Consider the following 42,951-nt stretch of genomic DNA (forward strand, 5'->3'; position numbering starts at 1 on the left):
CGAACGCGCGGCCCTCGCCCTCGGCGCCGTCCTTCTGCGTCGTCAGCCAGTACAGGCCGATGACCATGTCCTGGGTGGGCATGGTGACGGGCTTGCCGTCCGACGGCTTCAGGATGTTGTTCGTCGACAGCATCAGGATCCGCGCCTCGGCCTGCGCCTCGGCGGACAGCGGCAGGTGCACCGCCATCTGGTCGCCGTCGAAGTCCGCGTTGAACGCGGTGCAGACGAGCGGGTGGATCTGGATGGCCTTGCCCTCGACCAGCTGCGGCTCGAACGCCTGGATGCCGAGCCGGTGCAGCGTCGGCGCGCGGTTCAGCAGCACCGGGTGCTCGGTGATGACCTCTTCCAGGACGTCCCACACGACGGGACGCGCGCGCTCGACCATCCGCTTGGCGGACTTGATGTTCTGCGCGTGGTTGAGGTCGACCAGCCGCTTCATGACGAACGGCTTGAACAGCTCCAGCGCCATCTGCTTGGGCAGGCCGCACTGGTGCAGCTTCAGCTGCGGGCCGACGACGATGACGCTACGACCGGAGTAGTCGACGCGCTTGCCCAGCAGGTTCTGCCGGAACCGGCCCTGCTTGCCCTTGAGCATGTCCGACAGCGACTTCAGCGGACGGTTGCCCGGCCCGGTGACCGGGCGGCCGCGGCGGCCGTTGTCGAACAGCGCGTCGACGGCCTCCTGCAGCATCCGCTTCTCGTTGTTGACGATGATCTCGGGAGCGCCCAGGTCGAGCAGGCGCTTGAGCCGGTTGTTGCGGTTGATGACCCGGCGGTACAGGTCGTTCAGGTCGGACGTGGCGAACCGGCCGCCGTCGAGCTGCACCATGGGGCGCAGGTCCGGCGGGATGACCGGGATGCAGTCCAGCACCATGCCGAGCGGGCTGTTGCGGGTGTTGAGGAACGCCGAGACGACCTTCAGCCGCTTGAGGGCGCGGGCCTTCTTCTGGCCCTTGCCGGTGCGGATGATGTCGCGCAGCTTCTCGGCCTCGGCGTCGAGGTCGAAGTTCTGCAGCCGCGCCTGGATGGCCGCGGCGCCCATGCCGCCCTCGAAGTACCTGCCGAACCGGTCGCGCATCTCGCGGTAGAGCAGCTCGTCGCCCTCCAGGTCCTGGACCTTGAGGTTCTTGAACCGGCTCCACACCTCGTCGAGGCGGTCGAGCTCGCGCTGCGCGCGGTCGCGCAGCTGCTTCATCTCCCGCTCGGCGCCGTCGCGCACCTTGCGCTTCTGGTCGGCCTTCGCGCCGGCCTCCTCCAGCTCCGCGAGGTCGCCCTCCAGCTTCTGCTGGCGGGCCTCGACCTGCGCGTCGCGGGCCTGCTCGATCTGCTGGCGCTCCACCGAGATGTGCGCCTCCAGCGTGGGCAGGTCGCGGTCGCGCCGCTCCGCGTCCACGCTGGTGATCATGTAGGCCGCGAAGTAGATGATCTTCTCGAGATCCTTCGGGGCCAGGTCCAGCAGGTAGCCGAGGCGCGACGGCACGCCCTTGAAGTACCAGATGTGCGTGACCGGCGCGGCCAGCTCGATGTGGCCCATCCGCTCACGGCGCACCTTGGCACGGGTCACCTCGACGCCGCAGCGCTCACAGATGATGCCCTTGAAGCGGACGCGCTTGTACTTGCCGCAGTAGCACTCCCAGTCCCGGGTCGGGCCGAAGATCTTCTCGCAGAAGAGTCCGTCCTTCTCGGGCTTGAGGGTCCGGTAGTTGATCGTCTCCGGCTTCTTCACCTCGCCGTGCGACCACTGGCGGATGTCGTCGGCGGTCGCCAGACCGATGCGAAGCTCGTCGAAGAAGTTGACGTCAAGCAACTGTTTTCCCCTTGAGTTCTCAGACCTCGTCGACGCTCATCGCGCCCTCGTTAGGACGGCGGGACAGGTCGATGCCGAGCTCCTCCGCCGCGCGGAAGACGTCCTCGTCGGTGTCGCGCATCTCGATGGACATGCCGTCGCTGGAGAGCACCTCGACGTTGAGGCACAGCGACTGCATCTCCTTGATGAGCACCTTGAAGGACTCGGGAATGCCGGGCTCGGGGATGTTCTCGCCCTTGACGATGGCCTCGTACACCTTCACGCGGCCGAGGACGTCGTCGGACTTGATGGTCAGCAGCTCCTGGAGCGCGTAGGCGGCGCCGTACGCCTCCAGTGCCCAGACCTCCATCTCACCGAAGCGCTGGCCGCCGAACTGGGCCTTACCGCCGAGCGGCTGCTGGGTGATCATGGAGTACGGGCCGGTCGAGCGCGCGTGGATCTTGTCGTCGACCAGGTGGAGCAGCTTGAGGATGTAGATGTAGCCGACCGAGATCGGGTCCTTGTAGGGCTCGCCGGTGCGGCCGTCGAACAGCCGCGCCTTCCCGCCCGGCTCGACCATGCGGTTGCCGTCGCGGTTGGGCAGCGTGCTCGCGATCAGGCCGGTGACGTCGTCCTCGCGGGCGCCGTCGAACACCGGCGTGGCGGTGTTCGTCCACGGCTCGGCCTCGTCGGCGCCGATCTCCTTCAGGGCGCGCTTCCACTCGGCGTCGTCGCCCTCGACCTTCCAGCCGCGGGAGGCGACCCAGCCGAGGTGGGTCTCCAGGACCTGGCCCACGTTCATGCGCCCGGGGACGCCCAGCGGGTTCAGGACGATGTCGACCGGGGTGCCGTCCTCCAGGAACGGCATGTCCTCGACGGGGAGCACCTTGGAGATGACGCCCTTGTTGCCGTGCCGGCCGGCCAGCTTGTCACCGTCGGTGATCTTGCGCTTCTGCGCGACGTACACCCGGACCAGCTCGTTCACGCCCGGGGGCAGCTCGTCGCCGTCGTCGCGGGAGAACACCCGGACGCCGATGACCTTGCCCTGCTCGCCGTGCGGCACCTTCAGCGAGGTGTCGCGGACCTCCCGCGCCTTCTCACCGAAGATCGCGCGCAGCAGCCGCTCCTCGGGGGTCAGCTCGGTCTCGCCCTTCGGGGTGACCTTGCCGACCAGGATGTCGCCGGGGACGACGTCCGCGCCGATGCGGATGATGCCGCGCTCGTCGAGGTCGGCGAGGACCTCCTCGGAGACGTTCGGGATGTCCCGGGTGATCTCCTCGGGGCCGAGCTTGGTGTCGCGGGCGTCGACCTCGTGCTCCTCGATGTGGATCGAGGAGAGGACGTCGTCCTGCACCAGGCGCTGGCTGAGGATGATGGCGTCCTCGTAGTTGTGGCCCTCCCACGGCATGAACGCCACGAGAAGGTTCTTGCCGAGCGCCATCTCGCCGTTGTCGGTGCACGGCCCGTCGGCGATGACCTGGCCGACCTCGACCCGCGCGCCCTCGTCGACGATCGGCTTCTGGTTGAAGCAGGTGCCCTGGTTGGACCGCTTGAACTTGGCGACGCGGTAGGTGTTGCGCGTGCCGTCGTCGTTCATGACGGTCACGTAGTCGGCGGAGACCTCCTCGACGACGCCGGCCTTCTCGGCCGTGATGACGTCGCCGGCGTCGGTCGCGGCGCGGTACTCCATGCCGGTGCCGACCAGCGGCGCCTCGCTGCGCAGCAGCGGGACGGACTGGCGCTGCATGTTGGAGCCCATCAGCGCGCGGTTCGCGTCGTCGTGCTCCAGGAACGGGATCATCGCGGTGGCGACCGAGGTCATCTGCCGGGCCGAGACGTCCATGTACTGGACCTCGCGGGCCGGGACGAGCTCGACCTCGCCGCCCTTGCGGCGGACCAGGATGCGGTCGTCGACGAAGGTGCCGTCCTCGTTCAGCAGGGAGTTGGCCTGCGCGATGACGAAGCGGTCCTCCTCGTCGGCGGTCAGGTAGTCGATCTGCTCGGTGACGACGCCCTCGGTGACCTTGCGGTACGGCGTCTCGACGAACCCGAACGGGTTGACCCGGCCGAACGCGGCGAGCGAGCCGATCAGGCCGATGTTCGGGCCTTCCGGCGTCTCGATCGGGCACATGCGGCCGTAGTGGGACGGGTGGACGTCGCGGACCTCCATGCCCGCCCGCTCACGCGACAGACCACCGGGACCCAGCGCGTTCAGCCGCCGCTTGTGCGTCAGCCCGGCCAGCGGGTTGGTCTGGTCCATGAACTGCGACAGCTGGCTGGTGCCGAAGAACTCCTTGATGGAGGCGACGACCGGCCGGATGTTGATCAGCGTCTGCGGCGTGATCGCCTCGACGTCCTGGGTGGTCATCCGCTCGCGGACGACGCGCTCCATACGGGCCAGGCCCAGCCGGACCTGGTTCTGGATGAGCTCGCCGACCGTGCGCAGGCGCCGGTTGCCGAAGTGGTCGATGTCGTCGACCTCGATCGGCACGGGGACGGCCCCGAGGGTGGCCTCCTCCTCGCCGGCGTGCAGCCGGACGAGGTACTCGACCGTGGCGACGATGTCGTCCTCGGTCAGGGTGCCCTGCCGCATGTCCAGGTCGAGGCCGAGCTTCTTATTGATCTTGTAGCGGCCGACCTTGGCGACGTCGTAGCGCTTCGGGTTGAAGTACAGGTTCTCCAGCAGCGTCTGCGCGGACTCGCGCGTCGGCGGCTCGCCCGGGCGCAGCTTGCGGTAGATGTCGAGCAGCGCGTCGTCCTGGCCGGACGTGTGGTCCTTCTCCAGGGTGACGTTGATCGACTCGTAGGAGCCGAAGCGCTCGCGGATGCGCGCCTCGTCCCAGCCGAGCGCCTTGAGCAGCACGGTGACCGGCTGCTTGCGCTTGCGGTCGATGCGCACGCCGACGTTGTCGCGCTTGTCGATCTCGAACTCGAGCCAGGCGCCGCGGCTCGGGATGACCCGGCAGCCGTAGATGTCCTTGTCGGACGCCTTGTCGAGGGCGCGGTCGAAGTAGACGCCCGGCGAACGTGTCAACTGGGATACGACGACGCGCTCGGTGCCGTTGATGATGAAGGTGCCCTTCGGCGTCATGAGCGGGAAGTCGCCCATGAACACCGTCTGGCTCTTGATCTCACCGGTGGTGTTGTTGATGAACTCCGCCGTGACGAACAGCGGAGCCGAGTAGGTCATGTCCTTGTCCTTGCACTCCTCGACGGAGTACTTGGGCGGTTCGAACCGGTGGTCGCGGAACGACAGGGACATGGTTCCGGAGAAGTCCTCGATGGGACTGATCTCTTCGAAGATCTCCTCAAGCCCCGACTGGGTCGGGACGCTCTTACTTCCGGCCTTCTGGGCCGCCTCGACCCGGGCCTTCCACCTCTCGTTGCCCAGCAGCCAGTCAACAGAGTTGGTCTGCAGTGCAAGGAGGTCCGGGACTTCGAGCGGCTCCTTGATGCGCGCGAAGGAGACGCGGTACGGACCGGTTGCGGTATTCGAGGCGTTGCGCGAGGCTGCCAAGAGTGGTCCTTCCGAGGGCTCGCGGCGTAACTGACGACACGCACGCCAGACGATCCACGTCCGAGACCTGCTTTTTCGGGGTCCACGACGGACCCCTGCAGGGGTGCTCTCACACGCGGATAGTCAGAGGGCAGCGCAAAGGGGCAGTGTAGCCGACTGGTACACCGCTCGCAACTCTAGCGCCGCAGTATGCATCACGTTGCCATGGAGCATCGCCCCTCAGCGCCTCTCAGTCAAGAGCGGACTTGGACTTTTCAGGCCCTGACCTGCAGTGAGGAACGCCATAGTTTACTGGGGGAACGACCCCCAAGCCCCCCGTCAACGACGCAGGCGATCCTCACGCCGCTGTTGCGGTCTGTCTTGCCTGTGCGGACGTGCGCGGCGTCGCTGCGATCGCCTGCGTCGGCGGGCATGCCCGCTGCGCTCGCTGGCGCTCGCTCCGCGTGCCTGCCCGTGCTCCGGCGGCCGGGGTCCGGTCCAAGAGGGTGTGTTGTGGCTCGTCCAAGAGAGCACCCCGTGACCTCGTTGGTAGGTCACGGGGTGCGTCGGCGTGTCGGGGGGCTAGGAGATGACGGTCAAGGCGGACGCCAGCCACTTGCCGTCCTTCTTCTCCATCGTCATCTTGATGCGGAGCGGCTCGGGGAGGCGCTGCTGCTTGTCGCTCTTGGTGGCGGACGAGCGGTTGGCGTAGACGAGGGTGACGACCTTGTGGGGCGTGGCGCTCACGACGCCGACCTTCATGACCGTGGTGTTGGAGACGGCCTGCTGCTGCACGGCGACGGTCCTGAGCTCCTGGGCGAGCTTCCCGTAGTCGGTGTGCAGCTTGCCCGTCGTCATGGCGGACGCGGACTTCAGATCGGCGTCGAGCGTCTGGTAGTCGTACGAGGAGAGCTTCTGGGCCGCGCGGGACGAGGCGAACGACGCCTCCTTGCTCGCCTGCTCGGTCGCCTTCTGATCGCGGACCTTGAGGTACAGCGCGGTGGTGCCGGCGCCCAGCGCGACCGTCAGGACGGCCAGGACGGCGATCACCGTCGTGACGCCGCCGAAGCGGGACCGGCGGGGCGCGTCCTCGTCGTCCTCGTCGTCGTCCTCGTCGTCGTCCTCGTCGTCGTCGTCCTCGTCGTCGTCCGTGTCCGCGTCTACGTTGGCCGTCTTCTTGAGGGTCGGACCCTCGTCGGTCTCGGCGGAAGTGGACTCAGACGGCTCTGAGTCGTCTTCTGGGGCGCCTTCGGGGTCGGGCGCGACTTCGGAGCCCTTCCTGGGGCGGCGGGGCTTCTCCAGGGACTTGGCGGGCTTTTCCGGCTCGTCGGGGGTCTCGGCGTCCTCGTCCTCGGCTTCGGCGGCCGCGTCGGCGGCTATCTGGGCCAGGCGGGCGGCCTCGCGGGCCTTGGCCGCGGCCTCCTCGGCGAGCCGGGCCGCCTCGGCGGCCTCCTCGGCCCGGGCGGCCTTGTCCGACTTGGGGTCCGACTTGGCTCCGGGCTTCTTCTTGTCGGGGGCGGAGCGCTTGCCCCGGCCGAGCATCGTCACGGGACAACCTCCAGTCCGGACACGAGCCAGCGGTCGTCGACCCGCGTGAGGTCCATCTGGTAGCGGTAGCCCTGCGGCGTACCGTTCTTCACCTTGTCGTTGGTGACGGTCCCGTTGAGGGAGACCATCACCTCGGCGGAGTCGTCGTCCATCGAGACCAGCGCGGCGTCGACGTCGCTGACGGTCGACTTGGCCTTCGCCTTGGTGATCTGCTGCATGAACGCGTTCGACTGGCTCGCGAGCTTGTTCTTCAGTTCTCCGGTGGTGCCGGACACGATGCGGTCGAGGTCGCGCTGCGCCGTGGCGGCGTCGAGCGACATGAGGTTGACGCCCATCTGCCGCGCCGACTGGATCGCCTTCGCCCGCTGGTCGGCCTCGTCCTTGTTCCGGAGGGTGACGACGCCGAGCCAGCCGGACGCGATGGCGAGGCCGGCCACGACGACGCTGAGCGTGATGGCGGTGATCAGGGGCAGTCGGCGCCTCATCGTGTCCGCCTCACTGGCTCAGGGGTCCGAGCAGGAGCCACTTCCACGAGGATTCTTCTCCCAACTGACGGGTTCCGGCGCTGCGCGGCATGACGTATCGCTTGCCGTCGGGCCCGTAGACCGCACCGGTCGTTGGATCGTATCCAGCGAACTCCACTGAATCCGCCGGATACGACAGGGTCAGCTGGCCGTCGGCGAGCTGGCCCGTCGGAGCCGCAGCGGCGGCCTTGGTCTCGGCCTCGTTCTTGCCCTTGGCCTCGGACTTCCCGTCCTTGTCGCCGGTGCCGTAGGCGCCGCCCTCGGGGAAGCCGGCGCCGGCGGTGGCGCCCGCCGGGACCTGCGGGAACGGCAGGATCTCGTCCTTCGGGAAGTTGCGGGCGCCGCGCACCGCGGTGGGCGCGTTGCCCGGGGCCGTGCAGCCGGCGTCCAGGCGCGGCTCCTTCGGGGACGTGTCCTGCGGCCAGCGGTGCTTGACCTTCTCGTAGCCCTTGGTGCAGGCGGGCGGGGCGTCGATGTTCAGCGCGAGCCCAAGGTGCTGGGTCCCGTCGCCGGGCGTGACGGTGAAGGCGCCGGCGACCGTCACCGGGTACAGGATGAACAGCGACCGGAGGCCCGCCTGGCGGGACGTGATGATCTGGCCGGTCGTGGTGAGGTTCGCCAGGAGGGTGGGCAGCGTCGGCGCGAGCTGGTTGACGGCCTTGTGCGCCTCGTCCACGGCGCCCGGGGCGGCGTCGATCGTCTTGCGCAGGGCGGGGTCGTCCTTGCGCAGGGACGTGGTGAGCTCGTTCAGGTTCCGGGCGAAGCCGGCGATGTTGGCGGCCTGCCCGCGCTGGGTGTCCAGGACGGTGACGCTGTTGTTCAGCAGCCGCTCGGTGTCGGGGTATGCCTCGTCGGCGGTCTTCAGCAGCCGGTCGGTGTCGTCAAGGATCGACTGGAGGTCCTCGGCGGAGCCGGAGAACGCCTTGTCCAGCTCGTCCACGATGACGCCGAGATCCTTGGTGTTGACCGACCCGACGAGCGAGTCGACGTTGCGCAGCAGCTCGGCGGTGGACACCGGCAGCGTGGTGCGCTCCCTCGGGATCGTGTAGGCGTCGCCCTCGTCGAGGTAGGGCCCGCTCTTCTTGGCGGGCTCCAGGTCGATGTACTGCTCGCCGACGGCGGACCGGTTCGCGACGATGGCCTTGGTGCCGTCGCGCGGGATCCGCTGGCCGCGTTCGAGCAGCAGCTTGACGCGGATGCCGTCCTTGGTCAGCTCGATCGGACCGACCCGTCCGACGGGGACGCCCCGGTAGGTGACCTCGGCATTGGTGAACACGCCGCCGGAGTCGGTGAGGTCGACGTAGGCGACGTACTGCTTGCCGAGCAGGTCGCGGCCGAGCCCGATGTAGTTCACCGAGACGATCACCACGCCGACGACCGTGATGACCGCGAACACGATCAGCTGGAAGATGACGCCGCGTTTGAGGATCACGAGAGGCCCCCCGTCATCAGGGTCCGCAGGCCGCCGTCACCGGACTCGGGGGCGAGCGCCCCCGTCCGTTCCGGTGTGGGCGTCCCGGACGTTGTCTTCTTGGGGGCGGGCGTCGACCGGCCGGGCAGTCCGGGCACGCCCTGGCCGGTGCCGCCCGGTGTCTGCGGCAGCACGCCGAGCGGCGAGTCGGGCAGCGTCACGTTCGGCACCTGCAGCATGTTGCGCATCTGCTTGCCGCTGCCGAGCATCCCCTCGAGGTCGGTGCCGCCGAGCAGGTTGCGCGCGATGGACTCGAAGTCCAGGTCGACGGTCAGCCGCACGTTGCCGTAGTCGCCCTCGATGACGTTCTCGAACGTGGCCGGGAACGGGAAGGTGATCAGCGACTCCAGCGACCTCGGCAGGTCGTTGCCGGCCTTGTTGAGGTTCCGCAGGATCTTGTCGACGTTCCGCAGGTTCGCCAGCAGGTCCGCCTTCGACTGGTCGATGACGTTGGTGGTGGTGCGGCTGAGCTTGTTCAGCGCGACCAGCATCTTGGTGAGGTCGGCGCGGTTGCGGTTGAGGACGTCGATCGCGGGACCGGTCTCGTCGATGGTGTCCCGGATCGTCTTGCGCTCGTCGGCGAGCTTGCCGCTCAGCCGGTCGATGCTGTCCAGCGCGCGGGTGATCGCGACGCGGTTGCGGTCCAGCGTCCCCGCGAAGGTGTTGACCCGCTCCAGCACCGACCGGATCGTGGCCTCGCGCCCGCCCATCGCCGCCTGCAGCTCGTGGCTGATCGTGGAGACCTGCTCCAGCCCGCCGCCGTTCAGCAGCAGCGACATCGCCGACAGCACCTCTTCGATCTCGGTGCCGCGGGACGTGCGGTTCAGCGGGATGAGGTCGCCGGAGGCGAGCCGGCCGATCGGGGCCTCGTTCGCCGGCGGCTGGATCTGCACGAACTTCTCGCCGAGGAGGCTGGTCTGGCTGATCGTCGCGACCGCGTTGTCGGGGAGCGCGACGTCCCCGCGCACCTTGACGGTGACGAGCGCGTGCCAGCCGCCCTGCCCCGGCGTGCCGCCGGCGAGCTGGATGTCCTCGACCTTGCCCACCGACACGTCGTTGACCTTGACCGCCGACTGCGGGACGAGGTTTAGCACGTTCGCGAACTCGATCTTCACGGTCTTCGGGTCGGAGCCGAGATCGGGGCCGCCGGGCAGCGGCAGCGACTCCACGCCGTTGAACGAGCAGCCCGACAGGGCCGTCGCCGCGGCGATCGCGGCGGCGCCCAGCAGGCGGGCCCGGGCCATCGGCCGTCTCCTGCTCATCGGCCACCTCCAGGCAGCAGCGCGCTCAGGTTCCCGGACCCGGTGCGCGTCCCGGCCGTGCCGGTCTTGGACGTCGTGCCGGTCTTGCCCGTCTTGCCGCGGCCGCCCGGACCGTAGGCGTCCGGCGGGATCGGCACCGGGTCGTAGTGCGTGGTGAGCGCGGTGATCCAGGACAGGTCCAGGCTGAAGCCCGTCAGCGCCTTGCCGATGCCGTTGTACGGCTCGACGAAGTCGAGGCACTCCTTGGCGGGCGTGCCCACCGAGTACGCCAGCGAGCAGATCCAGTCGGCCAGGTCGTGGAACTGGCGGAAGTTGTCGCGGGTGTGGATGGTGCCGCTGATCGGGTCGTACGCGCGGGCCAGGTTGTTGACCGCCAGCGGGCCGGCGGTGAGGATCTCGGCGAGCGCGTCCTTCTCCTTCACCAGCACGCCGGTGATCTGGGCGAGCTGCCGGACGTTCGCGGCCAGCTCGCCGCGGTTGTCCTTGACGAACCGCTGCACGTTCCGCAGCGTCGGGGCGAGCGTGTTGAGAGCCGCCGACAGCTCCTCCTTCTCCCCCGCGAGCTGCGCCGACACCCCGTTGAGGTGCCCGCCGAACGACTTGATCTGCTGGTCGTTCGCCTTCATCGCGTCGGTGATGATCCGCAGGTTCCTGATCGTCGCGGCGACGTCGCCGCGGTCGGTGCTCAGCGTGCTGAGCGCCTTGGACGCGTCCGCGATCGTCTGCCGGATGTCGTCGCCCTGGCCGCCCAGGTTCGCGGCGCCGACCTGCAGCAGCCGCGACAGCGACCCCTGCTGGCCGTTCGCGCCGGGCGCGTTGGCGCCCTGCGGGCCGAGCGCCTTGGTGAGGTCGCTCAGGCTGCCGCTGACCTGGTCGACCTCGACCGGGACCGCGGTGCGGCTCGTGGTCAGGGTGGCGCCGTCGGCGAGGACGGCGCCGCCCCTGTAGACGGGCGTCAGCTGGATGTAGCGGTCGGCGACGAGCGTCTGGTTGATGATGACGGCCTGCGCGTCGGCGGGCACCTTGTACTTGGCGTCGTACTTCAATTCGACCTTGACCGCGTCGCCGACCGGTTCGACGCGCGTGACCTCGCCGACGGGGATGCCGAGGATGCGGACGTCCGCGCCCTTGTACAGGCCGACGGTCTTGGTGAAGTACGCCGTCATGCGGCGCTGCTTCGGCTCCTGGAGGATCAGCAGGAGCGCGGCCACCAGCACTGCGACGGCGACGATCGCGCCGCCCAAGCGGAGGATGGTTCCTGAGTTACGCACTAGTGACCTGCCTGCTACGGGAGGAACGGCAACGGGTTGTTGCTCTGGTTGCCGGTCTGGTTGCCGGTCTGGCCGCCCTGCTTCTTCGTCGTGGTCCCGCCGCTCCCGGGGGCGTCCTGGATGGAGGCGGGGATCGGGATCAGGTTCTGGATCCAGGAGTCGAACCAGCGCCCGGTGCCGGTGACGTCCGAGAACTGCCGCGCGAACGGCGCGAACAGCTGCAGGACCCGGTCCAGGTTGTCCTGGTTCTTCAGCAGGATCCGGTTGACCTTCGCCAGGTTGTCCAGCATCGGCCGCAACTGCTTCTCGTTCTCCCTGATCAGCGCGTTCACCTGCTGGGACAGGGCGACCGTGTTGAGCAGCAGCTGGTGGATCACCGCGCGGCGCGCCTGCACCGCCTGGAGCACCTTGTCGCCGTCCTGGACGAGCTTGGCGAAGTCCTGGTTGCGGTTCGCGAGCAGCTCCGACACGTCCTTGGCCTTGCCGGCCAGCTCGTGCAGCTCGTCGTCGCGGGACGCGACCGTGTTGGACAGCCGCCGCAGGCCCTGCAGCGACGCCCGGACCTCCTCCGGCGAGTTCTTGAACGTCTCCGACAGCACGTCGAACGACTTGGCGACCTGCTGGACGTCGATCGCGCCGACCCGCCGGCTCAGCTCGCTGATCGCCGGGACGACCTCGAACGGGGTGTGCGTCCGCTCGATCGGGATGCCGCGCCCGAGCCTGCCGGTGCCGCGCGGGGTCAGCTCCAGGTAGTGCGCGCCGAGAATCGTCTTGATCTTGATGCCGGCCTCGGTGCGGGAGCCCAGCCGCACTCCGTCGTCCACCCGGAAGGTGACCTTGACGTGGTCGCCGTCCAGGTCCAGGGAGGTGACCTTGCCGACCTTGACACCCGCGATGCGGACCTCCTCGTCGGCCTTGAGCCCGGCCGCCTCCCGGAACGCGGCCGTGTGCGTCTTGCCGCCGGACACCAGCGGGATGCTCTCCAGGTTCATCGCGAGCACCAGCAGCACGGCGATGATCGCGAACGCGGAGAGGGCGATGGGGACCGGGTTGCGCTCCCGGAACGGGATCCTCATCTACTTGCACCTCGCGTTCTCGTTCACGATCGCCGGCGTCTGGTAGACCGGTCCGTCCGGCAGCCGCACCCGCGCGTCGAGCCCACAGATGTACATGTTGAACCAGGACCCGTAGGACGAGATGTTCACGAGCTTCTGCAGCCGGTTCGGCGTGCGCTTCAGGCCCCCGTCGATCGCGTCGCCGTTGGCCGCGAACGTCCCGGCGAGCTTGCGCAGCCCCGCGATGTCGTTCCTGATGTCCGGCCGCGCGTCCGACAGCAGGTCCTCGGTCGTGCCGGTCAGCTCGTTGATCGCCGCGACCGAGTCGAAGATCGCCTTGCGGTCGCCGGAGACGCCGCTGACGAAGCCGCGCAGGTCCCGCACCATCTGGTCGACCTGGTCGTGCCGCTCGTCGATGGTGCCGAGCACGGCGTTCAGGTTGTCGACCACCTCGCCGATGACCTTGTCCCGGTCGGCGAGCGTGTTGGTCAGCGACGCGACGTGCGCGAGCAGGCTGTTGATCGTCCCGCCCTCGCCCTGCAGCACCTGGATGATCTGCATCGCCAGCGTGTTGACGTCCTTCGGCTCCAGCGCGCGGAACAGCGGCCGGAAGCCGTTGAACAGCGTCGTCAGGTCCAGCGCCGGCTCGGTCTGCCCGATCGGGAGCGTGGCGCCCGGCTTCAGGTAGTCGTTGAACTGGCCGGCGCCGTCGGTCAGCGCGAGGTACCGCTGCCCCATCAGGTTCCGGTAGCGGATCTGCGCCTTCGTGGACGACGGCAGCCCCGCCTTGAACGGGCCGTCGTCCTGGACGCTGAACGTCACCTCGGCCTTGTCGCCCTGGTAGAGCCTGATGTGCTCGATCTGGCCGACCCGGACACCCGCGACGCGGACGTCGTCGTTGTCCAGCAGCCCGGCCACGTTAGTGAAGATCGCCTTGTACTCGCGGGTGTCCCGGAAGCGCATGTTGGAGATCGTCATCGCCAGCACGCCGGTGGCCACCGAGGTGATGACCACGAAGGTGAGCAGCTTGATCGCCGCGCCCGTCGTCCTCACTTGATCGTCACCACCGATCCGTCCGCCAGCAGCGGCCCGAACATCAGCTCCGACACGTCCGACAGCTCGTCGGCGGGGGTCCGCGTCAGCGGCCCGAGGACGCTCTTGATCTGCTGCTCCGGGGTCAGCGAGCCGGTGTCGACGAACACGTTGGACAGCGCCCGGCCGCGGCTGCCGCCACCGCCGTTCGGGTCGTCCGGGTTCTTCCACCACAGGTCGTCCTGCGTGCCGTCCAGCGCCAGGTAGTCCGGGGAGGGCACCTTCGGGTTCGGCAGGCCGTAGCAGCGCGGGTTGCGCCGGTCCTTGGCCTCCGGCTGGTCCAGCGGGTACTTGTAGCCCGGCCGCGGCTTCACGATCTCCACGGTCAGGTTGAAGGTCTTGGACCCGCCGGCGCCGGCCGCCCGCTCGGCCTCCGGCTTGATCTTCATCAGCCCGGCGAACACGCACGGCAGCGACGGCGAGTAGCGGGCGACGAGGCTCGCCACGTCCCGGTTCGCGATGTTCACGCCGACGATCTTCGGGCCGTTGTGCCGCATGAACACGTCGCCGTCCTGCGCCAGCGCGGTCGTCGCCGGGATCAGCTGCTCGATCGTGGCCTTCTTGTCGGTGATCGTCCGGCTGGTCACGTTGAGGTTGCGCAGCGTCTGCAGCAGGTCGGGCGCCGCCGCGGCGTAGATGTCGGACACGTCCGCCAGGCCGTGCAGGTCCCGGACCAGCGTGCCGAGCTGCGGATTGATCTTCTTCAGCAGCGCGTCGGCCTGCTCGAAGTTGCGGCCGAGCTGGTCGCCGCGGCCCTGCAGCGCCGTCGCGAGCGCGTTCAGCGTCGAGTTCAGCTGCGCCGGCTTCACCGCCTGCAGCAGCGGGAGCAGGTCGTTCAGCACCTTGTCGATCTCGACGGCGGCCTGCGAGCGGTCCTGCTGGACGACCTGGCCCTCGCGCAGCCCGAGCGGGGCCGCCGACTGGTCGGGGATGTCCAGGTCCACGTACTTCTCGCCGAACAGCGTCTTCGGCAGCAGCCGCGCCTGCACGTTCCGCGGGATCAGCTTCGCCTTGTCCGGGTCCAGCGCGAGGTGCAGGGTCGCGCCGTCGGCGGTCACGTCGGTGCCGCGCACCTCGCCGACGATCAGCCCGCGGACCTTCACGTCCGAGTGCGGCAGCAGTTGCAGCCCCGCCCGTTCGGTCTTCACCGTCACCTTGGTCACGGGCGTGAACGCCTTGTTGTACAGCGCCACGGTCAGCGCCAGCAGCAGGACGATCACGATGACCATCGAGACGCCGAGCACCCGGTATCGCACGCGTTCGCTCATTGGTTCACCCCGCGATCCGAACCGAGGTGGTCGTGCCCCAGATCGCCATGCCGAGCAGCAGGTCCGCCACGTTGATGACGACGATGCTGGTGCGCACCGCGCGGCCCACCGCGACGCCGACGCCCGCCGGACCGCCGGACGCGTGGTAGCCGTAGTAGCAGTGGATCAGCATCACCAGCACCGCGAAAATGATCACCTTGCCGAAGGACCACAGGATGTCGTTCGGCGGTAGGAACAGATGGAAATAGTGGTCGTAGGTGCCGGGCGACTGCCCGTAGAACACCGTCACGATGAACCGCGTCGCGCCGTAGGAGGCGAGCAGGCCCACGATGTACAGCGGGATGACCGCGATCATCCCGGCCAGCATCCGGGTCGTGACGAGGAACGGCACCGACGGGACGGCCATGACCTCCAGCGCGTCGATCTCGTCGGAGATCCGCATCGCGCCGAGCTGCGCGGTGAAGCCGCAGCCGACCGTCGCCGAGAGCGCCAGCGCCGACACCAGCGGCGCGATCTCGCGCGTGTTGAAGTACGACGCGACGAACCCGGTGAACGCGGCCGTGCCGATCTGGTTCAGCGACTCGTAGCCCTGCAGGCCGACCTGGCTGCCGGTGAAGAACGTCATGAAGCCGACGATCACCACCGAGCCGCCGATCACCGCGAGGCCGCCGGTGCCGAGGCTCACCTCGGCGAGCAGGCGCAGCACCTCGGTGCGGTACCGGCGCAGCACCCGGAACACCCACGCGAACGCGCGGGCGTAGAACGACAACTGGTGGCCGAAGTCGTCCAGCCGTTCCAGGGGTGCGTTCACGACCCGACGGGCCGCCTTTCCCGTCCTTCCGGGGGAAGCCATCACATCCCCTTCGACGGGACGAACTGGAAGTACAGCGTGGAGATCAGGAAGTTCTCCAGGAACAGCAGCATGAACGTGATGACCACGGTCTGGTTCACCGCATCGCCGACGCCCTTCGGCCCGCCCTTTGCATTGAGCCCCTTATAGGCGGCTACCAGGCCGGCTGTGATGCCGAAGACGAACGCCTTGAACTCGGCCTGCAAAAGGTCGGGCAGTTGCGCGATCGCGTTGAACGACGCCAGATAAGCGCCGGGCGTGCCGCCCTGCAGCATGACGTTGAAGAAGTAGCCGCCGAGCAGGCCGACCACCGAAACCAGGCCGTTCAGGAACAGCGCGACGAAAGCGCAGGCGAACATCCGCGGCACCACCAGGCGGTGCAGGGGGTTGATGCCCAGCACCTCCATGGCGTCGATCTCCTCGCGGATCTTGCGCGAGCCGATGTCGGCGCACATCGCGGATCCGGCGGCGCCCGCGACCAGCAGCGAGGTGACCAGCGGGCTGGCCTCCCGGACGATCGCGACCACCGCGGTCGCGCCGGTGTAGGACTGCGCGCCGAGCTGCCGGATCAATCCGCCGACCTGCAGCGAGAGGACGCCGCCGAACGGGATGGCGACGAGCATGGTGGGGACGACGGTGACGCTGACGATGAACCAGGCCTGCTGGATGAACTCGCGCCACTGGAACGGCCATTGGAACGTTGCACGGGCGGTGTCCAGGCACAGGGCGAAGAACCGTCCGGGCTCCTTGACGACGACGTTCGCCGCGCCGTCCCCGATCTTGCGGAACGACACGGCGGAGCCGCCGCCGCCCTTCCCCTCTCGCTGGTCCGCGCCGATACCAGGAGTGGACATCAGTACCCTGCACCGCCCGCGTGCCGGCCGGGCGGCGGGTTACCCGGGAACTGGCCGCCGGGCGGCGTACCGGGCGGGGGACCGCCGGGGCCGCCCGCGGCGGGGGCGCCGACGGGCGACACCGACGCCACGTACCGCGGCCACTCCTCCACCCAGTTGCGGCCGAGGTCGTCGATGAACGACCCGGGCGGCGGGGTGACGCCGTGCGCGGCGCACCACGCGCCGGGCGCGTGCATGCCGGCGCGCAGCAGCCCGTTGCTCGCCATCTGCTGCGGCGGGATGGGGGGCAGCTTGCCCGAGTCGAGGCCCATCTTGGCCTCGGCCTCCAGCTCGGAGGCGTCCTTCTCCTCCGACATGCCGATCGGGCCGACCTTGCTGGCGTTGAGGAACTGCCGGACGACCGGCTCCTCGCTGGACAGCAGCATCTCCCGCGGGCCGAACATGGCGAGGTTGCGCTGGTACAGCAGGCCGATGTTGTCCGGGACGGTCCGGGCCGTGTTGATGTCGTGGGTGACGATGAGGAACGTCGCGCCGATCTGCGCGTTCAGGTCGATGAACACCTGGTTCAGGAACGCGGTGCGGACGGGGTCGAGGCCGGAGTCCGGCTCGTCCACGAGGAGGATCTCGGGGTCCAGCACCAGCGCGCGGGCGAGGCCGGCGCGCTTTTTCATACCGCCGGAGATCTCGCCGGGAAGCTTGTGCTCGGCGCCGATCAGACCCACCATGTCCATCTTCTCGAGGACGATGCGCTTGATCTCGGATTCGGACTTCTTGGTGTGCTCGCGCAGCGGGAACGCGATGTTGTCGAACAGGTTCATCGAGCCGAACAGCGCGCCGTCCTGGAAGAGGACGCCGAACAGCTTGCGGGTGTCGTAAAGCTGGGACTCGGGCAGGTAGGGCAGGTCCCTGTCGCCGATCCAGATGTGCCCGCGGTCGGGCTTGAGCAGCCCGACGAGGGACTTCAGGAACACCGACTTGCCGGTACCGGACGGGCCCAGAAGAACGGAGATCTCACCTGCGGGAATGGTCAGCGACACGTCCTGCCAGATCACCTGGCGGCCAAAGGACTTGGTCAGGCCCTCGACTCTGATCTCGACGCCCACTCGTCACCTTTCGTCCAGGCCGGGGGGAATCCCGAACCAATGAGCGAGTAGTACTCAGGCTCTTGCTGTCGTCACACGGCGTGTTCGCCGTGTGGCTACCGTCCGGTAGCCGCGCCGGGTTCCACCACCGTAGCGGCCCGCCGTCCAAATGGAAGGGGTTCCGATCCAGATCAGCGGCCAAATGTGACGTCGTAAGACAATCGTTACTTACGTCGCCTATGAGACTAGTGGTCCAAGAACCAGCACCTCAAGCCCGGGGGCCAGACCGGCCACCGCCGGTCCGCCGGGGGACGGCGGGACGGAGACCGCCTGGTGTGACCACAGCGTCAGGACGGGACGCTACGCCGCCCCCCGATGACCACACAACCCGTCATGGCACACGCTTTTCCGTCGGCCTTTATCACTCCGGCACAGGAAACGGACGCCCCACGCGCACCCCGGCCACAAGGCACGCCTAACAGGACACGCAGCGACACGAAAAGAGGCGGCCACCCCGGGTGGGGTGACCGCCTCCTGTGGAGAGCAGTGGGAGCCGCAGGGGCTCGGGCGCTCCGGACCGTCCTACTTGACGGTGACCGACGCGCCGGCCTTCTCCAGGGCCTCCTTGGCCTTGTCGGCCGTCTCCTTGTTGACCTTCTCCAGCAGCGGCTTCGGCGCGCCGTCGACCAGGTCCTTGGCCTCCTTGAGGCCGAGGCTCGTCAGCGCGCGAACCTCCTTGATGACCTGGATCTTCTTGTCGCCGGCGCCTTCGAGGATGACGTCGAACTCGTCCTGCACGGCCTCCTCGGCGGCCGGGGCGCCCGGGGCGCCCGGCGCGGCGGCCACGGCCGCGACCGGCGCGGCGGCCTTGACGTCGAACTCCTCCTCGAACTTCTTCACGAAGTCGGAGAGCTCGAGAAGGGTCATCTCCTTGAAGGTGTCGAGCAGCTCGTCGGTGCTGAGCTTCGCCATGATGTCTCCTCCGCTATGGCTTGAATCTCGGGTGGTACGGGAACCGCGGTGTGCCTACTCGGCGGACGCCTCGGCGGCGGGCGCCTCGGCAGGGGCCTCGGCGCTCTCCCCGGCGGCCTCGCGCTTGGCGCGCAGCGCCTCGGCGAGCTGGGCCGCCTGCGTCGGCAGGGCGTTGAACAGCGCGGCGGCGTTCGCCATCGAGCCCTTCATCGCACCGGCCAGCTTGGCGAGGAGAACCTCGCGGGACTCGAGGTCCGCGAGCCTGGTGACCTCGGCCGCGTCCATCGACTGACCGTCGATGAAGCCCCCCTTGATCACCAGCATCGGGTTCGTCTTGGCGAAGTCGCGCAGGCCCTTGGCGGCCTCGACCACGTCGCCGCGCACGAACGCGATGGCCGACGGGCCTTCGAGCAGATCACGGAACTGCTCGTCGACACCGGCCTCGCTCGCGGCGCGCTTGGTCAGCGTGTTCTTCACCACGCGGAACCGCGTGTTCTCGCCGAGGTTGTCGCGCAGCTCCTTGACCTGCGCGACGGTAAGCCCGCGGTACTCGGTCAGCACGGCGCCGCTGGAGCTCTCGAACTCGCTCTTGAGCTCGGCGATCGCCGTGTCCTTGTGGGCCTTGGCCATAGCCCTCCTTCCGATTACCTGGGTGGTCCGATCCGCGCCCGTCCGTCCTCGGGAGAGGGGCAGGGGCGCCGATCCACCAAAAAACGCCCCGGCGCAGGCGCACGGGGCGTCCAGGCAAGGCACGGAGGCCATGCGGAAGCTCTCGTCTCACCTACGCAGGCCGCCCGAGCTGAGTCGGGTCCTTCGGTCACCTCACGGAGGTGACGACCGGCGGTCTTCGGCATCGAACAGAGTACGTGTTCGGCGTCCGACTTACCAAATCGGCGGAACGGCGAAGGGACCGCGCCCCCTGCGGGGTCGCGGTCCCTTGCTCGTCCGGTCGGTCGCCGGTCGCCTGCGGGTCAGCTCCCGCCGAGGCCACCGCCGAGCTTGCTCATGATCTCCCGGAAGTCGGTGACCTGGCCGGCCGGCGGCTCCACGATCTGCACGGGCTTGCCGAAGTCGTGGTACTTCATCGTCATCGTCATCGCGCCCTCGGAAGTCTGGTTCGACTTCATCTTCATCTGGCGCGGCAGCTGCTGCCCGTCCACCCAGAGGTCGAAGTGCATGTCCTGCATCCCCGACTTGGTGAGGCTCTTGCGGTAGGCCTCCTGCATGTCCGGGGAGAGCTTCGCAATCGCCTCCTCCATCCGGTAGGTACCGGTGTAGTGCGTCGTCTGGACGCCGTCCACCGTCTCCTTGCCGACCTCACGCACGTCCTTGGACGCCGTCAGCATCTTGGTGTTCTGGACCGGGTCCATCTGGCGGGACTGCTGCAGCATCTCGTCGATGTTCATACCGGACTGCTTGCCCAGCTCGTCCAGCGAGAGCTTGAGCCAGGGCTTCGCGGACGCGGTGCCGCCGAGCTGCGACAGCATCGGCATCTTCATGTACATGTTGCGGCCGATGAGCCGCTGCTCCATGGCGCCGATCGACTTGCCGCCGACCGACATGTCGGCGAAGTTCATGCTGTAGGCGAGGTCGGGCTTCGTCCGGTACTGCATGGTGCCGTTCATCGAGACGTTGCCGTCGGACGAGCCCGTCATCTGCATCTGCATGTCGGCCTTGAAGGAGCTGACGTCGCCGGTCTTCTCCGCGGCCTTGCCGAGCACCTGCGCGGCGCTCAGCTTGATGTTCTTCCCGGCCTCGTCCACCTTCTCGCCGGCGTCTCCGAGACAGCCGGTCATCGAGAGGGCGAGGCCGGTGGCCAGCGCCGTGCCGGCGACGAAACGACGGATCATCGTGGGGGTTCTCCTTGTTCTCCTGGTCGCCCGGGGCGCACGGGCCGAACGGTAAGTCAGACGCAGGAGAACCGAACTCGGTTCACCCCGGGCCGATGTGATCCGTGCCCTCAGCCACCGCCGAGGAGCGACCCCATCGACAGCTGACCCACCTGATCGGACGGCGGCGGGTTCACCGTGAACGACTTGCCGTAGTCGCTGTAGAGGACGGTCACCGAACCGGACTCGCCCTGCGACCCGTTGGCCTTCGAGACGATCTTGCGGGGCAGGTTGTCACCGTCCGTCCACAGATCGAAGGTGATCTTACCGTTGGCGCGGTCCTTCGGCAGCCACTTGCCCACCTTCTCGCGCGCCTGCGCGTCGAGGCGGTTCAGCGCGTCGTCGACGGTGACCGTGCCGGCGTAGTGCGTCGTCCTGACGCCGTCGACCGACTCGGTGCCGACCCTCCGGACGTCCTTGGAGCCGGTGAACATCTTCGTCTGCTCGGCCGGGTCGACCTTCTGCACCTGGTCGACGAGGCCCCGGACGTCGAACCCGGTGCGCTGCGACACCTGGTTCACGTCGATCTTCAGCCACGGCTTGCCGCCGCTGACGAACTGGGCGAGCTGCGGGACCTTCGCGTACAGCACGTCGCCGGTGAAGATCGCCTGGCCCTTGGCGCCCGGCACGCTCTGCCCGTTGCGGCTGAACTCGTCCAGCTTCGCGCTGAACGTCAGCTCCGGGCGCAGCCGGAACTGCCCGTTGGCGTGGACCCTGCCGTTCTCGTCCCCGGTGTCGGTCACCGTGAGGTCGGCCTTGAACGTGTCGGCCTGCCCCGTCTGCTGGGACGTCTTGAGCAGCGCCTGCCCGGCGCTGAGCTTCATGTTCTCCGTGTTGGCCGTCCCGTCCCCGTTGCATCCGGACAGGACGAGCGCGGCACCCACGGCGGTGCCGCCGGCCGCCACCACAAGTCGTCGGTTCATGAGGGTTGAGCCTCCCTTGTCGCCCTTCTGGTGTTCCCAGTGTCGCGGGACACCAACATCGGGGCATCCCCCGGTGGTACGAACGAGAACCCGGACGGTACGACCAACGGCGTAGCCCCGCGGGCGCCGCGTCAGCGGTACGAGCCGAAGGTCATCGAACCGCTCAACACGGCGCCGGACCCCTGCGCGCTCAGCCGGATCGAGGTCGGGCGGGCCTTGCTGTCGGCCCACAGGTCGAGCCCGCAGCCGGCCGAGTCCGGGATCAGGGGGCGGAGCCGGGTCGCCGCGTCCTGCGGCAGCAGCGCGTACACGCCGCCCATCAGCGCCTGCGCCGTGAACTGCGTCCTGCCGGACGCGTCCGGCCCGCTCGCGGTCATCCCGGGCAGCGTTCCGATCATGAAGGTGAACTGCCGGGGGTCGGAGTCGTTGCGCAGGTCGCCGAGCTGCGCGTCCGAGAGCGTGGCCTGCGTCCACTTCTCGCCGTCGAAGCCCTTGAGCGTGTTCCCGCTCACGATCACCTTCTGGGTGATCTTGCTCAGCTCGCCGTTCCGCTTCGTCTGCGTGACGCCGGTGGCGCTCATCGCGAACTTCGGCCACAGGGTGAACGAGGCCGTCTCGACGGCGTGCTCGAAGTCGCCGTCCTGGCCGATCGCCACCTTCATGTCCGTCTTGCGGGTGAAGGAGTGCAGGCTGGGGCCCGGCTGAGGCGGGGCCGTCGGCAGACCGTGCGCGCCACCGCCGTTCCCGGTCCCGGGGGCGCCCGAGCCGGGGGTCTTGCCCGCGCCCGGCGTCGCCGGCCCACCCGGCGTGACCGCGCCCGCCGCGGAGCCGTTCGGGTTGGTCCGGTCCTGCTGGGCCATGGCCGCGGCCGGAGGCAGCGACCCGGCGTCCTTGGCGGAGCCTCCGCCGACCTTGACGACCATCAGGATCGCCGTGGGCACGACGGCGACCGCGGTCACGGCGGAAATGGCGATGGCCCGGTCGGTGCGACGCTTCACGAAGGCAATTCAACACCAAGTTCCCCGCAGGTAACAAAGTAATCGAGCACCGAATTGTCCGAATGCGGACTGCGTTCTAGGTATCCGCCGCGTTCGGTGCTACGTGCCCCGTCCGGCTAGGCGGAGCCGGACAGGCGGGCCCGCAGAGCCGACTTGCGGACCTTGCCGTTGCCGGTGCGCGGCAGCGTGTCCACGTATTCGACGCCGCGCGGGGTCTTGAAGCCGGCGAGTCGGGCCCGGCAGGCGGCGATCAGGTCGTCCTCGCTCGGCGGAGTTCCGTCGGGCACGATCACCGCGCAGACCGTCTGGCCCCAGCGCGGGTCCGGAAGCCCGACCACGGCGACCTGGGCGACGCCCGGGACCGTGCGGAGGACGTCCTCGACCTCCAGCGAGGAGACGTTCTCGCCGCCGGTGATGATCACGTCCTTGAGGCGGTCGACGAGGTAGAGGTAGCCGTCCTCGTCGACCCGGCCGGCGTCGCCGGTGCGGAACCAGCCGCCGGTGAACGCCTCGGCGGTCGCGTCCGGATCGTCCCAGTAGCCGGTCGTGACCTGCGGGCCCCGGACGGCGATCTCGCCGAGCGCGCCGGGCGGGAGATGCGTGCCGTCCTCGTCCAGCACGGCGATCTCCACACCGCCCGCGGGGCGTCCCGCCGAGGCCGCGAGTTCCGGCCTCGTCGTGATGGCGGCGCGGTGGTCGTCCGGAGAGAGGAAGGCCGCGTTGCCGGATAGTTCGGTCATCCCGAACCCCTGGTTGAAATCGCAGCCGAGCACGTCGCCGGCACGGCGCAGCAGCGGGACCGGCATCGGCGCCGACCCGTAGGCGATCACGCGGACGGCGCCGCGCAGGACGTCCAGCGCCGCCGGGTCATCCTCCACGTGTGCGAGCAGGTCCTCCAGCATCGTCGGGGCCAGCGACAGGTTCGTGACACCATGCCGGCGCGTCGCCTCCACGAGCGCGGCCGGCGTGAACCGGCGCAGGACGACGGCATGCCGCCGGAACAGGTGGTGCAGGATGACCTGGTACCCCGCCACATGGCACAGCGGGAACGGCGTGCAGAACACATCGCCCCGCCGGACGGGACGGCCCGAAGCCGTGACCTCGATGCCCGCGAGCAGGCTCCGGTGTGTGAGACGCACCCCCTTGGGACGGCCGGTGGTGCCGCTGGTGAACATCAACCACGCCACATCATCCGGGTCGGCGCCGGACGCGGTGGCGGACTCGGTGGCGGACTCGGGGCCGGACTCGGGGCCGTCCCAGGGCAGGTCGTCGATACCGGCCAGCGCCGGACGGCCTGCGGGCAGGCCCCCCTCGGCGGCCAGCCGGTCGAGCAGGTCGGGCTCGCCGATGACGAGTTCGGCGCCGCTGCGAGCGATCTGGTCGGCCCATTCGCGGGGATGCAGCCGCTGGTTGAGCGGCACGAGGATCCGGCCGTCGCGCGGAACCCCGTAATAGGCGGCGACGTACTCCAGGCGGTTGTGCGCCAGCAGAGCCACCCGCGCTCCCCGCGAGCAGCGCCCGGACAGGTACGCGCTCAGGGCGTCCACTCGCGCGCGTAGTTCGCGGAACGTCCACGTCGTGCCGTCCACTGACAGCGCTGGAGCATCGGGAGCGTCCCTCGCCGCCGCGTCGAGTAGGTCGTCAAGGCGCTGCGGCGAACCGTCCATCACATTCCTGGGCATCTCGGCGACGAAACTACCGATCGCCCGGCGGGCCGGGCCCGCCCATACCGCTGGGTGGACGCGGAAACGGCGAAAGGGCGCCCCCGCAGCGGGGACGCCCTTCCGGCGATGGTGCGATCAGGCGGTCTCGAAGTCCGCCGTCAGGTTGCGGACCGCGTTCGGGTCCACCGGGATGCTCGGGCCCATCGAGGTCGTCAGCGACGCCTTCTTCACGTACCGGCCCTTCGCGGCGGACGGCTTGAGCCGCTGGATCTCCTCGACCGCCGCGGCGTAGTTCTCCACCAGCTGGCGCTCGTCGAAGGACGCCTTGCCGATGATGAAGTGCAGGTTCGCGTGCCGGTCGACCCGGAACTCGATCTTGCCGCCCTTGATGTCGGTCACGGCCTTCGCCACGTCCATGGTGACGGTGCCGGTCTTCGGGTTCGGCATCAGGCCGCGCGGGCCGAGCACCCGGCCGAGCCGTCCGACCTTGCCCATCTGGTCCGGCGTGGCGACCACGGAGTCGAAGTCCAGGAAGCCGCCCTGGATCCGCTCGATGAGGTCGTCGGAGCCGACGATGTCGGCGCCCGCGGCCTCCGCCTCCTGCGCCTTGGCGCCGACGGCGAAGACCAGCACGCGGGCGGTCTTACCGGTGCCGTGCGGCAGGTTGACGGTGCCGCGCACCATCTGGTCGGCCTTGCGGGGGTCGACGCCCAGCCGCAGGGCGACCTCGACGGTCGCGTCGAACTTGGTGACCGCGGTCTCCTTGGCCAGCTTCACGGCGTCGGCCGGGCTGTACAGCCGGTCCCGGTCGATCTTCTCGGCCGCGGCGCGGTAGCCCTTGCTGCGCTTCATGTTCGTTCCTCCAGGTGGAACTCGTGGTACGGGCCAGCGCCGGCCCTTCCACTGGTGGGATTACTTGACGTCGATGCCCATCGAACGCGCGGTGCCGGCGACGATCTTCTCGGCGGCGTCCAGGTCCCGGGCGTTGAGGTCGGGCATCTTGGTCGTGGCGATCTCGCGGATCTGGTCGCGGGTCACCGAGCCGACCTTGGTCTTGTGCGGCTCGCCGCTGCCCTTCTCCACGCCCGCGGCCTTCAGGATGAGCTGCGCGGCCGGCGGGGTCTTGGTGACGAAGCTGAACGACCGGTCCTCGTAGATGGTGATCTCTACGGGGATGACGTTGCCGCGCTGGGACTCCGTGGCAGCGTTGTACTGCTTGCAGAAGTCCATGATGTTGACGCCGTGCGGACCGAGCGCGGTACCGACCGGCGGCGCCGGCGTGGCCTGGCCCGCCTGCAGCTGCACCTTGACGAGCGCGGCGATCTTCTTCTTCGGAGGCATGCGAACCCCTTGGTCCCATTTATCGGTGGTTCCGACTCCCGGTCACCCGGGCAACACGGCGGCTGGGACGCGTCCACCGTGTAGGAACCTCTGAGAACTCGGCGTCTCCGCGAGACGGGAGCCGACCGCTCCATGGCCGACCAGCTCGGTTCGCTGCTTCGGGGCATGTGCGGACCGTCCTCGCTGCGCGAGGACAACCCGTCCAGGATACGCGCTGATCCAACCGCGTCGGCCCGTCCGGGCCGCGCGGCCGGTCAGATCTTGGAGACCTGGTTGAAGGACAGCTCGACGGGCGTTTCGCGGCCGAAGATCGAGACCAGCACCTTCAGCTTCTGCTGCTCGGCGTTGATCTCGTTGACGGTGGCGGGCAGGGTCGCGAACGGGCCGTCCATGACGGTGACGGACTCGCCGACCTCGTAGTCGACGGCGGCCGGGGCCTTCGCCTGCTCCTTGGCGGCCTTGGCGACGCCCTCCTCCGGCTCGGGGGCCAGGAGGTTGGCGACCTCGTCCAGGCTCAGCGGGGACGGCTTGTTCAGCAGGCCGACGAACCCGGTGACGCCCGGCGTGTTGCGGACGGCGGCCCACGACTCGTCGGTCAGCTCCATCCGGACGAGGATGTAGCCCGGCAGGACCTTCTCGTTGACCTTCTGCCGCTTGCCCTGCTTGATCTCGGTCACCTCGTGCTGGGGGACCTCGATCTGGAAGATGAAGTCCTCCATGTTGAGGGTCTGCGTCCGGGTCTCGATGTTGGTCTTGACCCGGTTCTCGTAGCCCGCGTAGGAGTGCACGACGTACCAGTCGCCCGGCTGGAGGCGAAGCTGCATCTTGAAGTCGGCGTACGGGTCGGCCGGCGGCTCGGGCGCGGCCTCCTCGTCGTCCTCGTCGTCCTCGCCGTCGGCGGGGTCCTCGCCCTCGACGGCCTCGGCCAGGTCGGCGGCGCCCTCGGCGGCGTCCGGCGCGGGGCCCTCGCCCTCGAGCTTCGTGTCCGCGGGCTCGGCGTCGCCGGCGGAGACGACGGCCTCGGCCGTCTCCTCGGCGGGCTCGGCCGCCTGGTCGGCCGCAGCAGCCGCAGCGGACTGGGCCTCTTCAACGGCCTCGTCGTAGGGCTGTGAGGGCTCGGACACGATGACTCTTTCTCTCGATCTGCGGTGATGAACTTGCCAAGGTGCGGCGGGCTGCCCGGGCGCGGCCCGGGGGCCGCGGCGTCAGCCGAAGACGGCGTAGACGCCCTTCTGCAACCCGTAGTCGAAGCCGGAGACGATCGCGACCATGACCAGCACGAACACCAGTGCCGCGGTCGTATAGGTGATCAGCTCCCGCCGCGTGGGCCAGATGACCTTGCGCAGCTCGGCGATGACCTGGCGCACGAACAACGCGGGCGAGGTCCGCCTGGACGGGGACTTCTTCCTGCCCTTGCCCTTGCCTTCGTCCTTGGCCTCGGGCTCGTCGCGCTCATCGCGCGTCTCAGTCGCCATTTGCCGCCGTTCACCTCATAGGTCGTGATCCAACCACCATGTGGTTGCCGCGCGGTCCCGTGCCGCGGACTGCCACGGCACCCGCCGTGACGCGACCGGCACGGGTGCGCGCACCGCACCTCGCAGGGCAGGAGGGACTCGAACCCCCAACCGCCGGTTTTGGAGACCGGAGCTCTACCAATTGAGCCACTGCCCTTCATTCTCCGGTTAAGGAGAACACCCGACCGTGCGATCGGGGTGGGTGCCGGGTCCCAGCTTACGACCTGTTGCGATGCCCGCGTGCGGACAGGCTCGTATACCGGTGACGCGTCACTTGGAGGGTGAGTCTACGTGCCGGACGCCCCCGCGTCGAACCGATACTCACCGATCGTCCCGGGGGCGCCGGGAAGGACGATCTGACCGGCCCGGATATATGGCTCGGGTCACAGACGCCCATCTGTAACGATGGGGGCATGAGCACTGACCGTCCTCGCATCTCCCAGCGCATCGCCGCTATATCCGAGTCCGCCACGCTGGCCGTCGACGCCAAGGCCAAGGCGCTGAAGGCGGCGGGCCGCCCGGTCATCGGGTTCGGCGCGGGGGAGCCCGACTTCCCGACCCCGGACTACATCGTCGAGGCCGCGGTGACCGCCTGCCGGGTGCCGCGCTTCCACAAGTACACGCCCGCGGGCGGCCTGCCCGAGCTGCGCGCCGCCATCGCCGAGAAGACCGAGCGCGACTCCGGCCTCAAGGTGGAGGCCGGCCAGGTCCTGGTGACCAACGGCGGCAAGCAGGCGGTGTACGAGGCGTTCGCGACGCTGCTCGACCCGGGCGACGAGGTGATCGTCCCGACGCCGTACTGGACGACCTACCCCGAGTCGATCAAGCTGGCGGGCGGCGTGCCCGTGGACGTCGTCGCCGACGAGACCACCGGCTACAAGGTGAGCGTCGAGCAGCTGGAGGCGGCCCGCACCGACCGGACGAAGGTGCTGCTGTTCGTGTCGCCGTCCAACCCGACCGGCGCCGTGTACGGGCGGGACGAGATCGAGGCCATCGGACGCTGGGCCGACGAGCACGGCCTCTGGGTCGTCACCGACGAGATCTACGAGCACCTCGTGTACGGGGACGCCGAGTTCCACTCGATGCCCGTGGTGGTGCCGGAGCTGGCCGACCGGACGCTCGTCCTGAACGGCGTGGCCAAGACGTACGCCATGACGGGCTGGCGGGTGGGCTGGCTGATCGGCCCGGCGGACGTCGTGAAGGCCGCCCAGAACCTCCAGTCGCACGCGACGTCCAACGTGGCGAACGTGTCGCAGGCCGCCGCGCTCGCCGCGGTGACCGGTGACCTGTCGGCCGTGGCGGAGATGCGGACGGCGTTCGACCGGCGCCGCAAGACCATGGTGCGGATGCTGAACGAGATCCCCGGCATCGTCTGCCCCGAGCCGGAGGGCGCGTTCTACGCCTACCCGTCGGTGAAGGCGCTGCTGGGCAGGGAGCTGCGCGGCAAGCGCCCGGAGACGTCGGTGGAGCTGGCGTCGCTGATCCTGGAGGAGGTGGAGGTCGCGCTGGTGCCGGGTGAGGCGTTCGGTACGCCCGGCTACTTCCGCCTCTCGTACGCGCTGGGCGACGACGACCTCACCGAGGGCGTCTCGCGCGTCGCGAAGCTGCTCTCCGAGGCGAGCTGACCCCGCGCGCACACGGACCCGCGCGCACTGAGCTTTCGCAGACATGGAACCGGCCCCGGGCGTGCACTCGCCCGGGGCCGGTCCTCGTGTGGACGGGGCATGCCAGACCCCGTCCACATGGAATGCCCGGACGGGACGTCCGCCGCGGCCCCTCCCCGCCGCGAACCGTCCCGCCAAGGCGCAGTCTTCAGGGGCGCACTCCTTCGGCGATGCGCATGAGCTGGTTCTTGGCCGATCCGCTGGCGGTCACGGTGACGCCGACCCCGGGGCGCGGCAGCCACGAGACCTCGCGCGCCGAGTCGGAACGGTCGCCCGTCAGCGCGGGCATCCCCCGCACGGACGTCTGCCCGGGGATGCCCGGCGCCTTCATGAGATCCCGTGGACCGGTGAGCCCGCCGCCCTTCACCAGGGCGATCTCCACCCAGCCGGTCGTCCCGTGCCACGCGCAGGTCGTGGTCTTGCGTCCCCCGTCGCCGGTCACGGTGCACGGACCGGTTGCGGTCAGGCCGTCCGGAATGTAGGTGATCCAGCGCGGCAGCCCGCCGAGCGCGCCGCCCGCGCCGGGCGGGCTGTCCGGTTCCGTTACCCCTCCGGACGACGGGTGCGCCTCCGGTTTCGACGAGGCTCCCGCCCCGGGTCTCCCCTTGGACGACGGTGACACGGGGAGGCCCGGGGCGGGAGATCGCTCCGGCGGCCGGGACGCCGAGACCGGACCGGTGGGGCGGGCCGTCTCGGAGTTCCCGGCCGGTGTGGCCCGGAACGACTGATAGGCGGGCACCAGGGCGAGCGCGGCGACGGAGGCGGCGGCCACGCCCGCGGCGGTGCGGATCCGGGCCGCCCGCCGCCGGTGCCGCCGCCTGACGTCCGTGACGAGCGACGGCGACGCGGACGTCCCGGCCACCTGCTCGGCCATGGCCTGCCGCAGTTCACTCTCCAGGTCCATCGCTCATCCCCCCAGTGGCGCCAGGCTCGTGTCGAGGCGCTCCCGGAGCCTGGCGAGCCCCCGGGACGCCTGGCTCTTGACCGTTCCGACCGAACAGCCGAGCGCCTGCGCCGTCTCCGCCTCGGACAGGTCCTCCCAGAAGCGCAGGACCAGCACCGCCCGCTGCCGTGGCCCGAGCTTGCGCAGCTCGTCCATGAGCGTCCCCCGCAGCTCGACGGCGTGGTTCGGCGACGCGGCCGGCGTCTCCGGCAGGCACGCCATGTGGATCTCCCGGAGCACCTTCCACCGGCGGGCGCGGCTGATCACGAGGTTGACCAGGATCCGGCGGACGTAGGGTTCCGGATCGCTGCCCGCCTCCAGCCGCCCCCAGTGGCGGTAGGCCTTCTCCAGCGCTGTCTGCAGGATGTCCTCGGCGTCCTGCCTGGCCCCGCACATCAACGCCGCGGTGCGCAGCAGGGCATCGCCGCGCGCCGCCACGAACTCCACGAACGACTCGTCGTCTCGACGCCCCACTGTGCTCCGTCCCGGCCGATGCGGTTCCGGTTCGTTCTCGTCGCGAGCGGGCGGCTCCCGCGCCGGAGCCGTCCGCCCACGTCCGGTGCCTACCGCGCCTGGCGCAGCGCGGCGGTCACGTCCCGCAGCCCGCCGGCGAGGGCGGGGCCGCCGTTCACGAAGTACGAGTAGCCGCTCGGGTCGAACAGGAGCACGCCGCCGTTCGGGCTCTGCGGGCCGGTGATCCCCTCCACGGTGACCGGAGTGCCGCCCTCGGGCAGCCGCAGCGCCCGCCGGAGCTGATTCTGCGTCATGCCCGCGGGCGTCTTCAGGGTTTCGACGGTGAGCCACCGTCCGGCCTGGCCGGTCCACTTCTGCGTGACCGCGCAGATCTTCTGCTCGCGCAGCTCGGCGGTGCCCGGGACGGACGACGCGTAGCGCAGGCCCTTCGGCAGCACGACGGCCTTCTCGACCGCGCCGCCGACCTTCACCGCAGGCCGCAGGGTGCGGCAGTCGAGCTTTCGGACGGCGGGCAGGCCGGGCTCGGCGGGGACGCGCGCGGACGGCCTGGTCGCCGGGACGCCGCCCGACCGGTCCCCGGTGGACGGCGAGCAGGTCGGCAGGTTCGCCGGGAGCTTGGTCCTGGCCTCCGGAGCCTTGGCTTCCGGGGTCTTGGCGTCGGGCGCCTTGACGCCCGGCACCTCGGTCTCGGGCAGGTTCTTCGTGACGGGGTTCTGCTTCAGCTGCTGCTCGATCTGCTTCTTCGCTCCGCCGTCGGGCGCCTCCGGCAGCCTGGCGTAAAGCAGGCCGGTCTTGGGCAGGCCGGACTTCGCGGGAAGGCAGGTCGGGAGCGGCTTCGGAGCGGCGTGCGCCACCTCGCGCCCGCCAGCGGGGGCGTTGGCGCCGCTCGACTGGAGGCCCGCCTCGTGGTGGGTGCCGGTCATCGCCCACGTCGCGGAGCCGCCGGCGGCGACGGCGCCCACGGCGGACGCGGTGATCAAGGCGGCCTTCAGCGTGATCATGGTGTTGTCCCTCTCTGCCCGTGTCTTGCTCGCGGAGGTTGCCCGTATCTCTCTGGCGCCCCTCGTATACGCACGGTGCCGGGACGGGGTTGCACGCGATTCCAAAGTTTTCTCTGAGATGCCCATGAACGGGATGGCCGCCGCGTGTCATGCGAGGTAGCCCGCTGTGGTGATCCTGCGTGTACGGGGTTCGACGCGGCCGGTGATCCGGCAACATTGGCTCATGGAGGCCCGTACCGTTTCAGCCCGTCCGGCCGCGGACCGCTCCCTGCCGGACGACCGGAAGCCCGTCCCCGCGCGCGGCTCCGCCCGTCCGGACGTGGCCCTGCTGCCCAAGGCGCACCTGCATCTGCACTTCACCGGGTCGATGCGGCATTCCACGCTGGTGGAGCTCGCCGCCCTGCGCGGCGTCCACCTGCCGGACGCCCTCGTCGAGGACTGGCCGCCCAAGCTGCACGCGACGGACGAGCGCGGCTGGTTCCGGTTCCAGCGCCTGTACGACATCGCGCGCTCGGTGCTGCAGACGCCGGACGACCTGCGCCGCCTGCTGCACGAGACCGCGGAGGACGAGGCGGCGGAGGGGTCGGGCTGGCTGGAGATCCAGGTCGACCCGAGCGGCTACGCGGCGAGGTTCGGCGGGCTGACCCCGACCGTGGAGCTGGTGCTGGACGCGGCGCGGGAGGCGTCGCAGGCGTCCGGCGTGGGCATCGGCGTGGTGATCGCGGCGAACCGGACGCGGCATCCGCTGGACGCCAAGACGCTCGCGCGCCTCGCCGTCCGGTACACGGGCAAGGGCGTGGTCGGGTTCGGGCTGTCCAACGACGAGCGGCGGGGCCGCGCCTACGACTTCGAGGGCGCGTTCCGGATCGCCAGGCGCGGCGGTCTGCTGTCGGACCCGCACGGCGGCGAACTGCTCGGCCCGGCGAGCGTCCGGGAGTGCGTGGACACGCTGGGCGCCGACCGTATCGGGCACGGCGTCCGCGCCGTGGAGGACCCGCGGCTGCTGGAGCGGATCGTCGACCGGGGGGTGACGCTGGAGGTGTGCCCGGCGTCGAACGTGGGGCTCGGGGTGGCGGCGACGGCGTCGGACGTCCCGGTCCGGCGGCTGTTCGAGGCGGGCGCGTCGATCGCGCTGGGCGCGGACGACCCGCTGCTGTTCGGGTCCCGGCTGGCCCGCCAGTACGAGCTGGCCCGCACCGAGCACGGGTTCTCCGACGCGGAGCTGGCGGAGCTGGCCCGCCAGTCGATCAGGGCCTCGACCGCACCTGACGACCTGCGCAAACGCCTGCTGGCCGGAGTCGACGCCTGGCTCGCGGGTTAGCCAAGGCGCCGGCGGTCGCTCGTATCAAAGACTCCCGGACGGGCGCCACATGCCGCGGCGTTCGAGGTGGGCGGTGAGCAGTTCGCCGACGCGCACGATGTGGCCGCGCATCTCGGCGGCGGCCGCCCGCGCGTCCCCGGCGCGCAGCGCGGTCAGGATCCGCCCGTGGTCGCCGGCGGCGAGAGCGGGCCAGCCGGCGAGCCTCCCGTAGAGGCCGCGCGGGACGTACCGGGCCGTCGTCGCGAGCGACCAGGCCAGCTTCGGGGAGTCGGCGGCGAGGTTGATCCTGCGGTGGAAGAGGTGGTTGTACTCCTCCATCAGGTCGGGGCGGCGCCCTTGCATGGCACGTTCCAGTACGTGCTGGATACCGTCCAGTTCTCGGACGGTCTCCGGGCCGATCCGCGGGGCGGCCCGCGCGGTCAGTTCGGCGGCTATGCCCGCCTGCACCCAGAACAGGTCCTGGACGTCCCGTTTCGACAGCGGCGCGACGACGAACCCGCGTCTCGGCTCCAGCACGACGAACCCCTCGCTGCGCAGCGACTTCAGCGCCTCCCGGACGGGCGTGACACTGATCCCGAACTCCAGGGCCAGCCGTTCCAGCCGCAGGTGGTCGCCGGGCCGGATCCGGCCGTCCATGATCAGCTCGCGGATGCGGGCGGCGGCCTCGTCGCTCAACTGCGGCCGGGTGCCGAGCGCCCGCCGGGGCGGGGGAAGGGGGGTGGGTGGGGCCACGGTCGCACTCCAGTCCGGGCCCTTCCGCGGCGAGCCCCGCGGCCATCAAGGGCTCCGCCCTCTATGGTTCCCGTTCTGTCACGCGATGATGCCCTCGACCAGCAGGATCACGCCGAAGACGGCGAATCCGGCGGCGGCGCCGTACTTGATGACGCGTTCGGGGAGCTTGCGGCCGAGCATCTGGCCGACGACGATGGCGAGCGCGTCGGCGGCGACCATCCCGACGGTCGAACCGAGCCAGACGCCGGTCAGCGCCAGGAGGCCGCCGTGGTCGGCGGCGAGCGTGACGGTGGCGAGCATCGTCTTGTCGCCCAGTTCCGCCAGGAAGAACGCGCCGCCGACGGCGAGGATCGCCGATCCCGTGGCGCGCCGGGCCTTGTCGCGTTCGTCGTCGTCCAGTTCGTCGCCGCGGAGCGTCCACAGCGCGAAACCGAGGAACGCGAGGCCGGCCAGGATGGAGATCGGGCCGGTCGGGAGCGCGGCGCCGAGCGCCGCGCCGAGGGCGACGCTCGCCAGGTGGACGAGCGCGGTCGCGGCCGTGATGCCGATCAGCACGTGCCACGCGCGGAAGCGGGTGGCGAACGTCATGGCCATGAGCTGGCTCTTGTCACCCAGCTCTGCCACGAAGATCACGACAAGGCTGATGAGGAAGGCGGACACCGGATCCCTCTCGCTCGGATGCCGGGCGAAGGGCGGGGGCTGTGCGCTCGCGACCTCGGCCCGGCATGACTGCCAGGCCGAAGGTCTCGTCCGCCGCGATCATGGACCGGGCCCGCGTGACCGGGCGCCGTCGGCGGCGCCAGTATGTCGACCACGCGATTGGGACTACTCCCCCTCGACCCGTCAACACTACCAAGCCCCAGCCGGCCGCCGGTGTTCGACGCGTCACACCGAGGGCCAGGTCAGAGGGTGACCCCGATGAGGACGGGCTCGTTGACGAGTTCGACGCCGAAGGCGTCGCGGACGCCCGCGCGGACCTCGCGGGCCAGGGCGAGCAGGTCGGCCGTGCTGCCGCCGCCCGGATTGGTGAGAGCGAGGGTGTGCTTGGTGGAGATGCGGGCGGGGCCGAGGGCGTGGCCCTTCGCGAACCCGGCCCGGTCGATGAGCCAGGCGGCGGACGTCTTGACCCGGTCGCCGCTCTCCGGGTAGCGCGGGAACGTCGCGTCCGGGCCAAGGCGTTCGGCGACGCGGCGCTCCAGCCCGGCGAGCTGCTCCGGTTCGAGGATCGGGTTGGTGAAGAACGACCCGGCGCTGCGGGTGTCGGGGTCGGCCGCGTCCAGGACCATGCCCTTGCCGCGCCGCAGTTCGAGGACGGCGTCGCGGGCCTCCTTGAGCGTGACCCGGTCGCCCGGCTGGACGCCCAGCTTGCGCGCAAGCTCGGCGTAGGCGACGGGCTGCGACTCTTCGGTCTCGTGCAGCGCGTACGTCACGTCCAGGACGACGTACCGGTCATTGCCCTTGAAGACGCTGTGCCGGTAGGTGAAGCGGCAGGCGTCGCGGTCGAGCGTGACGACGGCGCGGGCGTCACGGTCGTAGGCGCGGACCTCGACGATCGTCTCGCTGACGTCCTGCCCGTAGGCGCCGACGTTCTGGATCGGGGTCGCGCCGACGCGTCCAGGGATGCCGGACAGGCACTCGACGCCGGCGAGGCCGTCGGAGACGCAGCGGGCGACGAACGGGTCCCAGTCCTCGCCGGCCTGGACGCGGACGAGGATCCGGTCGCCTTCGACGGCGGCGCGCTCGGTGCCGCGGGTGCCGACGTGCACGACGGTGCCGGGGAAGCCGTCGTCCGACACGACCAGGTTGCTGCCGCCGCCGAGCACGAGGACCGGCTCGCCCTCGCCGTCGGCCTTGCGGATGGCGGCGACCAACTCCGCCTCGGTCGTCGCCTCGACGAAGCGCCGGGCGGGGCCGCCCAGGCGAAGCGTGGTGTATCCCGCCAGGTTCACGTCTTCGGCGAACACCGCCACGTCGTCTTCCCTCCCGTACGTGCCCGGATCCCCGCGGTGGCGACGACGGCGGCACCGGCCGGGGCGTCCCCGGCCGATGCGCTCCCGGTCAGGCGAGCCTGACGACCGCCTTCGCGCGCGTGAGGACCTTCTGGTCGTTGGACCTGGCGGTGAGCGCCACGACGACCTTGTTGTCGTCCAGCTTCTCCTCCACCTTGCCGCTGATCTCCAGGGTCGCGCCGCCCTCGTCGGGGACGACGACCGGAGAGGAGAACCGTACCCCGTAGTCCACCACGGCGCCCGGGTCGCCGACCCAGTCGGTCACGAACCGGCCGCCCTGCGCCATCGTGTACATGCCGTGCGCGATCACGTCCGGGAGGCCGACGGCCTTCGCGAGGGACTCGCGCCAGTGGATCGGGTTGAAGTCGCCGGACGCGCCCGCGTACATGACGAGGTTCGCGCGGTCGACGGCGTACGTCTGCGCGGGGATCTCGGTGCCGACCTCGACGTCGGCGTAGTTCACCTTGGCGGTCATCAGGCCCCCCGCTCCACGATCGTGTTGTAGGACTTGCAGACGAGCTCGCCCTCGGTCGTCTTGACGTCGGTCTCGATGACCATCTTCTCGTTGTTGCCGATCGACTTGATCTCGGTGATCGTCGCGGTGCAGGTCACGACGTCGCCGGCGCGCAGCGGGCGGGTGTACTCGAAGCGCTGCTCGCCGTGCACGACCATCGCGTAGTTCAGCCCGAGGTCGGGGTCGGCGAGGCCCGCGTTGCCGAGCGAGACGACGATCGGGAAGGTCGGCGGCGCGATGACGTCGGGGTATCCGGCCGCCTTGGCCGCCTCCTGGTCGCGGTAGATCGGGTTGCGATCGCCGATCGCGTCCGCGAACTCGCGGATCTTCACCCGGCTGACCTCGTAGGGGTCGCTGGGCGGGAAGCTCCGCCCGATGAAATCACGGTTGAGTGCCATGCAATCCGTCCCTCCAGGTCGAACGGGGCCTCGATGCCCGGGCGCCCGCCTGAACACGCCTGTTCCGTCTTCGCTCGGACGGTAACAGAACGACGTTCAGCCCGCCCTCGCCGGGTCTCACTGGCGAGGACGGGCTGAATCACGTCAGGGCAAGCGTGCGAAGAAGTAGCCGCTCAGCGGGCGTTCACGGGCCGCTATCGGGTTTCGCGGTGCGCGCGGTGACACCGGGCCCCGTGCATCGAACACAGCGGGCAGTACTTCGCCCGTTCCAGGCTCGACTATCGGGTTTCGCGGTGCGCGCGGTGGCACCGGCAGTTCGGGCAGTACTTCTTGATCTCGAGGCGGTCCGGGTCGTTGCGCCGGTTCTTCCGCGTGATGTAGTTGCGGTGCTTGCACTCCTGGCAGGCCAGCGTGATCTTCGGCCGGACGTCGGTGGCAGCCACGATGGAGTGCCTTTCTGGGTAAGGGACATGGATCTTCGGACCTCGGCCGCCCGTGCGGGCGGCCGGCGATTCGACCCAGCCTGCTCACCTCCGGGACGGAGGTGAGAGACATGGGTAGTAGCGAGGGCCGGACTTGAACCGGCGACACAGCGATTATGAGCCGCTTGCTCTGCCTGACTGAGCTACCCCGCCGTGATGGTCGGTGTGGACCGGATTGCAAGGATACCGGATGCTCACCGAGCCCTGGAAACGCGAAAACCCGGGATGGAGATCGGGATTCGGCTTCGAGGCCTCCACGGACCGTCTCCCAGGTTACCGGGTGCGCCGATGAGCCGCGAAACGTCCTGCTGGAACCGGTGGGACGGTACCACAGCACCATGTACGGAGCGAATCAGGTGTCCGCGGCGGACACCGGCCCGGGGCGGCGGGAAGCTCCCGGGTCCGCGGCTGCGGCGCGGGGACGCCGCGGGCGCGCACCGGTCCAGGCTCCGCCGGGAACGCCGAAGGCCGCCCCGCTGACGGGACGGCCTCAGAGCTGGTGAGCCCCTTTACGGAATCGAACCGTAGACCTTCTCCTTACCATGGAGACGCTCTGCCGACTGAGCTAAAGGGGCTTGCGTCGTTCGCGCAGTGAAACCATACACGGCCTGGGCGGGTGTGGCGAACCGGATTGGCCCCTCGGCGTCGCCGCTGGTCAGCGCAGAAGGTTCCGCGCGATGACGAGCTGCTGGATCTGGCTCGTCCCCTCGTAGATGCGGAACAGCCGGGCGTCCCGGTAGAAGCGCTCGACGGCGACGCCGTGCATGTAGCCCATGCCGCCGTAGACCTGGACGGCGCGGTCGGCGACGCGGCCGACCATCTCGGAGCAGAAGTACTTGGCGCACGACGGCCCCTGCTTGGTGTCCTCCCCCGCGTCGTAGGCGCGGGCCGCTTCCAGCACCATCGAGCGTCCGGCGTACAGCTCGGTCTGGGAGTCGGCGATCAGCCCTTGGACGAGCTGGTATTCGCCGATGGTCCTGCCGCCCTGGCTGCGTTCCTTTGCGTAGGCGACGGTCTCGTCCAGGATTCTCTGGGCGAGACCGACACAGACGGCCGAGATGCTGACTCGTCCATGGGCGAGGGACGCCATCGCCGTACGGAACCCGGTTCCCTCCGTCCCGACCATGGCGCCGGCAGGGACGCGCACGTTGTCGAAGAAGACCTCGGCCGTGTGGGCGCCGCGCTGGCCCATCTTCTGGTCGGACGGGCCGACCAGGAGACCGTCCGTCCCCTTCTCGACGAGGAACGTGGAGATGCCGCGGGAGCCGGTGCCGCCCGTCCTGGCGAAGACCATGAAGACGTCGGCCTCGGGGGCGTTGGTGATGAACCGCTTCGCGCCGTTGATGACGTAGTCGTCGCCGTCGCGCGCGGCGGTCGTGGTCAGGGTGCTGGGGTCGGAGCCGGCCTCGGCCTCGGTGAGCGCGAACGCGCCGACGACCTCGCCGGACGCGAGTCTCGGCAGCCAGGCGTCCTTCTGCTCGTCCGTCCCGGAGTTCACCAGGACCTGCCCGGCGATGCCGTTGCTGGTGCCGAACATGGAGCGGAACGCGGGGCTGGCGTACCCGATCTCGAAGACGAGGCGGACCTCCTCGCTCAGCGACAGGCCGAGGCCGCCGTACTCCTCGGGCAGCGCGTACCCGAACAGGCCCATGTCCCGGGACGTGCGGCGCAGCGCCTCCGGGATCGCGTCGGTCTCCTCGATCTCCTCCTCGCGGGGGACGACCTGGTCGCGGACGAAGCTGCGGACGGCACTGAGCACGTCGGCGAAATCCTGTGGCTCCATGCCCCTCATTCTAGAATCAGATTCCAGGATGGGTTCGGGATTCCGGTTGGATTCTTGATCATCGGATGTGCCAGGGTGATCGACCATGCCGCTCCAGCATGCCGTCGAGGACCTCGTCCGGGCCGCGATCGTCGAAGACCGGACGTTCGGCGACCTCCTCCCGCAGCTCATGGAGGCGTCCCGGTCGGCCTCCCCCGCCGAGATGAGCGCCGCGCTGCCCCGCCTCGCCGAGGGCATCGCGCAGGCGCCGCCGAACCTCGGCGGCTGGCTCGCCGTCGTGTCCGGCGCGTGGATCGAGAACGGCGCCGACCCGGCGCCGGCCGGCCGGGCGCTCGTCTACCGGATCACCGAGGTCACCGCCGCCGCGCTGGCGTTCGGCAAAGCCTGGGAGGAAGCCGCCGACGGCAAGCCGCCGCCCGACATGCAGGAGGACCAGCCGTCCCAGGAGGTGTTCGGCACGGTCGCGCCCGGCCTGGGGGACGGTGCGGTGACCGCGATGATGGCCTGGTTCGCGCTGCCGCAGTACACGATGGCGGGCTGCACAATGCTGCAGATGGCACCGGACGTCCGGGCCTCGGTGGACGAACGCGACTTCCGCGTGCACGTTGCCGGGCAGGCCGCCCAGTACCTCGGGCAGTTGGACCACTACCAGACACTGCTGCGCGTCCTGGACGGCGAGCGCCTCCTCGTCCTCGACCGGGCGAGCCGCAGGGGCTGGACGGTCACGATCGGCGGCATCGGCGACAACTTCCAGTTGCACGTCCTGCTCGGCGGGGCCCTCATCGGGCGTCCCGGCGGACTGGACGGGGACCGGCCCTCGCCCGAGATCATCGCGTCCTTCCTCAACGCCGACGTCCAGGACGAGCCGCCGCTGGCGTCGAGCCCGTGGAACCTCGTCGACGCGCACGGCGAATGGATCTGGAACGAAGGCGTGCCCGCGGACATCCCGGCCGTCAACGGCACCCGTGTCGTCGTGATCGACCCGCCCGCCTACCAGCGGACGTTCCCGGCCGGACGGCGATTCCCGCTGATGCCCGCCACGCTCCGCGTTGACGGGATGCACCTGCCGGAGGACCTCGGCGCCTGGTGGCCGCACATCGCCCCCGCGACACGCTGAGGCGCAGCGGCGCGCTGAGGCGCGGCGGCCCGGCTGAGGTGGGGCGGCGCTAGAAGCGGACGAAGACCGCGGTGGCGTCGTCGTACTGCTTGCCTCTCGGCTGCGCCCCCGATGACGCTTCCGCGACTCTGGTCCTCCTGACGAGTTCCCGCGGGCCCTCCTCGTCCAGGAGGCGGAGCAGTTCGTCCCAGCCCATGTGCCCGAACCGCTCCACGAGCCTGGACGCGCCGTCGCTCAGCACCGCCGCCATGCGCAGGCCGTCGACCGGAACCTCGCCGGTCAGCCCCTCGTACGCGGCCTCCGGTCTGGTGCTCGCCACCCAGAACCCGCCAGGACTGTTCCGCGACCTGCGCACGCCTTCGAGGGTGTAACTGGGCAGATGATCGACGCGGTCGTCCCGGAAGACCCGGATCTCGCCGACGTCCACCACGATCGGGGAGTCGGCGAGGACGAACCACTCCACGGCCTCGTCGCGGCGCCGCAGCAGCGACACCGTCGCCGACGGGCTGTCCGGATTCTCCAGATCGCACGTCGCGGTGTGCGCCTCGCCCGTCACCTTGATCGCCTCGGCGACCAGGTCGGGCAGCGGCTTGCCGTCCTCCAGCGCCAGCAGCGCCGCGATCCGGCCGCCGAGTCTTCGCACCAGCCACGCCGGGTCGTGCCGGCACCCGCTGTCCACTCCCGGCGGCGCCGTCGCCCCGTCCAGCAGCACGACCCAGCCGGGGCCGGCCGCCACGAAGTCCTCGTTATCGCGTCCCGGCGTCGCCTCACTCACATAACTCACCTGCACGGATGCAGGTCTACCCGGTGGGACGTCCGGCCGGGACCGGTAGACCAAACCCGCACACACCGGCCCGGCGACCCGCCCGCCTGCTGTATCGGAACGCCTATACGAGAAGACCGATCGATGACTCGTCTCGCGGGGGCCTCCGCCCTATGTTCTCCCACTGTTCGGCCTCCTCATGGAGGCCTTGCGCCTGGAGGAGCGCGGCGAGACTGCGCATGGCGGCGGTGTCGCCGAGGTCGGCCCCTGCCGGTAGCAGGCTTCGGCGTCCTCGGGACGGCCCTGCTCGAAGAGGAGGGAGCCCAGGTTGACCAAGCCTTTGACCTCGCCGAATTAGGCCGCCCTGCGGTAAAAGGTCTCGGCCTCCTCGCTCCGGCCATCGTCCTGGAGAAGGACCGCAAAGTTGAACATGGCGCTGGAGTAGCCGTAGTCGGCCGCCTGGCGAAGGTACTGTTCGGCATCCTCGGAGCGGCCCCGCTGTTTGTAGAGCGTGCCGAGGTAATGCAAGGCCTCGGACTGTCCCGCGTCCTTTGCGCGGAGCCACCAGGTCTCCGCCCCTGTCGGATCTTCTTCTTGGAGAAGGAGACCGAGCTTCAGCATGGCGCGGTGGTGTCCGGCATCGGCCGCCTTGCGGTACCACTCCGCTGCCTCGTCGGTGTCGTGTCGCCCTGCTGGGCGGCCGTCGCGCCGAGCCCGAACATGGCGCCCTTGTGGCCGGCGGCCGCGGCCTTGCGCCACAGAGCGACGCCCTCGTCGGCGCGACCCTCTTTGCAGAGCAGATCTCCGAGGCTGACCAGGGCGCCGGGGTGTCCGGCATCAGCGGCCTTCCGATACCACTCCGCCGCCGCCTCGTCGGTGTCCCCCGCTGATAGGCGAGCACACCGAGTTCGTTCGCCGAATCGGCGTGGCCTGCCTCGGCGGCTCTGCGGAACCAGTTCGCGGCCTCCTCGCCCTTGCCGTCCTGGTAGGTCAGCCCGCCCAGCCAGAACATGGCGTCAGTGTGGCCGCCCTCGGCGGCCTGGCGATACCAGTGCTTGGCCTCTTCGCGGCGGTTCTCCAGCCGGTGGGCGGTGGCCGTGGCGTAGGCGTCGTCAGCGGAGAGAGGGGGAAGCGCTCATGGCAGGTTCCTAACTAGGCGACTGTTCCTGCCGCAGCTCGACGCGACGGGGTTGTCGATCTTGAACGTCCCGCAGAGTAGCGCGCCTCTCGCCTACACCGTCACCCTACGACATCGAGCCGAATGACCCACCGGACCGGACGCCACGCTCCGCACGGTTACCCGCACTCACCTCTGCGTACTCAACGAGTGCGCCGATTCGCAGTTCGCCGGCGGATAAAAACCGGTAGCCCGGCAAGTCAGTGCGGTGGCAGACTCAACGCCGCCTTTCGCTGCCTGACATCGGTCACGCAGCCCCTCGAAACAGGGAGCGCCGTGGAAGATTCGCCGAGTCGTGACATCTCGTTCCAGACTCTCATCCAGGAACAATCTTCGGGCCTGGAGGACCCCGTTCACCTGGTCATACGCGACCAGAACTCCTGGACGGAAATCTGGCGACTCAAAGCGACAACCACACCGATTCCGCCGCCACCCCACGTCGACTGGTCGACCACCATGGTGATCCTTGTCGCGCTGGGCGCCCGCTCGGCCTTCAACTATGACGTCGAAATAGACCGGATCACCCAACGCGGGGGCATTTTCACGGTCCATGCCGTGGAGACACTGCCCGGATGCGTGACTTTCGACGCCTTTTCCCACCCCGTCCACGCCGTTACCACGGCTCGGTTCGACGGCAAGGTCGACGTGACGATCGAGCAGCGCCAAACGGTATGCGAGGACTGTACTTGTGAACTGGCCCAGTACCGCGACCGTCCGCCACCCGCGCGATCGGAATGATCGTCGGGGCCTCAAGGAGGACGACGACAAGGGCCGCTAGAACGCGCCCAACGTGTTCCGTGACTGTTCCGTGGAACACCCGGCGGGGACCGGGAACCGTCGAGACCTGCCGGGACACGACAAGTAGAAGCATGGGTCGGGTTGTGAGGCCGTCCCTCTGCCTACCGGCACGAACACGCGTACACGGCACTCCCCCCGCTATGATCATCCTGCGAATGAGCCGCGAGCAGTGGCGACCAGGTGATCGCATCCTTATCAGTTCGATCAGGACGAAGATTTGCCCGCTTCACCGGGGTGCCCTGGGGACGAGGGCTGATCACGTTCGGTGCGTTCGCTGGTGTTGCTGTAATCACTGCAGGACACCCGTCCCGCCCGCCAACGCGCTGGAGAGGCCACCACATGGCCCGTACGACCGAAACCCCTCTGACTCGGCTGCGCGCATACGCCGCGAACCCCGATGAGGCGTACGAAGACATCGACGACCTGGTCGAAATACTTGGCGCCCATGCCGAGGAACACGATCTGACCGTGTCAGAGACGGACCTCCAGACGATCGCCGCCCCAATGGTGATCAGGGCAAAGGCCAGCTTCCTCCTGCTTCTGGGGTACTCCGGCCATGACGATCCCATCACCCCCGAAGACATCGTCGACCAGATGAGGGAGATGGTGGAAGAGGCCAGGGTCGAGTACGGCCGGGATGCCATCGAGGACATCGTCGACGGGTTGTGGAAGGCACAAGTCGAAGAACAGCGGGAGTGGCCGGAGGTCACGGACAACGACCTGCTGGAGCGTGCCTTCGGCCGGCTCTGGCGCACTGGAATCGTGGCAGAGGAGAACTTCACCTGCTGCCAGTGACCCTTTTTCATCCTCGGGTGAGTTCGTAGTTCTGTAGGACGGCGATGGCCTTGACCAGGTGGCCGGCCTTGCTGGGGCTGCAGCGGAGCTTGCGGAGGATTCGCCATGATTTGAGCTGGG

At 69.5% G+C, this 42,951-nt stretch carries 40 protein-coding genes, 3 tRNA genes and 1 pseudogene (1 of these 44 running past the window's edge); 5 read left to right on the forward strand and 39 right to left on the reverse strand.

Annotated features, from left to right (window positions below; translation table 11 throughout):
• The 24 genes from SM418_RS23195 to SM418_RS23310 form a co-directional block, all read right to left on the reverse strand.
• Positions 1–1,807 carry the 5' portion of a DNA-directed RNA polymerase subunit beta' gene (locus tag SM418_RS23195; protein WP_371942987.1) on the reverse strand. It extends 2,066 nt beyond the left edge of the window, so only the first 1,807 of its 3,873 coding nucleotides appear in the window; the start codon lies at positions 1,805–1,807; the stop codon falls past the left edge of the window.
• A gap of 19 nt (positions 1,808–1,826) precedes the next feature.
• Positions 1,827–5,303: a DNA-directed RNA polymerase subunit beta gene (rpoB, locus tag SM418_RS23200; protein ID WP_371942988.1), complete on the reverse strand. Its 3,477-nt coding sequence runs from the start codon at positions 5,301–5,303 to the stop codon at positions 1,827–1,829.
• Between the two features lie 561 nt (positions 5,304–5,864).
• Positions 5,865–6,824: an Rv1363c family protein gene (locus SM418_RS23205; RefSeq protein ID WP_504230347.1), complete on the reverse strand. Its 960-nt coding sequence runs from the start codon at positions 6,822–6,824 to the stop codon at positions 5,865–5,867.
• A gap of 2 nt (positions 6,825–6,826) precedes the next feature.
• Positions 6,827–7,315, reverse strand: a complete 489-nt coding sequence (locus tag SM418_RS23210; RefSeq protein WP_371942990.1) for an Rv1363c family protein — start codon at positions 7,313–7,315, stop codon at positions 6,827–6,829.
• A gap of 10 nt (positions 7,316–7,325) precedes the next feature.
• Positions 7,326–8,786: an MCE family protein gene (locus SM418_RS23215; protein ID WP_371942991.1), complete on the reverse strand. Its 1,461-nt coding sequence runs from the start codon at positions 8,784–8,786 to the stop codon at positions 7,326–7,328.
• Complete coding sequence (locus SM418_RS23220) at positions 8,783–10,087, reverse strand: MCE family protein (protein ID WP_371942992.1); 1,305 nt, start codon at positions 10,085–10,087, stop codon at positions 8,783–8,785. Before SM418_RS23220 ends, SM418_RS23215 begins: the two co-directional genes overlap by 4 nt.
• Positions 10,084–11,331, reverse strand: a complete 1,248-nt coding sequence (locus SM418_RS23225; RefSeq protein WP_371942993.1) for an MCE family protein — start codon at positions 11,329–11,331, stop codon at positions 10,084–10,086. Before SM418_RS23225 ends, SM418_RS23220 begins: the two co-directional genes overlap by 4 nt.
• 41 nt (positions 11,332–11,372) lie before the next feature.
• On the reverse strand, positions 11,373–12,434 hold the full coding sequence (locus tag SM418_RS23230) for an MCE family protein (protein ID WP_371942994.1): 1,062 nt from the start codon (positions 12,432–12,434) through the stop codon (positions 11,373–11,375).
• Positions 12,435–13,466, reverse strand: coding sequence for an MCE family protein (locus tag SM418_RS23235; RefSeq protein WP_371942995.1), 1,032 nt, complete (start codon positions 13,464–13,466; stop codon positions 12,435–12,437).
• Positions 13,463–14,773, reverse strand: coding sequence for an MCE family protein (locus tag SM418_RS23240; RefSeq protein WP_371942996.1), 1,311 nt, complete (start codon positions 14,771–14,773; stop codon positions 13,463–13,465). The genes SM418_RS23235 and SM418_RS23240 overlap by 4 nt, the downstream gene beginning before the upstream one ends.
• A gap of 4 nt (positions 14,774–14,777) precedes the next feature.
• Positions 14,778–15,584, reverse strand: coding sequence for an MlaE family ABC transporter permease (locus SM418_RS23245; RefSeq protein WP_371942997.1), 807 nt, complete (start codon positions 15,582–15,584; stop codon positions 14,778–14,780).
• 41 nt (positions 15,585–15,625) lie between these two features.
• The gene (locus tag SM418_RS23250; RefSeq protein ID WP_371942998.1) at positions 15,626–16,477 is read right to left on the reverse strand and encodes an MlaE family ABC transporter permease; all 852 of its coding nucleotides are present in this window, start codon (positions 16,475–16,477) and stop codon (positions 15,626–15,628) included.
• The gene (locus SM418_RS23255) at positions 16,477–17,580 is read right to left on the reverse strand and encodes an ABC transporter ATP-binding protein (protein ID WP_371942999.1); all 1,104 of its coding nucleotides are present in this window, start codon (positions 17,578–17,580) and stop codon (positions 16,477–16,479) included. Before SM418_RS23255 ends, SM418_RS23250 begins: the two co-directional genes overlap by 1 nt.
• Before the next feature lie 561 nt (positions 17,581–18,141).
• Complete coding sequence (gene rplL, locus SM418_RS23260) at positions 18,142–18,531, reverse strand: 50S ribosomal protein L7/L12 (protein WP_371943000.1); 390 nt, start codon at positions 18,529–18,531, stop codon at positions 18,142–18,144.
• A gap of 54 nt (positions 18,532–18,585) precedes the next feature.
• Entirely contained in the window at positions 18,586–19,161 is a 576-nt protein-coding gene (gene rplJ, locus SM418_RS23265) for a 50S ribosomal protein L10 (protein WP_371943001.1), read from the reverse strand.
• A gap of 341 nt (positions 19,162–19,502) precedes the next feature.
• Complete coding sequence (locus SM418_RS23270) at positions 19,503–20,381, reverse strand: SCO4651 family lipoprotein (protein WP_371943002.1); 879 nt, start codon at positions 20,379–20,381, stop codon at positions 19,503–19,505.
• 110 nt (positions 20,382–20,491) lie between these two features.
• Positions 20,492–21,343: an SCO4651 family lipoprotein gene (locus SM418_RS23275; RefSeq protein WP_371943003.1), complete on the reverse strand. Its 852-nt coding sequence runs from the start codon at positions 21,341–21,343 to the stop codon at positions 20,492–20,494.
• Positions 21,344–21,474: 131 nt separating this feature from the next.
• The gene (locus SM418_RS23280; RefSeq protein WP_371943004.1) at positions 21,475–22,341 is read right to left on the reverse strand and encodes a hypothetical protein; all 867 of its coding nucleotides are present in this window, start codon (positions 22,339–22,341) and stop codon (positions 21,475–21,477) included.
• 116 nt (positions 22,342–22,457) lie between these two features.
• Positions 22,458–24,023 (reverse strand): class I adenylate-forming enzyme family protein, encoded by a 1,566-nt coding sequence (locus tag SM418_RS23285; RefSeq protein ID WP_371943005.1) that lies wholly within the window; start codon positions 24,021–24,023, stop codon positions 22,458–22,460.
• Between the two features lie 117 nt (positions 24,024–24,140).
• Positions 24,141–24,857, reverse strand: a complete 717-nt coding sequence (rplA, locus tag SM418_RS23290; protein ID WP_371943006.1) for a 50S ribosomal protein L1 — start codon at positions 24,855–24,857, stop codon at positions 24,141–24,143.
• Between the two features lie 60 nt (positions 24,858–24,917).
• Positions 24,918–25,346, reverse strand: coding sequence for a 50S ribosomal protein L11 (rplK, locus tag SM418_RS23295; RefSeq protein WP_371943007.1), 429 nt, complete (start codon positions 25,344–25,346; stop codon positions 24,918–24,920).
• A gap of 254 nt (positions 25,347–25,600) precedes the next feature.
• Positions 25,601–26,470, reverse strand: coding sequence for a transcription termination/antitermination protein NusG (gene nusG, locus SM418_RS23300; protein WP_371943008.1), 870 nt, complete (start codon positions 26,468–26,470; stop codon positions 25,601–25,603).
• 81 nt (positions 26,471–26,551) lie between these two features.
• Positions 26,552–26,821 carry a preprotein translocase subunit SecE gene (secE, locus tag SM418_RS23305; RefSeq protein ID WP_371943009.1) on the reverse strand — a complete coding sequence of 90 codons (270 nt, stop codon included), beginning with the start codon at positions 26,819–26,821 and terminating at the stop codon, positions 26,552–26,554.
• A 123-nt stretch (positions 26,822–26,944) separates the two neighbouring features.
• Positions 26,945–27,017: transfer RNA gene (locus SM418_RS23310), tRNA-Trp, on the reverse strand.
• Positions 27,018–27,273: 256 nt separating this feature from the next.
• On the opposite strand from SM418_RS23310, the gene SM418_RS23315 reads away from it, so the two are divergent.
• The gene (locus SM418_RS23315; RefSeq protein ID WP_371943010.1) at positions 27,274–28,485 is read left to right on the forward strand and encodes a pyridoxal phosphate-dependent aminotransferase; all 1,212 of its coding nucleotides are present in this window, start codon (positions 27,274–27,276) and stop codon (positions 28,483–28,485) included.
• A gap of 187 nt (positions 28,486–28,672) precedes the next feature.
• Here the strand turns inward: SM418_RS23315 and SM418_RS23320 are convergent, their stop codons facing one another.
• From SM418_RS23320 to SM418_RS23330, 3 genes are all read right to left on the reverse strand, one after another.
• A complete protein-coding gene (locus SM418_RS23320; protein ID WP_371943011.1) occupies positions 28,673–29,428 on the reverse strand; it encodes a hypothetical protein in 756 nt (251 codons plus the stop codon).
• A gap of 3 nt (positions 29,429–29,431) precedes the next feature.
• Positions 29,432–29,941, reverse strand: a complete 510-nt coding sequence (locus tag SM418_RS23325) for a SigE family RNA polymerase sigma factor (protein ID WP_371943012.1) — start codon at positions 29,939–29,941, stop codon at positions 29,432–29,434.
• A gap of 89 nt (positions 29,942–30,030) precedes the next feature.
• Positions 30,031–30,942 (reverse strand): hypothetical protein, encoded by a 912-nt coding sequence (locus SM418_RS23330; protein WP_371943013.1) that lies wholly within the window; start codon positions 30,940–30,942, stop codon positions 30,031–30,033.
• Positions 30,943–31,165: 223 nt separating this feature from the next.
• Here SM418_RS23330 and SM418_RS23335 point away from each other — a divergent pair, with 223 nt between their 5' ends.
• Positions 31,166–32,263: an adenosine deaminase gene (locus SM418_RS23335; RefSeq protein WP_371943014.1), complete on the forward strand. Its 1,098-nt coding sequence runs from the start codon at positions 31,166–31,168 to the stop codon at positions 32,261–32,263.
• A gap of 24 nt (positions 32,264–32,287) precedes the next feature.
• Here SM418_RS23335 and SM418_RS23340 read toward each other — a convergent pair whose 3' ends face one another.
• The 9 genes from SM418_RS23340 to SM418_RS23380 form a co-directional block, all read right to left on the reverse strand.
• Positions 32,288–32,995, reverse strand: a complete 708-nt coding sequence (locus SM418_RS23340; RefSeq protein WP_371943015.1) for a GntR family transcriptional regulator — start codon at positions 32,993–32,995, stop codon at positions 32,288–32,290.
• Positions 32,996–33,073: 78 nt separating this feature from the next.
• Positions 33,074–33,655 (reverse strand): TMEM165/GDT1 family protein, encoded by a 582-nt coding sequence (locus tag SM418_RS23345; RefSeq protein ID WP_371943016.1) that lies wholly within the window; start codon positions 33,653–33,655, stop codon positions 33,074–33,076.
• 242 nt (positions 33,656–33,897) lie between these two features.
• The gene (locus SM418_RS23350) at positions 33,898–34,965 is read right to left on the reverse strand and encodes a UDP-N-acetylmuramate dehydrogenase (protein ID WP_371943017.1); all 1,068 of its coding nucleotides are present in this window, start codon (positions 34,963–34,965) and stop codon (positions 33,898–33,900) included.
• 88 nt (positions 34,966–35,053) lie between these two features.
• Positions 35,054–35,479: a MaoC/PaaZ C-terminal domain-containing protein gene (locus SM418_RS23355; RefSeq protein WP_371943018.1), complete on the reverse strand. Its 426-nt coding sequence runs from the start codon at positions 35,477–35,479 to the stop codon at positions 35,054–35,056.
• Complete coding sequence (locus SM418_RS23360; RefSeq protein ID WP_371943019.1) at positions 35,479–35,916, reverse strand: MaoC family dehydratase N-terminal domain-containing protein; 438 nt, start codon at positions 35,914–35,916, stop codon at positions 35,479–35,481. Before SM418_RS23360 ends, SM418_RS23355 begins: the two co-directional genes overlap by 1 nt.
• A 278-nt stretch (positions 35,917–36,194) precedes the next feature.
• On the reverse strand, positions 36,195–36,359 hold the full coding sequence (gene rpmG, locus SM418_RS23365; RefSeq protein WP_018654800.1) for a 50S ribosomal protein L33: 165 nt from the start codon (positions 36,357–36,359) through the stop codon (positions 36,195–36,197).
• 118 nt (positions 36,360–36,477) lie between these two features.
• Positions 36,478–36,551, reverse strand: a tRNA-Met gene (locus tag SM418_RS23370).
• Positions 36,552–36,900: 349 nt separating this feature from the next.
• Positions 36,901–36,973 (reverse strand) — tRNA-Thr (locus SM418_RS23375).
• Positions 36,974–37,053: 80 nt separating this feature from the next.
• The gene (locus tag SM418_RS23380) at positions 37,054–38,181 is read right to left on the reverse strand and encodes an acyl-CoA dehydrogenase family protein (RefSeq protein ID WP_371943020.1); all 1,128 of its coding nucleotides are present in this window, start codon (positions 38,179–38,181) and stop codon (positions 37,054–37,056) included.
• Positions 38,182–38,266: 85 nt separating this feature from the next.
• Here SM418_RS23380 and SM418_RS23385 point away from each other — a divergent pair, with 85 nt between their 5' ends.
• A complete protein-coding gene (locus tag SM418_RS23385) occupies positions 38,267–39,298 on the forward strand; it encodes a hypothetical protein (RefSeq protein WP_371943021.1) in 1,032 nt (343 codons plus the stop codon).
• A gap of 49 nt (positions 39,299–39,347) precedes the next feature.
• Here the strand turns inward: SM418_RS23385 and SM418_RS23390 are convergent, their stop codons facing one another.
• Together SM418_RS23390 and SM418_RS23395 are read right to left on the reverse strand one after the other, a co-directional pair.
• The gene (locus SM418_RS23390; RefSeq protein WP_371943022.1) at positions 39,348–40,073 is read right to left on the reverse strand and encodes a PP2C family serine/threonine-protein phosphatase; all 726 of its coding nucleotides are present in this window, start codon (positions 40,071–40,073) and stop codon (positions 39,348–39,350) included.
• A gap of 342 nt (positions 40,074–40,415) precedes the next feature.
• On the reverse strand, positions 40,416–40,682 hold the full coding sequence (locus SM418_RS23395; protein ID WP_371943023.1) for a tetratricopeptide repeat protein: 267 nt from the start codon (positions 40,680–40,682) through the stop codon (positions 40,416–40,418).
• 832 nt (positions 40,683–41,514) lie between these two features.
• Between SM418_RS23395 and SM418_RS23400 the strand changes: the two genes are divergently transcribed.
• Both SM418_RS23400 and SM418_RS23405 read left to right on the forward strand, forming a co-directional pair.
• On the forward strand, positions 41,515–41,976 hold the full coding sequence (locus SM418_RS23400; RefSeq protein ID WP_371943024.1) for a protease complex subunit PrcB family protein: 462 nt from the start codon (positions 41,515–41,517) through the stop codon (positions 41,974–41,976).
• Between the two features lie 399 nt (positions 41,977–42,375).
• Positions 42,376–42,831 carry a DUF6891 domain-containing protein gene (locus SM418_RS23405; protein WP_371943025.1) on the forward strand — a complete coding sequence of 152 codons (456 nt, stop codon included), beginning with the start codon at positions 42,376–42,378 and terminating at the stop codon, positions 42,829–42,831.
• A gap of 7 nt (positions 42,832–42,838) precedes the next feature.
• On the opposite strand, the pseudogene SM418_RS23410 reads toward SM418_RS23405, so the two are convergent.
• Positions 42,839–42,951: pseudogene (locus SM418_RS23410) on the reverse strand (IS5/IS1182 family transposase); the annotation flags it as partial.

The sequence above is a fragment of the Actinomadura chokoriensis genome (genome assembly GCF_041463665.1).
GTDB lineage: Bacteria > Actinomycetota > Actinomycetes > Streptosporangiales > Streptosporangiaceae > Spirillospora > Spirillospora chokoriensis_A.

Bases quoted from the DNA above. Each gene is read 5' to 3' on its own strand.
- SM418_RS23205 (WP_504230347.1), bottom strand. From the start codon at position 6,824: ATGCTCGGCCGGGGCAAGCGCTCCGCCCCCGACAAGAAGAAGCCCGGA.
- SM418_RS23210 (WP_371942990.1), bottom strand. From the start codon at position 7,315: ATGAGGCGCCGACTGCCCCTGATCACCGCCATCACGCTCAGCGTCGTC.
- SM418_RS23220 (WP_371942992.1), bottom strand. From the start codon at position 10,087: ATGAGCAGGAGACGGCCGATGGCCCGGGCCCGCCTGCTGGGCGCCGCC.
- SM418_RS23230 (WP_371942994.1), bottom strand. From the start codon at position 12,434: ATGAGGATCCCGTTCCGGGAGCGCAACCCGGTCCCCATCGCCCTCTCC.
- SM418_RS23240 (WP_371942996.1), bottom strand. From the start codon at position 14,773: ATGAGCGAACGCGTGCGATACCGGGTGCTCGGCGTCTCGATGGTCATC.
- SM418_RS23250 (WP_371942998.1), bottom strand. From the start codon at position 16,477: ATGTCCACTCCTGGTATCGGCGCGGACCAGCGAGAGGGGAAGGGCGGC.
- rplL (WP_371943000.1), bottom strand. From the start codon at position 18,531: ATGGCGAAGCTCAGCACCGACGAGCTGCTCGACACCTTCAAGGAGATG.
- rplJ (WP_371943001.1), bottom strand. From the start codon at position 19,161: ATGGCCAAGGCCCACAAGGACACGGCGATCGCCGAGCTCAAGAGCGAG.
- SM418_RS23270 (WP_371943002.1), bottom strand. From the start codon at position 20,381: ATGATCCGTCGTTTCGTCGCCGGCACGGCGCTGGCCACCGGCCTCGCC.
- SM418_RS23275 (WP_371943003.1), bottom strand. From the start codon at position 21,343: ATGAACCGACGACTTGTGGTGGCGGCCGGCGGCACCGCCGTGGGTGCC.
- SM418_RS23285 (WP_371943005.1), bottom strand. From the start codon at position 24,023: ATGCCCAGGAATGTGATGGACGGTTCGCCGCAGCGCCTTGACGACCTA.
- rplA (WP_371943006.1), bottom strand. From the start codon at position 24,857: ATGAAGCGCAGCAAGGGCTACCGCGCCGCGGCCGAGAAGATCGACCGG.
- rplK (WP_371943007.1), bottom strand. From the start codon at position 25,346: ATGCCTCCGAAGAAGAAGATCGCCGCGCTCGTCAAGGTGCAGCTGCAG.
- secE (WP_371943009.1), bottom strand. From the start codon at position 26,821: ATGGCGACTGAGACGCGCGATGAGCGCGACGAGCCCGAGGCCAAGGAC.
- SM418_RS23315 (WP_371943010.1), top strand. From the start codon at position 27,274: ATGAGCACTGACCGTCCTCGCATCTCCCAGCGCATCGCCGCTATATCC.
- SM418_RS23320 (WP_371943011.1), bottom strand. From the start codon at position 29,428: ATGGACCTGGAGAGTGAACTGCGGCAGGCCATGGCCGAGCAGGTGGCC.
- SM418_RS23330 (WP_371943013.1), bottom strand. From the start codon at position 30,942: ATGATCACGCTGAAGGCCGCCTTGATCACCGCGTCCGCCGTGGGCGCC.
- SM418_RS23335 (WP_371943014.1), top strand. From the start codon at position 31,166: ATGGAGGCCCGTACCGTTTCAGCCCGTCCGGCCGCGGACCGCTCCCTG.
- SM418_RS23355 (WP_371943018.1), bottom strand. From the start codon at position 35,479: ATGACCGCCAAGGTGAACTACGCCGACGTCGAGGTCGGCACCGAGATC.
- SM418_RS23360 (WP_371943019.1), bottom strand. From the start codon at position 35,916: ATGGCACTCAACCGTGATTTCATCGGGCGGAGCTTCCCGCCCAGCGAC.
- SM418_RS23380 (WP_371943020.1), bottom strand. From the start codon at position 38,181: ATGGAGCCACAGGATTTCGCCGACGTGCTCAGTGCCGTCCGCAGCTTC.
- SM418_RS23385 (WP_371943021.1), top strand. From the start codon at position 38,267: ATGCCGCTCCAGCATGCCGTCGAGGACCTCGTCCGGGCCGCGATCGTC.
- SM418_RS23395 (WP_371943023.1), bottom strand. From the start codon at position 40,682: ATGCTGAAGCTCGGTCTCCTTCTCCAAGAAGAAGATCCGACAGGGGCG.
- SM418_RS23405 (WP_371943025.1), top strand. From the start codon at position 42,376: ATGGCCCGTACGACCGAAACCCCTCTGACTCGGCTGCGCGCATACGCC.